The following is a 57,671-nucleotide window of genomic DNA, read 5'->3' as shown; positions in this document are numbered from 1 at the left end:
AGCCACAGTCATCGGACCCTGATGATTCTCGATACGCGTCAGTAAAGATAACCAGCGCGCATTGAAGCCATTGATGGGCTTGACCGGTACCGCATGGTCCTGGGCGCCGGGCACATCACTGACCCGGGGAGCCGACCCGATATTTATCGAGAGCAGATCATAGGGCACTGCCGGACGGTTACGGCAAACCACTCGCTGGGAGTCACGGTCAATACCAACGGCCTCATCCCGATAAAAACGCGCACCGGCGAATTCTGCCAGTTTGCTCAAATCGATATGAACGTCATCGTAGCTGTAATGACCTGCAACATAGCCCGGCAACATACCGGAGTAGGGCGTGTGGGTGTCACGGCAGATCAGGGTAAGCCGCACACCCGGTACGGGGTGCATTGCAAAACGTTTCAGAACACCTACGTGACTATGTCCGCCACCGATGAGGACGATGTCACGCAGGACAGGCTGTTCGGTTACTTGCATCAGGTGAGTTTCTTCGCTTCTGCTGGCCAGGTGTCAAATCCTTTCATGGAAGAAAATGCTTTGAGCTTTTCTTGATCCGCTTCTGTCGGGTTCGCAATCTGATCAATGGAGGTGATTCCTGCTTCCTGCATTTTCTTCGCCGTCGCAGGCCCAACTCCTTTCACCAGGGTGAGGTCAGATTTGTTGACGGGTTTGGCCGGCGCTTTCTTGGCTGCAGCTGGCTTGGTAGTGGTTGAAGCGGCAGCAGCATCAGACGCGGCTTTCGCGGTCGCTTTTTGAGTCTTGGCCGCTGCTTTGTCTGCTTTTGCAGCGGCTTTCTTTGGTGCAGATGCCGCTTTCTTCTGGGCTTTCTTTGCCGTGCTTTTGGTCGTGCTTTTAGCTTTCGAACCAGCCGAATCAGCGGCTTTCCCAGCTTCCTTTTTCGCCTTCTTGCTGGCTACACCAATACGTTCCAGTACCGAGTTCTGAATTTCCTGGAATTCGCCAAGGCGACGCTCCAGCTCTTCGTTGAAGCGCTTCATCTCGCGCTCACGTAAATGGTCGATATCACCCACCAGTTTACGGATGGGTTCCTGTATCTGGCTTTGCAGCGAATCAAACTGCTTGAGGGCATCGCTGATCAGGCTTTCGATCTGGCTTGATGTCTTCTCGAATTCCTTGTTTACCTTTTCGACAATCTTGTCAACGCTTGGTTTTTCTTTTTTAGCCATGATGGTGCTCTCCCTTGAGTCTTTTTCTGATGTTGTATCAAGTGTGGTTCAGGCGGTTTGACTGAAGCTGGATGACGTAACAGATCGGCGTGAGCGAAGGGACTGCTTTTTGCTCAATACATTTCGTATTCGGGTCAATTTTTCGGATAACGAAGAGTCGGAGTGAGATTCTACCGAGATGAAATCAACAGCATAGAAATAATTGCTGCAGTGTTTTCTACGTTCGGTGACCAGCCCACTTACACCTTCGGCTTCGATATTATCGATAGGCATATTCATTACTAGATCCAGCAACAACGTGTCGCCAGGCTTAAAAACCTTGTCTGTCTTGAGCACACAGCTGAATTCATCGAGAGCGTAAAGTTTTGCCTCAATGCGCTCCTTTCTGAAAAGCCCGCGTTTAACCGAAAAACGGGCAATCAGATCGGGGAGTGCTTCAATCAATTCAGTCTGTCGTTGCATGTTCCTTCCATCAATCAGGGCGAACTGCTGATCTATCGCCTTTCGCCTTCATCTGATATTCAACTCGTGGTTAAACAATAGTCAGTGGACAAACATTTGGCAATAGCCCCAACACAATACCTCAGGGTTTTGAGACGGGGCTTCAAGTGTTGGCACTGGCTATTCGGGCCAATTGCTCATCATTCGCACTTCGAACAGATCCGTTCGACGGTCCTTGAGATTGGTTACCGAACCCTCATTCCTGACCAGCTTCAGCTTTTCCAGATCCATATCCGAGAACATGATCATCTCGGTATTCGGAGTCGTTTCCGCCATCACGGCATCGTGGGGAAAAGCGAAATCCGATGGCGAGAATACGGACGATTGCGCGTATTGGACGTCGAGGTTTTCAACTTTTGGCAAGTTGCCAACGCTGCCGGTGATTACCACATAGCATTCGTTTTCAATGGCTCGTGCCTGGGCGCAATGACGTACCCTCAGATACCCGTTCTTGGTGTCCGTCCAGAATGGCACAAGGATGATATCCACCTCCTGGCTGGCAGCAATTCGGCCGAGTTCCGGAAATTCGATGTCGTAGCAGATCATGATGGCGACGCGGCCTGCGTCAGTTTCAAAGACTTTAAATTTGTCTCCCCCCTCGATTACCCAGTCCCGACGCTCGTGGGGCGTGATGTGGATCTTGCGTTGTTCGTCAACGCGGCCATCCCGGTGACAGAGATAAGATACGTTGTAAACCCGGTCATTCTCCAGCAGCGGCATGGAGCCGGTAATAATGTTGATGTTGTAGCTCACCGCCATTTCCGACATTTCATCCCGGAATTGCTGGGTGAAGCCCGCCAGGAAACGGACGGCACGGGTCTGATCCATCTGATCCGTCAAACCCATCAATGGAGCATTAAAAAACTCGGGAAACAGCGCAAAGTCACTCTTGTAGTCGGACAGGGCATCGACAAAATACTCAACCTGTTCGAGTACTTCTTCCACCGATCCGAATTCTCGCATCTGCCACTGTACGGCACCCAGCCTGACCTGGGTTTTCTTGACGTTCAATACCGAGGATGGAGGCGTGTAGAGGATGTTATTCCACTCGAGAAGAGTGGCGTAACCCAATGATTTCTCGTCTTCCGGGAGATACTTGTGCATCAGGCGGGTGACCTGGAAGTCATTGGATAACTGGAAGGTCAGAATGGGGTCGTAGATTTCCTTCCGGTCAACCCGCTCGATGTACTCCGCAGGCGTGTATTGGTCCGAATATTTGTGATAGTTCGGAATACGGCCGCCGGCCAGAATGGCCCGCAGGTTCATCGAACGACACAATTCCTTACGGGCTTCATACAAACGACGCCCGAGGCGGTAGCCACGATATTCCGGGTCAATGAATACATCGAGCCCATACAGGGAGTCGCCTTTGGCGTTATGCCAGATTTTTTCATTCTTGAGGATCAGATCATCATAGGTATGGGGGTTGCTGAAACGTTCATACCCGACCAGTACCGTGAGGGCGACTGCGATCAGTTCGCCGGAATCTTCAATACAGATTTGACCGTCCGGGAATTGCTCCACCAGCGCTTCGATCGTTTCCCTGGGCCAGGCACCACCAATGTCGTCATAGATTCGGTCCATCAAAATCTTGAGCTGGTCATAGTCGTCCAGCGTGAGATTTCTCAAGTTCAGGTGCAGTTCTTCATGGGCCATAAAAGCGAAACTCCGGATAATTTTAATAACAGCTGATAGTCGACAGTTTAACAGAACCGGGTAAAGAGTTCGCCGTACCGGTCAGGACTCTCAGCTTGCCTGAGTAGCATCTGCTCCCAAAGCGGCCAGCGCTTTGAGAAAGGCTTCACCGTAGCGCTCAAGCTTGGCTGCGCCCACACCGCTCACGCCAGCGAGCTCCTCGAGGCATTGCGGACGGCGCTCCAGAATTTCGAACAGCGTGGTATCGTGAAAAATCACGTATGGCGGCACGCCTTGCTCTTCAGCCAGTGTTTTCCGGCAGGCCCTGAGGGCTTCCCAGCCAACATGATCGGTGATCTGGTCCTTAACCTTACTGCCGGCCCCGGCAGTTTTTCGACTCTTGATGACCGGGTCCTTCCGTAGATTCACGGTCTGCTCGCCTTTTAACAGCGGCCGGCAGGATTCCGTCAATTGCAGGGCACCGTAGCCTTCCGGGTCTGCACGCAGGTGGCCATTGGCAACCAGCTGACGGAAGACAGACTTCCACTCCGCCGAACTGAGTTCCGAGCCTATTCCGAAGGTGGAAACAGCGTGGTGGCCGGCCTGGAGAATCCGGTCGTTTTCCACCCCCCTTAATACATCGATCAGATAACTTACGCCAAATCGTTGGCCGGTACGGAATACACAGGACAGGGCTTTTTGCACCGCAACCGTGCCATCCCAGGTTTCTGGCGGCACCAGGCAGGTATCGCAGTTGCCGCAAGGGGTTTCCTGCTTGTCGCCAAAGTAACGAAGCAGGGCCTGCCGGCGACAGGTGGTTATTTCACACAGCCCCAACATGGCATCCAGCTTCTGGCGTTCTACCCGTTTGAAATGGTCATTACCGGCGGAGCCCTCCAGCATTTGTCGAAGCTTGATGACATCCTGCAGGCCGTAGACCATCCAGGCAGTAGAAGGATTGCCATCCCGGCCCGCCCGACCGGTTTCCTGGTAGTACGCTTCCAGACTCTTGGGCAGGTCCATATGAGCCACAAACCGCACGTCGGGCTTGTCGATACCCATGCCGAACGCAATGGTAGCCACCACGATGACGCCGTCTTCCCGTAAAAACCGCTCCTGGTGCTCTGCGCGCATCTCCGAGGGCAAGCCAGCGTGATAGGGCAGTGCGGTGTACCCTTTGCTGCACAACAACCGGGCGGTGGCTTCCACTTTATTGCGGGAAAGGCAATAAACAATACCGGCATCGGTGGCATATTCTTCTTTGATAAAATCGATTAACTGCTTGTTTGCATTTATTTTTGGTGCAATGCGATATTGAATATTCGGGCGATCGAATCCGCTGATGAAGTGGCGTGCGTCAGTGAGCGACAAACGCTCGGCGATTTCCTTGCGAGTGCGCTCGTCAGCCGTCGCAGTCAATGCGATACGGGGAATCTCGCTGAACTCCCGCGCCAGGATATCGAGCCCCAGGTAATCGGCCCGGAAATCGTGCCCCCATTGGGAGACACAGTGGGCTTCATCAATGGCAAACAGTGAAATCGAGGCCTGGTGCATCAGCTCCAGTGTGCGTGGCTGTAGCAACCGCTCGGGAGCGCAGTAGAGCAGATCGAGCTCGCCGGTCAGCAGGGCGTTCTCGGTGTCCCTTGCCTGCTGGAAATCCATGGTGGAATTCAGAAATGCAGCACGAACCCCAAGCTGCCGTAAGGCCATGACCTGATCTTGCATCAGGGCGATCAACGGCGATATGACGATTCCGGTTCCCGGCCGCACCAAGGCCGGCACCTGATAACACAAGGATTTACCACCGCCTGTCGGCATCAGCACCATCGCGTCGCGTCCGGCCACCAACTCGTGGATAACCTCGCCCTGAAGCGGGCGAAACTGGTCGTAACCAAAGACCTGATGCAGAACTGTTTCCGGCGCGACGTCTGCTGTCACGGGCTTATGGGTGGTGAGACGAGCTGAATCCATGGGGTAGGGGGTCCAAAAAAGCACAGAGTAGAGGGCGCCGGCTATGGTAGCAGAATCTGGTAGGGCTCTGAATGTTTCCTGACTGTCGTGTGGCTCACGCTTCCAGTAATAAGCAGTTGGGCAAAAAGAACCCTAAAGGTTTACAATGGCCGCGTTTTTGACCCGATCTGGACTGAAAATAAACAAAACAACAGGAAATTCATGCAGGAATTTGACGCCATCCGTCCCTATGGTGACGACGAAACCGAGGCTGCCATTGCCCGCTTGGTGAATGACCAGGAATTCCTGAGTCTGATTGGCCGTTTCAAGTCACCGATGCTGAACAGATGGTTACCAGGATTGGTCCGGATCGCCGTGCAACGTTGGCTGAAACGGCAGTTCGGGGATGCCAGCAGCATTGGTGAACTTCAGGCCCGGCTCTATGATTACGTAGACCAACTGATTGCGAAGACGACCAATCGAGTAACCTACTCGGGCCTGGACAACCTTGATCCTTCCAAAGCCTATCTGTTCATATCCAACCACCGGGACATCGTATTCGACCCCTTGGTGGTGAATTACCTGTTGTTCGCCAACGGTTTTCCTACTACCCGCATTGCCATTGGCGACAACCTGCTGCATAACCGGGTGTTTGCCGAGATGATGCGATTGAATAAGAGTTTTGTGGTGAAACGCAACATTCCCAGCCCGAGAGAAATGCGTGACGCTTACCTGACGCTGTCATCCTTTATCAATCACAGCATTGAGAACAGTGAGAGCATCTGGATTGCCCAGCGCGAAGGCCGGGCAAAGGACGGCATTGACGAGACCGACCCCGCCATCACCAAAATGTTTTATATGTGCCGCAAGAAAACCGGTGAAACCTTCGCAGAAGCCATGAACCGGATGAACATTGTGCCGGTATCTATTGCCTACGAATATGACCCCTGTGACCGGGATAAGGCGAGGGAGCTTGAAACCAGGGCCCGGACCGGGAACTATGCCAAGGCCTCGAATGAAGATACCGATCAGATCGTCAAAGGCCTGACTGGTTTTAAAGGCCATGTCCATGTGCATTTTGGCACGCCTATCTCTGATTCGCCGGATTCTCCGAAAGAACTTGCCAAGGTGATTGATCGCGAAATGCATGCAAACTATCACCTGCACGCGTCTAACCTGGCGGCCTACAATCTCAGCAGCACACATCCCGGCGCCCATGATGTGCCCGAGACGGTCCGCGACACCGTGGTAACCGCCGAAGCCTGGACGCCCGCCGAGATGGAGGCCGCGGCAGCTGAAATGGACCGCAGGCTTGATGCCTGCGAGCCGGCGTTCCGGCCCTTTTTGCTGGCCATGTATGCCAATCCGGTATTAAGCTCACTAAAAGCGCAACAGCCACCAACTGAATAACGGTTAAAGCCGGGTGGCAGAATGCTCCTGGCGATCAGGCTGCGCCCGCAATTGAGGCATAACGGTGAACCACTTCGCTCATCTGTTTCTGGCCCGCCCTACGGTGGAGTCCAGGGTAGGTAATCTTCTGGGGGATTTCGCCCGGGGGCTGGATGTGGACAGCCTGGTGGCTCCGGTCAGGGCAGGGCTGATCAACCATCGCAAAGTCGATGCCTACACCGATAGTCACCCGGATGTCATTGCCTGCAAACGCCTGTTCTCGCCCCAACGCCGCCGATTCGCAGGGGTTGCTCTGGATGTGTTGTTTGATCACTACTTGTTGCGCCATTGGCAAACCTTTGCCAACACGCCGCAGCAGGCTTTTATCGACTCGGTTTACCGGGACCTCGAGGCGGGCCGTCATTTGATGCCACCGGGCATGGCGACCACAACCGCCCAGATGATCGACAACGACTGGTTCAATGCCTATTGCGAACTCGAAAACATCGGGTATGCACTCGACAGGATCGCAGGCAGGATCCGGTTCAGGAACGATTTCGCGGGCATTATTGAGGAAATACAAGTTCATGATGGGGTGCTTGAAGAGCATTTTCTGAGCTTTTTCCCAAGCCTCTTAAAATTTGGTCCGGCAGGGGAAAAGGCTGAAAATCAGGCTGTTGAGACACACACAAACAACTGTGAAGATTCAAACAGCCCGTAACGATCTGTCCATTTTGCACAGCTGGACGTGCAGCTTATGCGGTGTCTGGTGAAGATGTGGCCGACGGTGTTCCGGTCTGCAGGCAATCGCCCGCCTGCTGCAGGCTGGCCTGGGAAATCTGGCTTTCTGCCGGCACGCTGCGGGTCAACCAGACGTTACCCCCAATGACCGAGCCTTTGCCGATAGTAATCCGGCCAAGAATCGTCGCTCCCGCGTACACCACCACATCGTCTTCAACAATTGGGTGACGGGGTTCCCCTTTCTTCAGTGATCCGCTCTCATCTTCAGGGAAGCGGACTGCACCCAAAGTCACTGCCTGATACAACCGGACCCGCTCACCAATTATTGCGGTCTCACCAATCACCACGCCAGTGCCGTGGTCTACGAAGAACTGGTTGCCAATGGTCGCCCCCGGATGAATGTCGATACCGGTTGTGGAGTGGGCTTTTTCGGCAATAATCCGCGCAATCAGTGACAAGCCTGCCTTATAGAACTCATGGGCAATCCGGTGGTGGATGATTGCCCTGACGCCGGGATAGCAAATCAGCACCTCGTCCACGCAGGTGGCTGCCGGGTCTCCCCGGTATGCAGCTACCACATCCATATCCAGGGTACGGCGGATAGCCGGTAACTTGCGGGCAAATTCCTGAATCACCGTGCGGGTGTTTTGCCGTAACTCGCTTTGATCAACGATGCGGCGCCTGTAACTCAGTTCCAGTTGTACCTGCTCCAGCAACGCATTCAGAGTGTTGTTCAGCCGGTACCCCACGTAAAAGTCTTCGCCCTCCTTCGTCAGTTCCGAAGGCCCCAGCCGCATCGGAAACAGGATGCCGCAAAGAGTTTCGATGATTTCATGGATTGCTTGTTGAGAGGGCATCTCGCGGCTACCCAGGTCCAGATCCCGACCGTGTTGCTCGCGCCAGTCGTGACGGGCTTCCCGCAGGCCGGCAATAACATCCCCAAGTGGCCATTCGGTCTTGTGCTGGCCATTGATGTCGTTAGCTGCTGATGGCGATTTGAGTTTCATGGGGTTCCCCGTTGATGTTTGATTGCGACGTACTCCACCGTATTGCTATAACCATCAATCTATAAGTGCTATCTGACTAGTTTAAAGGCTTGAACAGCGTTGCAAAACCACTGTTTTGCAATACCTTCGGTTTCATCTTCCGACTCATCGGTTAGAATGCCAGTTCATCCAGATTGATATACCGAATGAAGAGGGCGCCCGTGAGTTATCTGAAAAGCGTAGAAATAGAAACAAATCCATCCCCGGACGCGTCTGTCATCTGGCTTCATGGCCTGGGTGCCAGCGGTCACGATTTTGAGCCTGTGGTGCCGGAGCTGGGATTACCGAAAGATGCAGCTATCCGGTTCATTTTCCCTCACGCTCCCAGTCTGGCGGTGACCATTAATGGTGGTATGCGGATGCCGGCCTGGTACGACATCAAAGCAATGGACATGAACCGCACCGTAGATGTGGAGCAGCTGAAAGCATCCGCCGATGCAATCGCACGTCTGGTCGAGCGTGAAGTGGAGCGAGGCGTAAAAACCGAGCGCATCATCATTGCAGGTTTTTCACAGGGTGGGGCAGTTGCTTATGAACTAGGTCTGAGGTATCCCAAAAAATTGGCCGGGATACTGGGGCTGTCTACATACTTTGCAACGGCGGACACGGTCGAGCCGTCTGAAGCGAACCGGAACATTCCGATTCGTATTTACCATGGTACCCGCGACCCGATGGTCCCTGAATCTTTGGGCCGTATGAGCGTCGATCGTATGACCGAAATGGGTTATCGGGTCGAGTATAAAACCTATCCCATGGATCACAGCGTCTGCCTGGAAGAAATCCGGGATATTGGCCAGTTTATCAAGGCCTGCCTTGATCTGAAGTAAACGGCTGCGACCGTAACCGACCAAAGATAAAGGTTTGTAAGTTATTGGTAAATAGTTGTTTGTTGGTAGATTTTTAGTAACCATTCAGGCAACTTATGGCCAGGTTCCAGGCTGGCAGGGTAGCCCCTCAAGCCTTGAGCACGGCTCGATGACTGATAGTACACAAACACTAGCGAGAATTATTATGGGTAAATTCACATCTTCGATTGCGGCGATATCGTTGCTGGGCTTCGCTGCGGCACCAGCTGTTGCAGACATCTATAAAACTAGCGATGCAGGGCTCTATGCTGGCGCGAACTACACCTTTGTTAATGCAGACGACAATAGCTTTGATGCTGATCTCGGCACCTTGTCCGGTAAAGTTGGCGCCAATGTGACGCCGTTTTTCGGCCTTGAAGCCCGTGCCGGGTTTGGCGTCAAGGACGACGACGTGGCTAACGGTCTGGCTGAAGTGTCCGTGAACAGCTTTTTTGGTGGCTATGCCACCGTGAGCCTGGCGAACGAATCACCGGTAACGCCCTATGCGATTCTTGGCTTCTCCCGCTATGAACTTGAACTGGAGTCTGGTGTTGGCTCCGAAAAAGACGATGACTCCGATCTTTCCTACGGTATCGGAGTGAACGTCGCGATGACCGAATCCCTGTCCGGTAATCTGGAATACATGCGTTACTACGACAAAGACGACATTACAATTGACGGCATTGGCCTGGGTCTGACGGTTAACTTTTAAGCTCTGACCCCAAGTTTCTGAAAGACCTGTTCAGCCTGGGCAACAGGTTTGTCCAGGCATGGCCTCCATGCAGCGCCGAAATGAGGAAAAGGCGGAAGGCACCTACGTTGCGGTGCCCGACATAGGCTTTCAGGACCGGTACGACCTGGCCCTCTGGTTGCCCGATGAAAAACTGCTGATTACCGGAGACCTCGGGTTCCACCAGCGTTTGCTGGCCGTGTTTGAGGATACGGATACCTTCGAAGAACTTGCTGGCAAGAATGCAGGACGCGTCTATCAGGATCTGGAGTTTGAGTATTTCTGATTGTCAGTCAAATCTGCAGAACGGAAATGCAGGCCGGGGCAATACAATTGCCACCGACCTGTTTCAACTAATCATTTCCCGGGCATTCACATTTTCTCTTCATGCATGTCCAGGATCCAGTTCACCAGTTGTTTTGCCTCTTCCTCGCTGACTTCAGCTCGCTGATCCATTGGAGGCATTTTTGCGGAACCCCAGTGAGCTTCACCACCTTTCAGAACGACCTGAACCAGTTGGTCTGCATCATCCTTTGTGTATTTCTGGGCGATACTCTTGAAAGAAGGCGCCCGGGGTACCTCTGCACTGGTGATGTGACAACCCGTACACTGTTTTTCTTCAGCCAGTTGCATAGCACCGTGGGACTCTGCCAGTGCCGTTAATGAGCCAAGGCAGAGGCAGGTTGCAAGCGTGGTTGATACGATTGTCCGTTTCATATTGGCTTCCTTTCGTTCGATCCTGATTTTATCGTTCGAGATTACCGCCAATGGTCTTAACCAATACTGCCACCTCTGTTTCAACTTTAGACTAAGAAGCATGGTCGTTCTAGAAAAAAACGGATTCCGGTCCGCAGGCATTTTTCAGCGCCTGCTGAATAGCAGGCTTAGCTCACCTCATTAATGGGATTTGAAGTAAAAAAAAAGTGTCCACCTATGAATAAGTGGACACTTCCCTTACGCGTGGCAATAAGCTCAAGACGGGATAACCGGGATGGTTACCCATAACACGAGCCCGAACTACCACTGTATTGCCTTGGCGGGCCTCTAGACGTAGAAGTCCAGATCTTCCTGAGCTTTCAGCAGATCCCGCATCTTGATGGGGTCGTCACCAAAGAAGAAAATCAGGCCCCAATGGGTACCGAAAGCGGACCGGTCAGGAACGGTTTCTTCTGTCGGTGCAACCAATTCGTGTGACACGAAATAGGGATGCTCAATCGTTTCTTTGGGCATTTCCAGCTTGCTGACCACCCGGCGGCGTGGATACACCCCGAAACAGCCCGCATAACCCTTCGCGTCGACCACTTCCCGGGGGAAGAAACTATCCACTTCCTCTTTGGTGCTTTTGGGATCGAACACCAACATTGAAGCCTGGTAGGCATTGAAGCCGTAGGCCATCTCGATAAGCTCGAAAGCCTTGAACCCGGGCGGGCGGTAAGCGACTTCGCCAAAGTACATTTCACCGTCAGCAGTGACGAAGTACTCGGGATGAATCAAACCGAATTTGATCTCGAACGTTTTGATCAGCAACTCGATCTGCTTGGTGATCGCGTTCCGCCAGCTCTCGAGTTGCTCGGTAGCGGGCACGAATACCGAGTAGCCCAGCGTTACATATTCAGAAATGTTGAGAAACTTGATTTTGCCATCGTGAATCCAGGCCTCAACGGCAAATTCCCAGCCATCCAGGTGACTTTCCATCAGCAGGGGATATTCTTCGGCCGGTATATGATCGATCTCTTCAATCTTGCGGATCATCCGGTGGCCGAGGCAACCGGCCTTGTCGAATGCCTTGACGTGAATCGGGTCGTCCGGGTCACCATCAAGCTTGAGCAGTGTCTGGTTAACGCGTTTCATGAAGCGGACGATGTCGTCTTTCTCGTGCGCTTCCTCGAAGATCCCGACGCGAATACCACCAAGCTGTGCCCGGCGTTTCATCAGTGCCTTGTCACGGAACAGGATAGACTGCCCGTACATACGAGGGCTGTCGAGGAGGACGGAATTGATGGCACCGGACCACTCGACGGTTTCCTCGAATAGCGGTATGGCGACATCGACGCCTTCCGCCTTCAGCTTTTCGGCAATCTCCAGGGAGCGATCGTTCAGACGGATAAAGTCCCAGGGGATGAAAGGTATCTTGTTTGCGGTGCAGAAATCCGCGGCCCAATCCGGAGCAACAACTATGTAGCGGCGGTCAAACTTCTGCGCAGCCTTGATCGCATTGACGCTCCAGCCAAGCAGGGCGATGTAGCCTTTATTCGGATCCTTGGGCGTCTCGGTTCCACGAACCGAGTCCATGGTTGGATCAAGCCACGCTGACACTTCATTTGGTAACTGAGTTTCTGACGCTATAGACATGCAATGTTATCCTTATTGGTTAACCCGGACAAACTACGCCGACATTGGAGCGCACCAGGCAAACTGAGTATTCAGACAGTGTCATTTACAGGGGGATTAAGTGACCAATAGAGCGGCGAAACACTTTGGTTTTTGAGGTTTTCACCGAGCGAATACTGCGGGTCAGTGCATCCCAATCTTCAGTAACAATATAGCCGGTATAGTTACAAATGGAAACGAAAGCCCCGGAATCATTTGCTTCCCAAACGCCTAAAGAGCATCTTTGAGCAATTCCAAATGGCGTATCAAGCAAGCAAGGACAATATTGTGGATATTCCTATATCTGATTCAGATACCGGCAGTTCCGTTGCAAAGTTTGACGAGGCTCTGGAACAGCTTGCGCTTGCGCGCCTGAACGACCCCGCAGCGCGTAATACGGAGGTACTGGAAGCGGCACTTCAGGTGATGGAAGCACCCGACGGGCTGGATGCGCTGTATGCCCGAGTACCGGCGATGGAAGCCAAGGGCGTATTTACCAACGGTGACTGGGGCCAACCTGCGATCTTGCGGCCCGCACTCGCCGTACGAACGCTACGCCAGGGAGCGCCGGACTTCACGGCGATCGAAGCGCTGAGTGAACTTCGCCTGCTTGCCGTGGCCATGGGCGATTATCGCCATCCCGGAATTTCCTCGGAACAGGCCAGAAACTTTTTAACCCAGGTGACAGCGCTGAATCTGGATCTGCTATCGGGCCAGATGAGCGAGGCGGATCGGGAACGACCACGAGGTCTGGGTGAGATCGTCAATTCGCTTTACCAGTTTCTGCTCAACAGGCTGGGTTACGAAAGTATTCTCGACAGCCTGGTGGATGAAGTACGCCGTTTGCTGGCGCAGCGCCCGATACAGACAGACAGCATCAAGCAGATGGTCAGCCAGATAGCCAAGTGCCTGTTTGATCCGGAAATAGATACCTCGGGTATGCACAAAGCAGCGCGTCTTGTCAGCGCTTTGTTCGGCCCAACCATTGGCTGCCGCGATGACCCGGGCTTTGCCGTCTACGGCGAACGACTGCCCGCCATGGATGAGCTCGCGTTGACTGAAGAGGCGAAAGGCTTTGCCAGTGGGATGCATGAGACGGGCATGGTTTCCCCTTATCATCCCATGCTGTTACGGCACCTGCGGGGGCACCGGGATGACCTGATACCCCTGGCATTGGGCCTGAGCATTACCGGCAACGATGTGCTGCAATGCTACCGTCAGATCGTGTTTGAACTGATCGACCAGGTCGTTTATCCGGAAACCAGTCAGGCTGTCTATGGCCTGGCCATGTTTCTTGAACGTGGCGCTCTCTTCACCCCACCAGTAGCTGCGGGTCTATGGCGGCAACTCGAACTGAAATTGTGTCAGGCGGCGTCCGACAGACTGAACGCGGTTTTCGGTGATGCGCATCCACCGCGAGTGTATTTGCTGGCAGGCGTGCTGAGCCTCCTGGGACAGCCGTTGGGCGTGGGCCAGGGAAATAATCCGACGTGTCAGTCAGTCATCGGCCTTTCCATGTGGTCCTTCAACGATGCCGATTTTCTGTTGCAACTGGTGGCCTGGGCAGCCCGTGACGACGACGTCGTCATGCGTTTTGAGGGCCAACATATCAACTCTCAGCACCTGGAAGCCGGCCTTGCAAAGGAGCCCCCAACCGATGTCGATCCGGTTTCATTGATTCTGATACCTCACCTTGACCGCATTTATGGCGAGATGGGGCGCTTGTGCGGGGTACGCGATGACGACCTGCACCGCTGGATCAACCCGGAAATGTATGGCTGGTGGGTAGGGCATGGCTTTCTCAGTGTCATTAGCCGGGAAACAGGCAAGATCCATGACTATGAGGATTTTATCCGCCATTTTTACGCCTGCTATCACCCTTATTACAACGGCAACATCCCCGTCATCCATCCGCAACCAGCGGGTATCGCCGTGACCGATAGTGGAGGGCGTCTGGTTGGACGTCATGCCATCACAATCATCCGGGTCAACCTTGATCGCGATGGCGAAATGCGCCTTTACTTCTTCAACCCCAACAATGACAGCGGCCAGGACTGGGGCCAGGGTATTAACTGCTCGACCCAGAGTAATGGTGAGCGCCATGGCGAAGCATCACTTTCGTTTGCGGAGTTTGCTTCGCGTTTGTGTGTCTTTCATTACGATCCGAGGGAACTGGGGGACTTGCTGGCGGTTCCCGAAACAGAAGTTACCCGTGCCACAGAGTTTGGCCGCGGCAGCTGGGCTGCAGGTTATGAGTAAAAATCGGGCATTACCTGACCTGATGATGTAACCAAACAAACACTCTGAAGCATGGTGATCAACAGGAGCCGATGAGTCACTCAAACCCAGAGCATAGCGCCCATTTCCAGGGGATGCGTCAGTGACTGGTGGTAGGGATACATCCGCAGCCTGAGCGTCTGCAAGCCCGGATAAGGGGGAGAGACCCGGGCCACGAAAACGGCGCGACCCTCTGACTCACTTTCTGGCGCCAGCACGAAGCATTCAGCTTCGGGTTTTTCATGGGTTCCGGTGCACTCAGGCCTTACCAGGCACTCCACACGCACATCTGCGGCTTGCAGGCCATTCAATACGGCTTCTACCCGTAACTCGACAGTCTCATCGTGGCGGCATCGTTGTTTCACACATCCCTCCATTTTCAGACTGACACCTGGCCATGCACTGTGAACCCGGGCTTTCCAGGTGGCCAGGGCAATCGCCCTGTTGCCACCGTCAGCCATGAGACTTGCGCCCTGAATGCTTGCGGGCTGGTAGTAGTTGGTCACGTAGTCCATGACCATTCGCTGGCTGTTAAACCGGGGCGTGATGGTCTTCATGGAGGCTTTGGACTTCGCTACCCAGCCCTGGGAATAGCCCTGGGACGCCCGATCGTAGTACAGCGGCACGACCTCGAATTCCAACAGGTCGAGCAAGTCCCGGGCTTCTTCCTCATTCCGGAACTCCATATCCAGGCGGGTGTCCCTGGGGGAAATAGCCCAGCCATTATTGCCGTCGTAGCCCTCTCCCCACCAACCGTCCAGCACACTCAGGTTGAGCGCACCGTTCAGTGCCGCTTTTTCGCCAGAGGTCCCGCTGGCTTCCTTCGGGTATTCGGGCGTATTCAGCCAGACATCCACTCCGCTGAGCAGGCGCCTGGCCATGGCCTGATCGTAATCTTCCAACAGGATCAGATGGCCCATCAGAGCGGCAGACATGGAGAGTTCGTGGATTACCCTGATCAGTTGCTGGCCGGGCATGTCCCTGGGGTGGGCTTTGCCGGCGAACACCAGAACCACGGGGCGGTCGGGGTTGGTAAGAATGCGCTCCAGCCGGTCAAAGTCCGAGAAAATCAGGGTGGCGCGTTTGTAGGTAGCAAAACGGCGTGCGAACCCGATGACGAGGGTGTCCTTGTCGGTCGAGATCAACGGCTGAGTCATCCGTACCGTGACTGAGCTGCCTGTTCCGTTGCGCAGGTGTTGACGCTGGAGCCGGCGAACAACGAACTCGCCCATCTGCTGTTTAAGTGACTTGTGGACGCTCCAGTAATGATAATCGGGAATGCGATCAACAAAGTTCCAGAATTCAGGGTTACGCAGTTCACTCTTCCAGGTTGGTGCCTGGATATCGAACAGGCTGGACCACTCGGGTACCAGGAACGTTGGCACGTGCACCCCGTTAGTAATGTAGCCGATGGGGTTTTCATCCGGTGGCACCTGGGGCCAGACATTGCTCTCCATTTGCGAGGCGACGCTGCCATGGATTCGGCTGACACCGTTGTGAAAGCGGGAGCCTCGCAGTCCCAGGTAAGTCATGTTGAACGTATCCGCACCGGGGCGAGCGCCCAGGGCAAACACCTTGTCGAAATCCAGCCCGGACTCCTCCAGAAAGTGCCCAAGTGCGTGATAAACCAGGTTTCGTGGAAAGATGTCGTGGCCAGCGGACACAGGTGTGTGGGTGGTAAACAGGGTAGCACCGGCGACTGCTTCCAGCGCGGCTTCGAAGCCCAGCCCTGCAGTCATGGCCCTCCTGCAGCGTTCAAGGATCTGAAAAGCAGCATGCCCCTCGTTGATGTGCCAGACCGTAGGTTTGAGATTCAGTGCCTCAAGCGCACGTACACCCCCGATCCCCAGTAACATCTCCTGACCAATGCGGGTGGATTCGTCACCACCGTATAATTGCAGGGTTAATGCCTGGTCTTCGGGGGTGTTCTCCTCCGTATGGCTATCCAGCAGGTACAGACTTATGTGCCCGACCCGGGCTTGCCAGATCCGTGCAACCACGGCACGCCCCGGAAAGGGCACGGAAACCTTGAGTGGATTGCCGTCAATCTCCACCGGTGAAATCGGCAGCTCGTCACTGAAATGAGACTTGTAACGGGCGATCTGATGACCCGACGCGTCAATGCTTTGGATGAAATAGCCCTGCTGATATAGCAGGCCCACGGCCACAAAGGGTAACGCCAGGTCGCTGGCCGCCTTGCAGTGGTCTCCGGCAAGAATGCCAAGCCCGCCTGAGTAGATGGGAAAGCTTTCGTGAAAGCCGAATTCGGCACAGAAATACGCCACCAACGTACTTTCCGGATCCAGTTTTTCCGAGACTTCCGGGCCGGATCCCGCCGCAAGATAGGCATCGTAGCTGCTTAGAACATGACGGTACTCGGCCAGAAAGGCCCTGTCCCCGCTGGCTTCGTCGAGCCGTTGCTGGGCCGCGCGGCGCAGAAACAGCTTCGGATTGTGCTCAACTTTTTGCCAGAGCCCCGGATCGAGCCGTGCAAACAGGCCGCGTACCCCGTAATCCCAGCTGTAGAAAAGGTCAGTAGCCAGCTCCTCGAGTCGCTCAAGGGGCTCGGGGATGCTGGGGTGGGCCTCAAGTCGGAACTCGGTTACATCTTGCATGTTGATTGCCTCCGGGCGGGCGCACGCCCGCACTAATCCAGCTGGTGTTGTTCACGTTCTTTGAGAATGGCTTGATAAAGGTCGTCATAGCTTTGGGCCCGCTGCTGCCAGGAGTAATCTGCCGCCATTCCGTTATCCTGAAGCCGGCGCCACGATTGTCGGTTGCTGTAGCTTTCCAGTGCCCGGTTTATTGCAGCCAACAGAGACTGCTCATTGGCCTCGCTAAAGCGGAAACCATTGGCCACGCTGGTATCCGCATCCTGGGGATCATGGACGGTATCGGACAATCCGCCAACCGCGTGCACCACCGGTACCGTGCCGTAGCGCAGGCTATACATCTGGTTCAGGCCGCAGGGTTCGAATCGGGACGGCATCAGGAAAATATCGGAGCCGGCGGTAATACGATGGGCAAGCCCTTCGTCGTAGCCAAGCGTCAGCGACATCTGCCCGGGCCATTGCTGCGCCAGTTGCTTTAGAGGTGCTTCGTAGCGGGCTTCTCCGGAGCCAAGCAATACAAACTGGCAGTGTCGCTCCAGTAGCTCGGGCATGACGGAAATCAGCCAGTCCACACCTTTTTGCTCCACCAGACGCCCAATGAAGCTGAGCAGGGGGCCGTCACTAACGTCAAGACAGAGCTCTTGCTGCAGACTGACCTTACACCTGGCTTTATTCTTGAGATGGTTGCGCCGGTAATGGAAGGTCAATTCCGGATCTTCTTGCGGGTTCCATACCCGGACATCAATTCCATTGAGGATGCCGGTCAAGGCCTCCTGCCTGCTACGCAGCAAGCCATCAAGACCGTGACCAAATTCCGGCGTCTGGATTTCCCGGGCATAACCGGGGCTGACGGTGGTAATGCGATCGCTGAAAACAAGGCCACCTTTAATGAAGGACAGTTGACCATGGAATTCCAGCTGGTCCCAGCGCCAGAGCGACTCCGGCAAACCCAGATCCTGAAACGTCTGATGGGGAAATACACCGTGATAAGCAAGGTTGTGGATAGTGAATATGATGCCCGGCCGCCGGGAAACAGGCGCCATAAAAACCGGAATGAGGCCGGTCTGCCAGTCATTACAGTGCACCAGGTCCGGCGTCCAGGAGAGCCCGGCCTCACCCATGGCCATCATGGCACCGACCCTGCCAAACAGCTCAAACCGGTGCGCGTTATCCCACCAGTCCTGACCCTCCTCGTTTTGATAGGGGTTGCCAGGCCGGTCGAACAGCAGAGGACAGTCCACCAGCCACAGAGTGAACGCTGTACCGGGAACCCGGGTCTGCCACAGGCTGACTTCGTATTGACCGATCCGGAACTGGGCTTTTCTCCGGGATCCGGCTTTCCGGGCAGCCGCCAGCGCATCCGGATAACCCGGCAAGAGCACCTGGACATCGTATCCGAGCCCGCACAGTGCCTCTGGCAAGCTGGATGAGACATCGGCAAGACCACCGGTTTTCACCAGAGGGTAGAGTTCACTGGTGACGAACAGTACGGGGATCATGGCGCCGGCCTTAACATAATCGCGCCCAGGGGTGGCAGCGTCAGTTCCAACGACCAGTTGCGGTTCATCCAGGGTTGTTCGTCAGCGGGCAGGGGAAGCGGGTTGCCCACGTTACTACCGCCGTAGTATTCGGAATCCGAATTGAAGATTTCCCGCCAGGTTCCGGCCTGAGGTAGCCCGATACGGTAGTGATGCCTCGGAACTGGCGTGAAATTCAATACCATCACCGAGGTTTCCCCTTTGGCCGTGCGCAGCAAACTGATGACGGACTGGGGTGAATCGTGGCAGTCGATCCATTCAAATCCTACGGGCCGGAAACACTCGCCATGTAGCGACACTTCCCGTCGGTAAAGACCGTTAAGGTCCTGAACCAGCTTTTTGAGACCCCGATGCGCAGGATCAGTGAGCAACGGCCAGTCCAGTTCCCGCAATTCACTCCATTCCCGACGCTGGCCGAATTCGCCGCCCATAAACAGCAGCTTGGCCCCGGGATAGCCATACAGGTAGGTGAGCAGCAATCGCAACGAGGCGCGCTGCTGCCACTCGTCACCGGACATCTTGTTGATCAGGCTGCCTTTGCCGTGTACCACCTCGTCGTGGGACAGTGGAAGCAGGAAATTCTCGGAAAATGCGTAGGTCAGGCCAAACGTCAGTTTGTCGTGGTGGTACTGGCGGTACACAGGGTCCTGCTGAAGGTAATCCAGGGTGTCGTGCATCCAGCCCATGTTCCATTTCAGGTTGAACCCGAGGCCACCGATTTCCGGGGGGTGGGTGACCCGGGGCCAGGAGGTAGATTCTTCCGCGCAGACCAGGGTTCCCGGGAAACGACTCTGGCAGACGCGGTTCAGCTCTCTCAGAAAGTCGATGGCTTCGAGATTCTCATGGCCACCCTGGAGGTTAGGCAACCATTCGCCTTCCTTGCGAGAGTAATTGAGGTAGAGCATGGAGGCCACGGCATCCACGCGCAGGCCATCGATATGGAAGGCGTCCAGCCAGAACAGGGCGCTGCCAATCAGGAAGTTCCGGACTTCGTGCCGGCCGTAGTTGTAGATCAGGGTGCCCCAGTCTTGGTGCCGGCCCTGACGGGGATCTTCATGCTCGTATAGAGCACTGCCATCAAACCGGGCGAGGGCATGCTCATCGGTCGGGAAGTGCGCCGGAACCCAATCCAGAATAACGCCGATGTTGTGCCGGTGGCACTGATCCACCAGATAGCGCAGGTCATCCGGTGTGCCGAACCTGCTGGTGGGCGCGTAGTAGCCCGTGGCCTGGTAGCCCCAGGACTCATCCAGTGGGTGCTCGGTAATGGGTAGCAGTTCAATGTGGGTAAAGCCCATCTCCTCCACATAAGGAACAAGTTGGTCGGCCAGTTCGCGATAGGTCAGCCAGCGTCCGGAACCATGGCGGCGCCAGGAGCCGGCATGAACCTCATAGATGGAAATGGGCTTGTCCAGCCAGTTCCGCCCGCTACGCCGGGCGATCCAGTCACCATCCCCCCAGCCGAAGTGACCGCGCTCAGTCACCACGGCGGCGGTGGCGGGCCTCATTTCAAAAGCTTGGCCATAGGGGTCGGTTTTCAGGAGCTGACGACCTGTGTCCGTTGTTATGGCGAACTTGTAAAGGGTTCCGGTACTGAGCTCGGGGACAAAGCATGACCACACACCCATGCCTTCATGCAGGCCCATGCTATGGGTTCCGGCATTCCAGTGATTGAATTCGCCGACAACGCTGACAGCCCGTGCGTGGGGAGCCCAGACCGCGAACCTCACACCCTCCACGCCCTGTTTTTTGCAGACGTGGGCGCCCAATACGTTATAGATGTGCCAATGCCTGCCTTCAGAAAAAAGATGGAGATCAAATTCGCTGAGCGTTGGACTGTCCATACATCCTGCTTTCCCTGACCAGACGGGGCTCCCATTGAACGTCACGGAGCCTGTTCAAAAAATGATCCACGACAAGTTTATGTCAAAATTCCGTGGTAGTGTTCTAGTATGATTATAGACGTCAAAAACATGGCAGCCTCTGTGATTCACCGACCGGTCACAGGGAGCGCGTTTCGTCAGGGAAGCAGCTATGCAAACGGCCAAGCGTTACGTCAGTCGTCTCACTCGCCAGACTCTGGCGTTAGTGCTTGCCGGGGGGCGGGGCTCCCGGCTTCATGATCTTACCAATTGGCGCGCCAAGCCGGCGGTACCCTTTGGTGGTAAATTCCGGATCATCGATTTTCCTCTATCGAACTGCATTAACTCGGGCATTGGCCGGGTGGGCGTTATCACCCAGTATAAGTCCCACTCGTTAATCCGACACATTCAGCGGGGCTGGGGGTTTCTGCGGGGCGAGCTCGATGAATTTATCGAACTGTTACCCGCCCAACAGCGCATCGAAACATCCTGGTATGAAGGCACTGCGGATGCCATCTTGCAGAACCTCGACATTATTCGCAGCCACGCACCAGAATATGTCCTGATCCTTGCCGGCGATCATGTTTACAAGATGGACTACGGCACCATGCTGGCTGCCCATGTCGAAAGTGAAGCAGACATAACCATAGGGTGTATTGAAGTGCCGGTTGGCGAGGCTTCCGCATTCGGTGTCATGTCCGTCGATGGTGAGCTGCGGATTACCGAGTTTGCCGAGAAACCGGACCAGCCCGATCCAATACCCGGACAGCCCGACAATGCCCTGGCGTCCATGGGGATCTATGTTTTCAGCACGCAGGTGCTGTTCGATGAGTTGCTACGTGATCACGAGCTGGACGGCAAGTCTTCCCATGATTTCGGTAACGATATTATTCCCTCCGTCATAGGACGCCGCCGGGTAATGGCCTTTCCATTCCGGAACCCGGTCAGGGGAGGGCCGGCCTACTGGCGGGACGTCGGGACCATCGATGCTTTGTGGAAGGCGAACCTTGAGCTTATTGGCATCAGCCCGGAGCTGAATCTCTACGATTTGAAGTGGCCCGTCTGGACCTATCAGGAACAGCTGCCGCCAGCCAAGTTCATCTTTGATGACGACAACCGTCGGGGCATGGCGGTGGACTCCATGGTTGCCGGCGGGTGCGTTGTGTCCGGCGCGACGGTCAGGCATTCGCTGTTGTTCTCACAGGTCAAAGTCCATTCCTTCAGCGGTATCGAGAACTCGGTTCTGTTTCCGGACGTCGATGTCGCTCGCCACTGCCACATTCGTAATGCAGTGATTGATCGTGGATGCCGCATTCCCGAGGGTTTCCGCATCGGTGTTGATGAGGCGGAAGATCGCAAGCGTTTCCACGTCTCACCAGGTGGCATTACGCTGGTGACACCCGAGATGCTCGGGCAGGATTATCCCCATGGTCTCTAATACCAGAACCCCTGTAGTACTTTGCGGGCACATGCACCAGCCGTCCTGAAAGAAATTGATGGAGCCTGATCAGTTGTTGATCATGATCAAATGGGAGGTGTCTTTAATTCGATACAACTGACACTAGGTTTCAATCAGGTGATTGAGTGCGCATCAAGGGGAAGGGGAATGGAACACAGACTCAGTAAACGGGTACAGGGGAAACTCGGCCTGCTGATTTACAAGCGGAGAATACCGGTCGCCACCGGACTGATCAAAGACGCCTCCAGGCACGGACTTTTTATTGCCACCGATTTTGATGATATTCAGCTGAACCAGACAGTTGAACTGGAGTTTCACTTGCCCGACAGGCAGGAAAATCCGTTTCGGAAGCTGAAGGCCCATGTCGTTCGCAAAGCGGACAATGGCCTGGGTGTAGATTTTTCGGGGGTTGAAAACAACAGTTTCACCATCGCCTCACTGGTTCAATGGCTGGAACGGCATTACATGCAGAGGCAGTATTTTTCCGTTCGCCGCCAGGCTAACTGACGCAGGGCCCATTGCTATGAACAGATTAGAAGGCAAAGTGGCAGCAGTAACCGGTGGCTCCATGGGCATCGGGGCGGCGGCTGTTACCCGGATGGCCGTTGAGTGGTATGTGGAAGGAGCCTGACGATACCAACGACAGAGACCGGGAACTGAGCCCGGCTCTGCCGTTTCTGGTTGTGCCGGTTTACTGAACGTCCACTTCAATGGCCTTGGGTTCAGCGGGCTCGGCCTTGGTCAATGTCAGGGACAAAACGCCATCCTTGAAACTGGCCTGGACGCTGTTTTCGTCGACGTTTTCGGGCAGGGTAAATCGACGCAGGAATCGGCCATAGAACCGCTCAATGCGGTGCTGTTTCTTGTCCTTGGTCTCTTCCTCGTGCTTGCGTTCACCCTGAATGCTCAAGACGCCGTTCTGTACTGTGACTTTGACGTCGTCCTTGGACATACCCGGTAGTTCCGCCTCGATATTGAAGGCCTCCGGAGTTTCCTTGATATCCACGGCCGGCGTCCAGTCGCTGCTGCTGAACAGGTCTTTTCCTCCCGGCCCTTCGCTGCCGGGTGTCAGGCCAAGTAGCCGGTTATAACGGCTCATCAGGTCATCAAGCTCACTGATCGGGTTCCAGCGGGTAATGTTAGCCATACGAAAGTCCTCCTAAGAATCTGAAATGAAGTGGTGATGCCAGCCTCACTCGCGGGACAGCCTCCATACCGATGACACCAGCCGGATGGTTCTCCGGGAACACCTTCTAACCTGGAGTGTAGGATCGTTTAATTATTATACAATCGGGCCTGGACGTTTGCCGTGAAGTCAGGGCGTTTGTTGATCAACATCAAAAAAGCTCAACCCTTAGTGGTATACCGTACAGACAATGTCAAAAATTGGCATTCTTACGAAATCCCAAGGGGGGACAATGGAACACAGACTGAGCAAACGCACAGATGGAAAGCTTGAGTTGCTGATTTATAAACGCGGAATGCCCGTGGCAATCGGTCAGATCCGGGACGCATCAAAGCGGGGGCTCTTTATTGCTACGGACTACACCGGCGCTCAGCTGAACCAGACCCTGGAAATCGGATTTCGGTTTCCTGATAAACACGAAAACCAGTTTCGTCAGCTTAAAGCCCATGTTGTCCGCAAGTCAGACGATGGTCTAGGGGTCGATTTTGATGAGATTGAAAATGACGATTTCACAGTCCTGGCACTGATCCAATGGCTGGGAAAACACCACAGGTCGATGGACTATTTTCCCGTTCACCGGCAAGCCCACGATCATATCAAGGAGGATTTTTTTGGAGCGGCTCAAAGGTAAGGTTACCGTCGTAACAGGCAGTAGTTTTTACCTCATGTCAGCAGGTTGTCTATCAGTATCTGCATAGGCATGGGGCATACTTCTAGATAAGAGACGATTACATAGATGGATCAGTATATTTCATTTAACATAATATACATTATGCGCAATGCAGGAAAGCTGGCGTCGATGTTAGACCTAAGGATTGGACGACCACAGAAAGTGCTAAAGAATAGCCACAGAAAGTACTAAATTTTCACAGAAAGTGCTAAATTCGTCGCCCACCAGGCTATCTCTATGATTTTATGTGATTTTACGGTTTTCTGTCTAGAATCGCTATTCGCACGCTCATACCGCTGATGTTGGCCGCTATTTCGCCATCTCAGAGCTGAGTCCGGTTAGGAGAATTACCATGAGTACGAACGGATCGATAAGAGGCGGCGAAAGTTGCCCCACCTCTGTTTCCAGGAATATCTGGACTCTGAATCGAAGAACCTATTTTTGGGGGGCTTCGTGAGTTTTCCTGAAAAAGGAAATAGCGCGGAACGATGTCTTCGACAACCTGGTTGTAGGGATCCCAACTGAGGTTATGAACGACTTCGCGATAACTGGGTGTTGTGCTGAAGTAAAACAAGAGCGGAAATATTGAGCTTTATCGTTGTAGTGCAACCTGAGCAGTCAATCAAAATTTTCGGCGTTATCTTCGTTACGCTTCCCTTGGCACTAATCAGGAACGCTCTCCAGAGTTCTTCTCAGCCCCAGCCATCAGGTATGTCACCTCATCCAGAAAACCCGGGTTTTCATCGATTTCCTGCTGGACTTCCAAGGCAATCGCTGTCCTTTTTTCCGGATCACTAAGGCTCACCAATGCTTCATTAACCCGCGCGTTAGTGCCTTCGACGGCTTTCAGGGCTGACCTTAGTTCTATCTGGATATGCTCTAACAAGGCGTCAGCTGCTTTTTCCTGCTCTTTGGAGATACAAAATGGTAGCTGCCGTTCAGGGTCGTAAGCTTGAATGGCTCGGCGCACCAATTCCGACTCGGAGAGGTCGTAACGATGAGCCCACTCCCGGAGTTTGGATAGATTTTGCAGCGACAACGATACCTGTTTACGGATGAGTGCAGGCATGATTCCTCCTTCGCTTGGAGCATATTTCAAACATACACTCACAAGTATCGGCGACGGCACTAGCAATGTCGAAGTTGGTAGGACCATGGCCCAGGTTTTGGAGCCGTATCTGACGACTCCGCACCGTTACAATTACATAGACGCGGCTTACGTCGCTTAGAATGATGGAGGCATGGGTAACCTCTGAAGCCTTCATCAGACAACACCTGGCACATAAAATCTTTATCCGAAAACCCAAAATCCGTAAAAATAACATTATTACGGATTTTATCTTTGCACCCTCCTCGCACATCCAAGCGGCTAACCAGGAGCTTATCTGATGAGCAAAACCGGCCAGGCACGCGTACTCACGCCCGAGCAGTTCGTCCATCTCTTAAGCGTTGTCCAGGATCATCGCTACGCGGAAAAGAATACTGCGCTTATACAGATTAGCTTCAAGCTGGGACTACGAGTCCAGGAGATCGCACTACTTCAAATCAAGGACGTTGCAGAATTACTCCCCGAAATCTCTGGTCAGCGTTCGTTCAAGCTCAAAGAAATCCTTGCGTTGCCTGCGTCTTACACAAAGGGCGCCGATGCACTAAAGCGGTCTAGATCAACATACCATCGGCGCCGAATAAGCTTCAGCGTGCATGATTTCGACCAACTTGTAAGGCGTATTGAGACTATGGCGAAGGCTGGTGCTGAGATTAAGCCTGGAGATTTCTACCCAGAAGTTAAAAAACATCGAGGTAAATCCCGAGATCTTCCAATGAATGATGGTGCATTGAGAGCTGCCATAGAAGAATATCTCTCAATCCGCCTTGCCAAAAACCCTTCGGTTAAAAAGAGCGATCCTCTCTTCCTAACTCAAAAAGGAGGCCCCTACTCCCCTAACACTCTACAAGAACACTTATCCCTCATGCAGCGGCAATGGGCTGGAATCGAACGAGCCAGCTCCCATAGCGGTCGTCGGACTCTGATGACGAACATCATTCATGGGCAAAAGAAGTCGGTAAAAGTCGCTCAGAAAATCGCCGGCCATGTTTCGGCCTCCACAACGTTAATTTATGAAGAGCCTCCTGAGGAATCACTAAAGGACGCTCTGCAACAGGCTGGCTTCCACTACTTGTCAACTTAAGCTTTTCCGAATATCAACACATTGCTAGACAATGTCGTAATCGAAATTCAGTCCCAGAAGTACGTCTGTTGTCGAGTAAACCCCATATCTGCCACGCGCTCGCTTTTGCTCCGAGATAAGGTGAAGATGTTTTCGGGCGCGCGAACCAATGACATAAAGCAACTTTTTGGCGGCCGTAACACCGCCGTCCCCCGCCGCTTCATCGCTGAAATGCGGGACCATACCTTGGAGCATGCCATATGCTATTACGACGTCGAATTCACCACCCTTGACCCCGTGGATCGTGTTCACGGTAACTCCACTTCGATGCCTAAACACCCTCCGGAAGAAGTCGATACCAGCTATATAGGCTGTGCCTTCCCTCCGAAGTCGATCAATTCTCGCAGCAGAACTGTCAAAAAAGGCCGTGTGATGCTCTGACAGCAAAGGATATGATTTCCAATCAATGTTTAGACGGTTCATCAAAGCGTCAAAGTAATCTCCGAGATACAGTAGACCGTCCGTTTGATCTATTTGAATTGAATTGCTCTCTCGGAGTAGCTGCTTTGCAGAGAGTTCTGCTGTGTCAACACCTTCGTTTTCAAGGTCTCTGATGACTTGACCTGCCCATCGCAAACGGCGGACATACTGGGAGGGAGACGAATTTGTTAGCCCGATCCGTGACAAGCGGTACCAGAAGTTTTCTATGTCCCGACTGAAAGGAACCATTCCAGGACCGTCAAACTCGTATTCTGGCAAAGCAGCTGCAAGTCGCCGCGTAACTCCCGCTAAAAGTACCCACCAAGGAGCCAGAATGCAGATCTGATCTGGTGAAATGCCCTGACCTACATAGAGCCGTATAAGCCGCACTAACTCAGTTTCGAGCTGATCTCGGTCCAAGGTCATGTCGTAGCTGATGTTGCTTGAAAACGCTCGGTCGGGAGATGCTCCGATAATATTGGTTGCTGCTACGTTGAAATGCGAAAAATAGCTTATCAGCCGATTCGTAGAACGGTAGTTTTCAGTAAGCGCAAGCTCCGTTAATGGAACACCGCACAGCTGGCGAAGCTGTTCGACCTCCATCGCAAAACCACCTAAAGAATCGAAGATGGCTTGGTTCGGGTCGCCGACAACGAATATCTTTGTCTGGCCCGCCCCAGCCCTGACAATTGAGGCTACAGTGGTGTATTGAATATGCTTCGTGTCTTGGTATTCGTCTATAAGGATCAGGGGAAAGATATTAGCCAAGATTTGGACAATAAAAGGCTGGTTTTGGATTAGGCGGGACGAGTAATACAGCATCAGCTCGAAGTCTATTTGCCTGTTCTCCGCCAAGCGCCGGAAATAGAGTGCAAAAATAGCTTTTAGACGCTCGTGCTTGTTTTGGTCACGGCACGTTAAAACATATCCTTGTTCGTTGAAATAGTATCCGCAATCCCAATAGGTAATTCCTGACTGAGTGCGGCAGAGTTCTTCCAAAATCTGTTCTTGCTCGAAGCTGTCGATGACACGGAATCCCTGAGCTAAACCCTGCTCGTACAAACCATAGGGCTTTAAAATCCACTCTAGGCAAAAAGAATGGATCGTTCCTATCCAAAGCTGAGATGTGTCGACACCGAGCCCTTCAATACGCTCGCGGATTTCATCGGCCGCTCTATTTGTGTATGTCAATGCGACAATAAACTGTCGCTCGCCTTTTAACCTCGACAGTTCATATGCAATCTTGTAAGTGAGCGTCCTAGTCTTTCCACTGCCCGGACATGCCACCAACATTAAGCTATTTTCTTCACGGACTGCCTGAGACTGTTCCGGCGTCAGCTCGGACTCAGTCCAAACAAAGGTCATGCCAGATCCCAAAGAAAGGCCAAAATCTGATCGTCAGGTAACGCTACACGAGCCTCTTCACTGATAGCGTTAAACTCGATCTCTCCCGATCGGTACTCGTTTAGCCGTTGCGAAAAGGCGTGAAGGACTGGAGGCATTGGGTTCCAGCCCTGGTTGTTCACCGCCAACCTGTGCTTGAGAATGCTAAACATCAGCTCGGTTGAGAAAGACCCGTGCGCAAATATAATTGCTTTTCGGATGTATTCGGGAATCGTAGTTCTCTCATCGATCCGCTTGCCCAAAAGTATTGCGAACCAGCCCTTACCTTCGTGATTGGCCATTGTGAGCACTCGTTTTCCGAATTGAGCGGGATCCCCTGATTTCAGCTCAGCAATTGATGTGACACGAGTCGCGGGATCTGAATAGACATCATCGACGGAATCAGCAACCTTTTCAGAATTGCCGCACGCCACGAAGTCCACTTCAAATGTGTGAGGAGCATAAAACGGTTGCAGCCAGGGATTACCGGCGCTGTGAGCATCGAGAGATGCCTTGCGACCCGCCCCTGAGACCTGAGCACGTCGGAGTTTCGCTCTGTAATTCACTACATCCGGGGAATCATCTGGCTGAGGCTCAAGGTTCATGAATGCTGCGTCTAAATCGGTAATGATAGCGCAACGCCGCCGGACCCTGGTCTGATGAAACAGCACAGAGACGTTGGTAAAACCAGTACTGCCAATATTAATTAGACTGATTCCGAGCTCATCCAAGCTTACGCCAAGCACCTTCTTCACCATAACTGGAATGAGGATTTCCTCTGCGTCGCCCTCAACCAAAACCACGCTCTTAGCGAACAGAAGGTTACTTCTAACAGCATCAAGGTAACGTTGCAGGTTCCCGATCTTTTCAGGGGTAAGCCCCGTAGAGGGCTGAAAAGCCTCACAGGTCGTGCCATTCCGTCCCACAATATTTACGCTACTTATGTTGCTAACCTCCGAGATGTGAGTCGAGTGTGTTGTATAGATTATCTGCGCCCCTTCATAGCCGATTCGATCGAATAGGGTTTTCTGAACGTGCGTATGGAGATGGGCCTCCGGCTCTTCTATTAGCAGGAAATTTGCGAGCGCCTGACGCTCATGCTGATATTTGAACTCAAGAAGTTTTAACGTCAAGAAGATGAGATTGGCACCACCAAGACTCAGTTCTTGGATTTTACCCTCGTGGGATTCGTCGAACTCGCCGACAAACAGTTTTAGAGACTGGAACAATAAGTCCGCTTCATCTGGAAGATCCGACTTTATTGCCAACAAGGAGGGAGAGTAGGTTTGTCCTGCGGCTCCATGTATTGTTTCCACAATATCTTCATGAACTTTTCGCACGTCATCCAGGTTTTCGATTTCCGCATTCATCTGCTGCGCACGCTCTACAATCGGCTGGAATTGCTCCTGATCGATTTGTCCGCTCTTGCTCTTCAAAAGTGTGAGCAGTGGATTTGTTCGGTTGTTATAGAACTCAGATACCACATCACGCAGAGCCTGAATGAACGTGAATGATACTTCCTTGGTGATTGACAAAGTGCCTGGAATTCGCGCCCCTATTTCAGGGAACTCGATTTCATTACTGAATGTGGCGTTTTCGACGTCTCCAACGATGCGCATGTATGTCTGCGGATCAGAAAAATCAGCTGTGCTCCGCCCAGTAAATACTGTTTCATAATCGTCGATGGTTACCTGATCAAGAATTGCGTTCATTCCATCAAAATCAGATGAATCTAGCGCGGCCAAATTCATCCTAATTTGCTTGTTTGGACGAAAGATCAGGTTATATGTTGCTCGTTCTACCAGTCCCTCAGGTTGTCCGACTCCGGTCCCATGAATGAATAAAGCCTGAATCGCCTCATCTTGGCTAACCTCCTGAAATTCAACTCCGATGATGATCCAATGGCCCTTCCAAGAGCCCAAGCCCCGATGGAAGTCCTCTGCGTCGAGCCTCCGGGAAGCTCGAACCATGTTGTCGTCCAGCAGCAGTCTCAGTGCCCTCAGCACATTGGACTTACCCGACCCATTTTCGCCAATCACTGTATTCACGCCTTTTTCAAAGTGAAAATCAGCATTGGCAAAATTGCGGTAATTAACGAGAGTTAGCTTTGAGATGTGCATTTACGATTCAACAACCTTGTATTGGAATATGTATCAAATGGCGCACTGGGCTATTTATGTACGCTCAATGAAACTCTACGCCTTCCAAAAAGTGCGCTCCATCAAACGTTAGCACATTCGTGTACACCTCCGTGGACTCGACGCTCCGATGACCGAGTAACTGGCTCACAAACTTCAATGGCCGTCCGTGCAGCAGCAGGTGCACCGCAAAGCTGTGCCGAAAGGTATGACACCCGATCTTGAACGGCGGCTCTCCCCCTACCTGCTCGATCAGCCGATCGATGTTGGCGCTGACCGCCTGGCGGGTGATCGGAAAAATCCGCTCGTCCTTCCGGAACTTCCCCATCCACAGGTAGCTCTGGATCCGGGTCTGAAAGTCCCGATCCAAGATGGGAATAAACCGTTTGGGAGAGCGTTGCAGGCTGCGTTTGCTTGGCCGCCCTGCCCCTTGCTTGAGCGTCTTGAGCATCACCCCGAAGTCGTAGCCGTCGTCGATGAAGCTGGCCGGGGTGATCGCCAGCACCTCGGAGACCCGTGCGCCGGTGCACCACATCAGATCCAGGATCAGCCGGTGCATGGGGTGCGATTCGCTCTCCAGCAGGCCGAGCACCTCGGGCTTGAGCAGGTACTTGGGCATGGTGTCCAGGCTTTCGAGCAGCATGGGCCGTTTGGCAATCAGTCGGTCCCAGTCGATCTCGACGCGCTGGATCGGGAACGACACCAGGGGCCGCTCCTCGAATCCAAACGGACCTTTGCTGGGTCGCTCTCGTGGAAATGAGCGCGCGCTGGTGATGGATTTTGACATTTCCCCTCCGGGGTTCTGTCAATTTTGGGGTGGAATTATGGGGCCCGATAAGCGCCCTGTTCCGACCCTTTCAGTATGGCAACAGCCGGGAAAATCGCAAGAAACGGGGTCTGGTTGACGAACTAGGGGCAAATGTCAATTTGATCCCTAGTTGCACTGTTCTGAATCGTAAGCAATGCCTGATCGGTTAGACCTGAGCTTAGGGACACCGAAGTCGACCCCAACACCGACGATGCAGCGGTAGGGGTGCCCCACAAAACATATCCCGTGGTCATGAGACTATTCAGGGTTCAGCGACTTCGGGTTTTGCTAGCCTCCCCCTTTCCCGTCACTCTAAACGTCCCTTTTGCAACTCATTCCGCCTTGCCTGCAAACCTCACGCTCAGGCGACGGCTGATCCAACTTTAAAAACCTCGAGCTTATAGGCGCTCATTCAGGAAAACTTATAGACTGTTTTTTTATTAAGCCCTTAACGAATTAATCTTTGCGTTATTTTGCCATCAGCCATTATCCCTTTTAAAAAGACCACATAATAAAAAAATAGAAAACCTATAAATTGTCTCACTTCATGCAAAGTTTGATCGTATTATAAACGCTAAAATATTTACGATTTATTTACATTTAAGATCATGCACCTATAGTCGTTATTTATTTTAATTCCTGAAATGTAACGATTCCATAGTGTTAATTAATAAATTGACATGTAATTAATTATATATTTATAAATATTGAAATGTTGCACTCTATTATTAAGCAGACAAACCATTCATTGTTTATGCATTTGCCTCCTACATTCACAACTCGGAATAAACGCGTTATAAAGACGAAAACGATGATTGGAAAAACATTGAAGAAGTTAAAACTGACATCACGCAGCAAGGGATCACGAACGGATATTATGGATTGAGTCTTATCGAATCCATGGCGACCACGCGCCCTGTCGGAGATTAACTGTGTTGAGAGGTGTTCCTGATGAGACTCCCCGAGAACCCTAATCAAGAGGTCAGCGTCTCAACCGCTTCCCTAACCCCTTGTCAGCACAAGACCAAGCTCAATTTACGCGTGGCGACCGATTTTCGGGTCGCCCAGATGCTCAAACACCCTCACCCCTGCGAGTTCCACTCCATCGCAGAGTACTATCACGCGGCCCTGCTGGAAGGCGATCCGGCCGTCACCCAATACGTGCCGCAGCCGTTTATGTTGAAGATTGGTAAACGACGCCGTTATGTTCCGGACTGCTATGTGGTGCGCGATGGCCAGGTGGACGTGGTGGAGCTTAAACCCAGAGCTGAGTTCGATGAGGATCGGCGACAAGCCCTAGAAGCATTTTTCCGGATCCATCGCATGCGCTTTGTGGTGATCCCCAACGAAGCCATACTGACCCGGCGCACCGAGGCCTGCAATTGGCTGATGATCCTGCAAATGCTGGTGTGCCATCAGGATCTTGATACCACACAGTGGGAACAGGAGCTTCTTGAGACGGTAATTCGCTATGGCGGTATCCGGTTCGGCGACCGCGTATCGCGTTCTGATCGTGATTCGTCCCGACCGCAGGAGATTGCCCTGCTGCGTCTGTTGCACCAGGGCAAACTGACTGCCAATCTCGCCAACGATCGCTTTGGTTATGATACGGAGCTGGAACCATGTCACTGACCTGGCGTGCTCGCCTCCGGCAGGAGCCGCGGCTGATCAACGTCGCCGCATGGCCTCAACTGGACCCATTGCTGATCCCCCAAAAACGCCGCAGAATTTATCTGCGCAACACGCGCGTCGTCCGAGCAGTCCTCAGCGGTGAACACTTGGCAACGGTCGCTGAAGCCGAGGGCATAAGCTTGGGACGAGTCACCCAGTTACTGAATCGGTGTCTCGGTGGGTCGTCAGATACGGCCCCCGCTTTGTTTCAGGGGCTGGTCCCTCATCAGGTGATAGCGAATAATGGTGCTGAACCCGCTCGGGGTCGCTTTGCGAAACTGCTGCAAGACGTGCCAGGTTTGCGAGTAGGACTGGATGAGATGCTGCTGGCTCGTCTGAAAGACAAACCCTGGGCGGAAGTGCCCTCACCGTCAGCCTACCACAACCTGTTCAAAAACCTGCTGGCGCGCGCGAACTGGCCCCTGGACGCTTATCCCTATACAACCGTCTCACTGGCTTACGAGTCGGTCCGGCGTGACTTACAGATGCGCTGGGTGATGTTTTGCCAAGCGCGCAAGTCAAGGCATGTTGCGTTCACACACTTTCCCATGCCCAGCAACGAATGCTGGCTTTACGATCGAATCGAAATCGATGAGCAGGTCATCGATTGCGAACAATCAACAGCTGGGGTTGAGATTCGGTTCTCAGATCAAGTTCCACCGCTTCGATTATCCAGACTCACTGTGCTCGCGGCCATCGACGCGGAGACCGATTGTGTGCTCGGCTTTCAGCTGGCGTTGACGAGTAAGCCAAACCAGAACTACTTACTGGCATTACTCCACCAGTGCGTCACGCATTGGTCTCCGCGCGCCCTGCACACCGAAGGTCTTGAACTTCCGCCTGGCTCAGGTTTCCCGAACCTAGATGAGAATTTACCGCTTCCGCTGCCTCGCACGATCGCAATGGACAACGCCTGGATGCACCACGCGCATAGCGTCGAGTCGTTTGTCACCCAGGAACTGGGGGCCACACTCAACTATGGTCGACCGAAATCCCCCACTGTCCGGAGAGCCATTGAAACAGCCTTCAACCGACTCAATCAGAGGCTAAGCCACCGTCTTGCCTCTACGAGCGGCTCAAGCGTGACCGATCCCAAGCGGGAATCGGCCAAGAATCGCAAAGCGGTACCAATAATCTCGTTAACTCAATTCGAAGACGCCCTGTACGTTACCCTGGCGGATGCTAACCACCGCCCCCGTGCCCATCTGGGTTCGGCAACGCCGTTGGACGTGGTACGGCACCAAAGTGAACGCGCTTATCTCGTGGATGTCGGTGATGATCAGCGCCAACTATGGAATCCCTTCCACGGCGTTGAGGAAAAGGTCGTACATGACTTGTCCAAATCCCAAAGAAAGGCCTACATCGACTTCGGGCACCTGCGTTACAAGGGGGCGGGGTTGCTCGCACTGCCCGCAAATGAAACCAAGGTGTTGGTGCGGTATGACCGCCGAGATATCCGTCAACTAGAGGCCTTTCGGACGAACGGGCAAGCATTAGGTCCTCTGTTTTGCCCGGGCAACTGGCGTGCCTACGCGCATGGCATTGCGACAAGAGAGTACCTCTTCAAGCATCATCGAAAGCTCATCCGAAGAAGCCCCGACCCACTGACCGAGTTCTTGTACCAACTAAGAAACCAATTAGCTCACCCCAGTGATGTCGCAAATTTTCTGGAGACCTACCAAGAATTTGTCGGTGGATTTGGCTTACCGACGTCACTCTGGCACCAACCGGCGCCTGAAAAGGGTGTAGAGACACGCGTGCGGGCAGCAGGACCAAGCCAGAGTGAGAGGAAAGTTAGCCCGGACAACCCAGTGGTCCGCCGTCCTCGATACTGGTCTACCGATCTCAATCCGGGAGGTTACCGATGACAACCCCGACAGTGTATGCCACGTCTACTCATCCCTTGCTGGAGCTGAAAGCCGTGCAATTCGAAACACCCGCCTTTGAACACTTGGTGGGGATCCTGACGGAATGGCTCTGGAGTGGAGCCACCGGCGGCTTTATCGTCGGGGCGCCCCGCATCGGCAAGAGCTGGGCGGCCCGATCCCTTAACAACCGATTGAGGTTGCGAAACGGACGTGCAGTGCCTGTTTTTTACATATCGATCGTCGATCGTGATACCAAGACCATTGCGGAAGTCTCTCGCAGAGCCTGTATTGACCAACAATTACCAATTGCCGGCCGTGCAACTGCCGATCGCCTGTCAGAGCAATTTTTAACCCATGTTTGTGATCTTCAGGTCGAGGCCGGTGTGCGCACCGCGGTTCTGATCGTTGATGAGTTCGATCATTTGACGCCACGCCAGTTCAATGCGTTTGCGGAGATGTTCAATCGATTGGATCAACTGCATCGAACGATGATGACCGTGTTTATCGGCAACAAAGCCGAGGCCCTAAGGCTCTTGGGGCACATGACCGGAGACGAATACCGACGAATCCGGGGTCGCTTTTTTAAACGGTTCGACGAATACTATGGCATCCGCAATCGAACTGAATTGACGGCGTTGATGAAACAGTATGACACCCTGCGTTACCCCGAAAACGGCCCGACCTATTGCGCCGCTTTCCTGCCCGAGGCGGTCAAAGCCGGTTGGCGTCTGGCGTGCCTCTCTAAAGACCTTTGGAGAATCTATGCAGAGATCGCAAAGGGTTGTGAATTGGATTCATGGGGGCTGGAGTATGTGGTCGGTACCCTAAACATCCTGGTGACGGATCTCTTACCCCGTTATGGCTGGCAAGATATTGAGGACGAGCTTCTGCAAGAGGCCATTCTGCTGACCCATGTGGCAGACGACTTTGTAAAAGCTCTCAACGTTGAGGTAATCAGTTAATGAAACCTGAACATCAGAAATCAACGCCCTGCAATACGATCATGAATCAGGGACATACCTTAGCCCACCCCCTCCAGAGCAGGTACGCCATTGCGAGGCGTTTGATGGTTGCCAATCCAACCCTGAGCTTATTCAAATACAAGGCTTTTTATGAGAGGGTCGGGCGCTTTGAGTCAGCGGACAGCTTTGAGCAGCTAAATCCATCCCACCCCTTCAGTTTATGCTTCCGGGTCAGGCAGTGTACTGCGTGCGCGAAGCAGTTATTTCACCCTGCGGTGTATGGATTGCCTGCACTTGGTTTATGCCCCATTCACCACACCCAATTTTCTGAGAAGTGTCCTGATTGCGGTGAATATTGGAACCATGCTCTCACTGCTCGGAGTCCCCATTGTCAGACTTGCGGAAGCCCGCCCTACGAAACACTGGGGCACCTTAGCCTAAAAAAAGCTGTGTATCGCAATCTAACATGGCTTGATAAGTGGTTGGTCTCGTGCGAAAACACCAGAGAAACTCAGTTATATCCAGCGCTACTGGATATCTATCAGCAATTGAGGCCTACAGTAGGTATTGAGCGTCCATTGTTTACACAACCATACGTTCAACATTCATTCTATGTGGCTTTTGAGTCACAAGAGCGGGGCGGCACACATAACCGGCGGCTCAAAAAGTTGAATGTAGTAACAGTTGACCAACCGTTGAAAACTCGGATAACGTGCCTCACCCGCTGGCATCCACCTCTATTTCATGGAATCAGCTACGACAGCGAGAACGCACCACCCTATATCGCCCCAAAATCGGTGTTGATCTCCTTTGTCGGCCTAGCCCTCCGCCGTATCCTTCGTTGGCAGCGTGACCTCGTTGGCATCAAGCACACCCTCAACTGGCACGATATCCGGGCGATCCGTCCAGAACAGATACGAGAGGGTTCGCCACCCTGTATGCTGTGTCTGGCGTTCAGTTTTTGGTGTCAAGCCATCACACTTAAACTGATCAGGCCTGACTTTGGTGGGCAACCTGGGGAGCACGAGCTGTGTCGGTTCACTGGCTACACCACCTATCCCAGAATTCCGCAAGGCGTCTATATCGAAGGCGATCATGGCAAGCTCTATCGTCCGTCGGCGAGCTTTGAGCGGTGGCTTTTTTTACGATCCACTGACATGGCCTTTAGTGAATTCGTTGGTCTTGCAGCATGGATCTACGATCAAACGGCTGACGAGAATGTGCGATTTCGCCAAACCACATACTCCCAGAGACATTCGTTCTGCTTTCCTGATCATCCGTCAGATCTATTGGAGGTAACAAAACAAAAAAAACAGCTTCGAGCGAAGTATTGGGCCGACACTCGACTAACCAGCTTAACATTGCCTCAGAATAGACTGAAAAGAATCATGCGGTGTCCGGCGATCTTGAAGTGTGACTGTGAGCGTATTTGGTCCATAGATCCTGACCCTGCAAGTGTTGGCCGGAGCAAAATAAATGAGTTGGTGGGTAAAATTCTGCAAAAAAACGATCTGATTCCTTACCGATATCAGTGGACAATCACCGACTACACGATAGAACGACTCGCCCGCGCCCAAAAGGATATGGTGGTTCTTCCATCATGCTACCACTCAACATTGTGGAGAGGCTCACTCCTTTGAAGATAAGATTACGCCTGATCAAAGACGAATCCTGAATCTTGGTGACGACTTGCCGGATCGCTCTCGGGTCAAATTATCCTAGATCCCAAGACGATTGCGAACGGCCGCCCAGTCCGGGTAGGCGCCACTGCGAAATTGAATAAGCTCCCCTTCGAAAAGGTCTTGGCCCTTTCCCTTAATATTGTCGTCTATTAGCAGATGTCCCTTGAGAAGCCCCTTCTGAGCGCAGAGAATCAATTTGTCGCAAAAGTCGTATCCGATGTGGACCTCTACCCATTCGCGCTTCTCAGCGTAACTGAGAGGGTTTCTTATGCTTGGGGCAGACAGAATGTGAGGATCGTATTCACCCGAAGCGATCAAGTCCCTCACTGTTTCGATTGCACCTTCTATTGGCTGAAGGTTGGCAAAGAAACGATACTGGGACTGAGGGTACTGGATGGCCGGATTCACCCTTAACGCTTTTAAAAAGGCGCCCTTGAAGTCACACAAGGTATCGTCCATATCGATATACACAATCTTCATCTGTGCTCCTGATCGGTCTGTGGTCTCTTCACGATATTCCACTCCTTCAGTGCCGCCCCCACACGTCTCATATGTCGATAATGATTGGAGGGTTGACTGGATGATAGCGGCTGTCACACGTGCTCGCGTTCGCAAACCTTAAACCGTCGCTTTCTCGAATCGCATAACCGTAGCTTTCGTGGATGTGGCCACAGATGTGAACCTTGAGATTCGCCAACTCATCGATTCTTTGAGCCAGCGGGAAACAGCCGACATGCTCTGCGTCGTTCGGTACGAAGTCGAAAATCCGGAATGCAGGTCCATGGGTGATCAAGACATTCGTTGAATTGGGAATTTTTGCCCGGAGCTCGAACATTTCGGGTTCACTCGCGTTAAACGCCATCTGCCTGTAGACAGGTGTCCAAGGCGAGCCATAAAAGACAAGTTTGTGAATAGTGACTTGTTCGTCTTGAAGGTAAACGATTCCGTTTTTCTTACACATTTCCCGAGACCATTCCGGATACCGTTCAAAGCAAAAATCATGATTACCAGCAATCAAAAGCTTGCTCTTGTGAGGCAAGGATCCGAACCATCCTGTGAAGTCATATAGAGCAGGCAAGGATCCGTTACCCGTGCAGTCTCCGGCATGAATCAGCGTATCCCCACCTGGAATCTGCGGCATATCAACATGCCGACTGTGGGTGTCAGATATGCAAACAATTCTCACCACTACTCCCAAAGGCAGTCTGAACTGCCCCACTCTGCGCCGACAGGTCCCCCTACGGCACCTTGGAGTTTTCTCTTTTTGATCCAATCAATCGCGATCTTGTCCATGTCTTCCGATGAGATTTCAACAACAAGTACATCCCAGGATTTGCCTCTGAACGTCTCTTTTTCGACTCGATATTCCTGCGGATCATTCAGTTCTAAAAAAACCGACTTCGGTTGCGCGCTGAGCAGCTCTTGGAAATAGAGGTGGTAATTCGGGCCGCTGGAAATTGAAGCTTTCGTGCTCATATCTTTACTCACTGGTCTGTCATGCTTGCAGCTTAGCTAGAAGGCTGCCGAGGCTTTTCATATTCCACAATTAAAAATATATTGTTTTAAAACAATACTTTACAGAACTTACAGTCTATGTCAGGATTTTGAAAACTTCTAGTCTAATGTGGCAAAGATGAATGGTTTTTTACGCTGGACCTCTTTCCGGGGGGGCGGCATCCCCCACCCAACCAGCGTGAAGAGCGCAATACACTGAGTTTGCGGTCATGAACGGACAAAACCACACAATGCTCTGCCTGGATCTCGAAGGGACGCTCATCAGCAATGCGGTCTCGCAAATACCCCGGCCAGGTCTCTACGCGTTTCTCGAGAGCGTGTCGGAAGTCTGTGACCTGATGCTATACACTTCGGTCAGCACTGAAAAAGTCGATGCCATTCGGACCCTGTTGATTGAAGAGCGAGCAGCGCCAGCTTGGTTCGCTGACCTATCTGTTATCCATCCCACGGGTACGTTAAAGCACAGAGCCCGCTGTGCCCGCTCTGACGCTATGTTGCTCGATGATCAGGCTGCGGTTGTTGCTCCTGGTGAGGAGTCATGGTGGGTTCCCATTGCAGAATATTTGCCACCCTATTCAGATCATGATGGCGAGCTCATTAAAGCTCTCGCCACCATCAGGTCCCGATTGGGTGAGTCATAATTTTGTTGCAGGCACATGCGGCTCGAGAGTTGCGGCTGGCTACCGAACTATGGGAAAAGGGTCAACTAGGTGATCCCAATGATGAAATATGAAGAAATCAACGCCTGGCTTGTCGCGCTTAAGGAAAACAAAAAAAGAACTGCACAGCTTGTTTTAGTCGTCTTCCTTTTGACTTTAATTTCCATTGCAATAGGTAAATCTGTCACGTTGCTAGTAGAAGGTGCGTTTACGAAAACTGAGTCACAACGACCTAATCAATTTTTGCTTTTAGAATTAAAAGATGCTCTCAGTGAAACTAAGCTGGAACTTGATGAAGTCCAAGTAGAAAAAACTCAAGTAAATCAAGATATTTTGTCATTTCAACAGGCTGAAGATAGTAGGAACCAAATCATTGGTCGACTCAGAGAAGAAATAGAAAGACTACAAAGCGTATCTGCCCCTGAGGCTGAGATAGAAAGAATAAGAATGCAAATAGCACAAATAAGGAACCGTGACTTTTCTTCTGGAATTTCATACCAGGAGCATTTTGAACTTCAAAAAAAATGGAATCTATTAAGGCTAAGGAGCGCACCTTATCGCAACGTATAGAAAATATTGAATTTAGAATTCGTGTGCTTGGGGGGTAATGAATAGGACTCGAAAATAATGTCTAACAATGTCAATTGGCGGACGCCAAGCAGAAAATCGAGGCATGGAGGACCTTCTATAACCAAGTTCGTCCCCATTCTGCATTGGAGTGGTCCACGCCCTCGGATTACGCCAGAAAACATGCGGTTTCACGAAGAAAACAGAAACCATTGGAGCCGGACTTTTCCAAATCTGGGTGGACCTAATACGGGGTCAGGGTCAGCCCAGCCACGATTGCAGTCAGCGCTGTAGAAACCAACAATGTTTTAATAGAGATAGACTTATCGTTTGACATGTTTCCCTCCTTAGTTTTATCGGTATAACAGCTTATTAGTTTGAATTCTTATTAAAGCGCAACGCCACCTCCCGTCCAAACCTGGATCACAACGCCATTTTCAAGAAGACCTAATAAGCTTTCCTTAAGTGGTGGGCTCACTACGACCGGTCAACGTCAATCCTTTAGCCGATGAACGATGAGTCGGATGATTCCGTCGTTGTTTTCATACCTTGCCCAGATATCGTTGGCAAAGGCATACAAGTATCCCGGATGTTTAACTTCCAGAGGTTTTTTTCCTCGCGTATGCTCTGTCAAGTCAATGTATTGGTGCTTCTCTGGTGAGCCGTCATGGGCCACCACTTTATCCTTGTCAGTGCCATTATCATTAGCAATACAGCCCACCATGCGAAACCAGTCGACATTTTCGCATCGTTTGGTAAACGCAAAGTCGGCCTTTTCGTCATTGGTAACCGTCTTCCAGACCGATTCCAACTTACCGAGCAAGCCTGCGGCCCATCGAATACCATCCCCGAAGGTGTGCTGGTCATTTTCCGTTCCTTTCCAATCGCAAACGTCTTTACCGTCCATCCATAATCCAGAGCCTTCGAAATAATATTTTCCTTTCCGGAGATAAATGCCGGTGTAGTTCCATCGTTGCTCGGCGAAAACGTCCACGGGTTCCGACGATTCATCGGGAGCCAGTTCGACCGCGTGACGATAAGATGGAAACTTCGGGCAAACCATCTCCTGCCGAAGATAAACGGCGTCTGAGACCCTGACAGTCGCTTTAGTCGGGATAGAGGGCTTCGCCAGAGACGGAACATTACGCGGGCGAGAGGGCAACATGGCAAATAGGCCTTTAAAGGAGTTATGGATCTCGCCAAGGGGGTCGTAGCATTCCTTCACCGAGTCCAGCGCACCTTCTTTGAACACTAGTTCCTTTTTCTGAGCTTCCTCCATCATCCACAAAAGGGTTCCTGATGACAGCGAGTCATCGGAGTACCCGCCTCCTATGTCGCTGTGGACCCCCGGGAACCAGGATTCCAATATGTCCGGATGTTTGGGAAAAGCTCTGGTGCCTCGTGTATTCGACCAGTGGGTAACGGTGAAGCAGGCGCGCATTTCGTCAAGACCCATTGCGTGTCGCCCGGTTTCGACATGGTAGCCAAGATTCCGGTCATGGAACTCCCAGCGGTCCTTTTTCTCTAAAAGCATGTCGATCAATTCAAGGTCATCTGGGATGCCCAGCGACCCGACGGTGTCCCAAACCCCGACAAACTTGACCTTGATCGTTCGTTCTGGGTGGCGGATTGGGACTTGACTATCGCCCCAGTCGCTCGGGTCAAACAGCTTGACCCCTTTTATCCCATTCCACGGGTCATCTGACCGGTTCTTGTAAACCTCGTCGTAGCACGCCTTCAACGTCTTTCTAACCTTGTCGACGGACATTTTTCGGAAGTCGATCAGGCCCTTTCCCAAGTAACCGGCCAGACAGCGCGCAACAAACGCCCCCCGACTGAAACCGACAATGTAGATTTCATCACCGGGTTTATAATTGAGACCAAGCCAGAGAAAAGCATCATTAATTTTCTCATCCAAGCCCATGCCCAAGGCACCACCTAACTTGCGGTCCACCAATCCATCCGTTCCGACACCCGGCTGGTAATATCGCCGCTGCTCGATGCCATCGCCGTCGTGCTTGGCCAGCAGGTTATAGAACTTGAAAACGTTCGTGGGAGAGGTAACCCCGTTATCTTCCATGTCTGGGGTATTCCAGGTGCCATCGCAGCAAAGGATGAGTCGTTTCATGACGGCCTCACGCTGTTGGTTTTGTTTTGTGGCTCACCGAATCCTATACAGCGTGAATAGGTAAATCTCAGTTCGAGTCCCTGATCTGAATTCTTACCTAGGATAGAGCTATTACTTGTAGAGTCTATGCAGACCTAACCCGATGAGGCAAGGTCGATTTGAAAGTCCAATCATAGGCCAAGAGTGTCTAGTGGACCGGAGTAAGTCCAGTCGAGGATTGCAAGACGCCGGCCCTTCGCCGGCGTGTGTGCCGTGCCCCTTATCCACTCCATCGCTTGGGACTATTTCCAGTTACGGACCGCGTTCACATAGGAGTCTCGGAACAGGTTCATCAGGTTCATACTGACCACCACGCCGATGTCACCGTCCCCGTAATAATTGACGCCGACCTGGTAGTCGTTGTCGAGGGTTAACATCAACCCTCCCCCCACGTTATTGACCCTGACTCGGTCGGACAGAGCGGCCACCACCGAGACCCCTGAAACGTATCCAAACACTCGATCTTGTTCGCGCCACCGGTTGATTCCCAACACCTCCACATACAGGCTCACTTCGCCCTTGTGCGCGGCTTCGGCCGTGTCCACCCATTCGTACCCGATGCCCGGGTGAAACAGAATCACCTGAGTTTTTGGGGGGGTGTTGTAGCCTTCCTCAAAGTTTTTATTCTCTTCAAATCGTTTGGTTAGCCATCTCTCTACCTTATCTGTAGCCCAGATTTCCCACGGAAGCATCGGACGGGATTGGTAAAAAAATTCGTCCCACAAGGCGTCTTTTTCTTTGACCTTCGCAAAAACGGCCTCAGAACCGGGTCTCACGATTTCATTCGATAAAGATTGGGCCATTTTGTACTGATTACCCAGTTTCCTCACGAGACTGAACTCGGTCTGACAGTCAGAATCCGTGCACGCCGCCTCGAGGGTGTTGAGTAGATCAAGGTGGGCGAGCGGTGGGAAACCGGACCGGCACCCCTGCTTAAGCGCCTCTGGATCAATGCTATTCAAGGGGTTGCCATTCCAGATATTACCGAGCGTCATGGTGTCGCAGCTGCGGGCTGGGGGGGAGAGCGTGACTAGGCGCTCGTAGGTGATCTGGGATCGAGCAATCATTTGATCCAGTACCGTGTTCAGCTCCGTTGCTCCTGAGGGGCTAATCTTCCCCTTGGATTCAGCTTGCACTACTTCTTTTTTAATCGCTTTGAACGCGTCTTTTCGCTCTAGGAATGCTTTTTGTGCCTGAAAATAATTAAAGGTCTCGTCGCGCCAGATCTCTAAGCGATTGAGTTCATCGATCACAGTTGCGCCGTCAGAGGGGTCACTCTGGTAGCAGTCGGACTCAAGGTAGGGTTGAATTTTACGTATAAACGCTTGTTGGTCGGCCGGTGCCGGCAGTGTGTATTCGCATTCTTCCGCTTGAGAAACCGGGCAGAAGATGATGGTCAGGAGGGTAACCAGCAGACTGGCAACCGATCTGTGTAGGAGGATCGTTAATATCTTCATGGCGTCCTGCCCTATTGTCTGAATTCTTTAATCCGCTGGTGCAGTTTCACTGCCTTGTCATAGAACTCTTTCATGGAGGCAATGTTGGTGACGTCGATATTTTCCAGGGAGGTTTGGAATGACTTGAAGGTTCCCACGGGTGTTTGCGCGTCAAAGTCTGACAACAACGAGGTTGTGACCGATTTGGAGATAGGTCTGCCTCCCAAAATTTCGAAGAGCGGCAGATAGACTCTGGGGTCGCGGAAGTAGTGATTGATGGAGTGTACGTTCTTGGAGGTTAACCGGGAGATTTCAATATCATGATAGCGCTCGCGGTGTTTGGCTTTGATCCAATCCGGGTTGTATCGATAGGGGTCGAACGCCAGGAACTGCCCGACGACGTCCAGTTTGTGGTTGACGTTGAGCAGATGATTCATGATCTGCGTCTCTCCGGTGCCGGGGCGGAAAATGCTCTGGTAGAAGGAACTTCTGTCCCTGGCTAGCGTATAGCTGATGTTGGCAATCAGCATCACAGCCAGCAGCTTATCGTTGCCTTTCAGCTTGTATCGAAGGCTGTCGACGGTGACCGTCTCATTGAACAGGGCTTTTAAGGCCTTCTCGGTGACGGCAGTGCCCATGGAGTGACCGATAACTATGACTTCATCGCCCCTGTTTCTGTCGACGTGATTCAGAATGATGTCGCCGATCTGATTGCCGACCTTGACGATGATACTGTGCTGAACGGAATACAGTCCGGCAAACAGCAGCAGATCCAGCAGATGGGTCTGTAAATAGGTTTGTTGGTCATCATTGACCAGTTTCGATTTTTCAATGACGTCATCAAAGAAGGCTTTGTGCTTTTTGAAGTCCGGTATGTCAGCCAAGCCAGAAGACAAACTTGTCAGCTGCTCTTCCCAGTTATTGAGCAGCCTGATGATGGCATCGTCGTAGTGAATGGAGTGCAGTTGAATATCATGTCGAGGCAGATAATTGTGCGAGTCTTGTAAATTATTCCAGCGGTCAAGAAACAGATCCTTGAGGGAGATGTCACCGTCGTCAAACGTTTCTATCCAATTATTGGCATGCTCGCCGATACCGTGAACGCACAATAAGTGTCGTGTCGCCATGGAGTTATCCTTATTGTAGTGATTGTCTTCCTGCAATACGGCGACACAGCGCAAAGCAATTAAATATATACTATTATTCAGCTTTAATTAAAAGGCCTCGAACATGGAACGTTTATTTGTTGTTTAGGATTAATAGATTGATGGTTGGACTTCCCTTGGTAACCATGACACGCCTCAGCCTCGAACGGAGGCCCGCTCAAAGGCCTCGGTACTGACGCCTCCCAACATCAGATACACGGGTGATTTCAGAAAATGCCATACGCCTCCTCGATGAAATCTGTATGGACGGACCGAGATACGCCGAGGCAGGGGGCATGCTGGGAAATTTTCGGGAAGCCGGGAGCTTTCAGCAAGAGTTATTTAGTGAGCCCGAAGACGACAATCAGAACGCTCAACTCACGGCTAACTTGGACAAAATCAATCAGAAGGGCTCATCCAAAGTTTGGTTTGCCGGCCAGGGTGCAAAGAAGCATTGGTCAATGAAGCGAAGCCTTCTGTCACCCGCCTATACAACACGGTGGTCCGACCTACCGAAAGCAAAATAGCCCCTCCCGCAAATGACCTAAGCCCGGCGTAGCCAGGCAGCCAGTATGTCTTACAGGCAATGTGATAACGGTCCAACAGCACAATCTACACAAGCAAGCGCTAAAATAGGTCGGCGGGTGCAGAAAGGGGAACTTTTGCGATCTGATAAAAGGCGGTCTAATCTTAATATTCGATGAATCAAATCGCATCAGGGATGAACATAAACCGTGAATCACTTGGCTCGTATACTCACCAAAGCTGGTCTTTTCGCATTGATCATTTCTACCAGCCAATCGATCGCTCAAGTGGCGTCGTTTGGCGGAGATGAAACCTCACAAGGGGCACCAGGACCGATAGTTATTGGAAATCCTGAGTGGAGCCGTTTACGCGGCACCCCCTTCCCAATAGAAAACTCAATGAAGTTAATGTGTTATGGCTCCTGCTGTTTGCGGGACAACTTTTACAAAGAAAATGGGATGATGCTTCTAGACCGCGACCAATCTCGTGAATTAAAAAGCTTGATTGAAAAAAATAAAGAAACCTATACAGAAATATTAGGAATGTCGGATTGCCAAGCTGAACTTTTTGTCATTGTAAAATACTACGATGGACTAACAATAAGGCAGGAGTGATTCGTGAACTACTTGCTTACCTTGATCCTTTTACTATTCTCATTCTTTCCGATTTCAGCAATCTCGCAAGAATTTACAGAAGAGGAGCTATCTAGGATATCTCGAGCCAATGATGAAATCGACAAAGCCTCAGAAAAACAAACACCGATTGTTTTGAAGAATCAGGTATCTACACCCTCTTCATACGACATCTATAAGATGAAGGTTCAACATGCTATAGCATCTGAAAAGTATAAGATATGGACGCTGACCAATTTCATCAATGTGCATGAAAGGCAGGGCATTATATCCTATTTTATTTTTGCACTCGTAGCTGGATTAACCCTTTTTTCTATGTTCCTGGTTTGGCTACAATTTCATATTTACTCACTAAAGGTCAGGTCTGAAGTTAGGATAAAAGAGGACGAAACATCAGAAGATCACGACACCCAGCAAAGAACAGAAGAGCACACAATAAGACCGATCAAGAGAAGTGTTATCTCAATAAGCAAAGAGGGACTCTCCTTGGACACACCATTTATAGGTGTAGTGATCCTTGTAATAACGTTCTTCTTCCTGAACTCATACTTGGATAAGGTATACCCAATTCACATATCTCAAAATAAGGAATCAAGTCAAGCTGATGCTTTAGGTAAGAATCAAGTTCCAGGCATTCCAACTCCCAAGCTGGAATAATCATGATCATTCTTTTTACTCAGCTTAAGCCTTGTTTGAGAGTCTATTGGATTGAATGCCCACATATAGTGCTAACTTAGGGGCTCCGGAGCATATCACCGAAGGTTCTCGTAAACCCCGCCCATGGACCATAGGCAGTGACCCTGACCCCGTTTTAGTACCGCTCATTGCCAGAAAAATCCGGCTCTAATTGGGGTTCCAGATGACCTGAAACAGCGTGTTTGTGATCCTTACGCCACCGAATATCTGGCAGAACACCAACGGGTGGAAAACTCCAATCAGCGGTGCTGCTAAACCAGGGATGTTTACAAGGTAATCCACGTTGTTCCGGTCACGGCAATCCCCCCATTTTTAGCGGGGTTCAAAAGTAGACCTCAGGCCGTCATGGCCAATTTCTGTTGAAGGGTACCTCACTCTGCCCTCCAATTGATGTGGCTGCTAAGGCCGATTCACGGCTACGATGCTTGCCAGCTCGGACAGACGTAGCAATGCCTCCTCTATTTCCTCTTGCTGTTCGGAGCAAGACGCGGTGATGGGGTTAACCTCGGGAACCCTCCTGAATATGGCCACCGATTTACCAGCCAATCCAATTGAGGCCTCATTAGGCAAAATATTAAGGAACCTCTCTTCTAAAGTGCGAAAATCGTCAGCCCTCCCCCTGAAGAAAACCTTTACAAATCCAGCAGTTAATTGATGGGCCAGAACGACGTCTTTCGGAGCATCGACGGGGCTGAACATTATCCAGGTGCTACCGGCCGGCCGGCTCGCTGGCGCTTGCATGCCCAAATGGGAATGCTCGCGCGAAGCCAGCAGGAAGTAATCATGGACAAACTTTGTCATAGCTTCAGAGTAAATGGCCTGATAACCACGCCGATTCTGCTCGATCCCCTCGCCCACTATTTTTGCCTTATAGGCAAATCGCTCATCGCTCGTAGCTAATGATTGAAAATAATCTAAAATGTTCTCGTAGCTCAGGTCCGAGTCGTAGCTCTCAGTATTTTTCGAAGATTGTAGGTATCTCTCCGGCGCTACGATGCAGGTCTTAAAACTATCCCAGTATCCTTCTATTACGCCTCTCTCGCCACGCAGGCGATAACGATCACCCTGGTTGGGTTGGGGGGGAGCATCGATTTTATTCTCAATGAGTACAGCGACTCTTCGTCCGGTGATTGCATTGAATATGAACACAATATCTGACTCACCGAATTGCGTATCGCAAACAGAGTGCCAAGCTCCAACGGCAGATTTTATCGCTGAGTCGCCGAAGATTTGCAGGGAAAACCATTCGCGAAACTCTGCATTTACAGATAATTCTTCCAGAAGGATGAAGTCGATGTCACGCTCAGTGACAGAGGCAACAAAATTCATTTTAAGCATAATTGCACCAAGCGTTTGAGGAAGCTGTAGTAGTCCCGTGCCCCACGGGAGGATACGTTTATTTAAACACTCCGCAGCCTGAGGCACTGCTAAGGTTATCCCAGCTAGAGCCCTTGAAGGCCTTATCTGTTTCCTCATCCGCTTGTCTGCGCCACCGGGACAGCAGGTTGGGATTAATTCCAACCTCCAATGCTATCTGGCGACAGCTCACACCGGGTTGCCGAGTTAAAGCGATGGCTTCGCGCTTAAATTCTGGGCTATCTTCTCTGCGTCTGGACATGAACACTCCTTCGGCACAATGTGCCTCTTTTTAGAAGTGTCCGCAGTAAGGGGGTAGAACCCGAGAACATCAAACAGCTTCACGATGAAAGTCTCACAGAAAAGATAAGTTGCGGGTTACACAAAAGCCTATGTTGGACTTTATCAGCTCATTTAGTTTAATCAGGCTACGAGCTTAACTTTACCCATTCGGAGTCCCATTCCTTGACAGTTTTCCCTGTTTTACTCCGTTTCTTGGGATAGAAACGTTTCAGGTAGCTAGTCCCGTTGTATATTTCGACATCGCGGGACTGTGCTCGAGGGTATTCACGATTCAGGTACTCTTGCGCCAAATCGTCTTCAGTCCAAGGTATTGTTCCATTCTTTTTCAGATACTCTTCGACATTCTTGAGGTGCTGGGATGCCTTCTTTGCCTCTGGCCCGTACTTGTTAGACTCTAGGTCACAATCCTCTTTAGCCCAAAGATCGCTCCAATATTCGAAATTCTTTTCCGCTTCTTCCAAGTCTTCAAGGCTGTACATTAAATTCCCCAATCTACCAGTATGCAATATCCCGACGAATATACGTCATCGCCTTGAACGAGTGATAGCCATGGTTTTTCGGTAACCGTCCGGTGATCTCATCTTGAACCTGTCGTTGTTGTTGGATCCATGGATTTACCAGTTTGGTACACTAGAAGATAATCTTGAAGCGAGAGGTTCCCATGCAAAAGAAACGACCAACAGAGCAGGAGCTACTCAAAGACCTAGATGCCTTCGGAGCCCATGCGGACGAATTGGCAGGGCCGCTTCCTCACGAGTCGGAGCCCTTAGAGAAACTGAAAGGGGCAGTGAAGAAATTCGAGCGACCCACGGATCCCGTTACTGATCCAGAAGATTGGGATGCTTGGTTTGACGGAGAAGGTGTTTCAGGAGATTTCATGAAAGACCATGGAGAGAAGCAATAAATTGGTTAGAACCCGGACAACCCACCTTCCAAGTTTCAGTATTAATCTGATGTGAGCCGGGTGCATTTTGGCGTATAGATCGTTCATACGGGTCTTGCCTCACTTATTACGGTCGCCCTGACTCTTATAGGCAACTCGCCTGGCGTAACCAGATCAATCTTTACTTTTAGTAGTGACTGAAGCTCATCCTGAAGGCCGCCCAGATCCAACAATGTGGCACCGGGTAGTGGGTCCACCAGTAAATCTAGATCACTGGTATCGCCGTCATCTCCACGTGCAACCGAGCCAAACAAGCCTACATTTGTCACTGGGTAACGACTGGTAATTTCTCGAATTTCATTTCTGTACCGGCTGTAAACCCTGGAAGTCCTGCCCATATCATTTCGCCTTGAATGCTCGCTTCCAATGCAATACTTGGTAGCCGTAAAGCGTTGACCCCGACCCCGTTTCAGTACCGCTCAATGCCAGAAAAATTCGGCTCTAATTGCGGTTCCAGGTGACCTGAAACAGCGTGTTTTCGGGCGTAGTCCGAGGGCGTGGACCACCCAAGTGCGGAGTGGGGTCTGACTTGATTATAGAGCATTCTCCAGGTCTCAATCTTCTGCTCGGCATCCGCCAGTGACAGGAACCAGTTCTCGTTCAGGCATTCCGGGCGGAGTCTGCCGTTGAATGACTCCACAGTCGCATTGTCCGTGGGCTTGCCGGGCCGAGAGAAATCAATTTCTATCTGTCTCTCATAGGCCCACCGGTCCATGACCTTGCCGGCGAATTCGGAGCCGTTGTCCGCTTTCAATATTTTCGGATTACCCCGAAAACGAGCGATCCTCGTCAATGTTTCTTTGACGTCTTCGCCTTTCAGGCTCTGTCCGACGATGATGCCAAGGCACTCTCTAGTGAACAGGTCAATAATGGTCAGCAACCGCAGCCGGCGGCCGTCAAACAGGGCATCCGATACGAAATCCATGCCCCAGATGTGATTGGGATACTCGCCTTGAAACACGGGCTGTCGGTTCTTCGCAGCCTTGTTCCGCCTGGGGCGTTTCAGGCGCAGAGACAGGCTCTGCTCACGGTACAATCGGTACACGCGTTTGTGGTTACCCTGCCATCCTTCACGTTGCAATTTTCAACAACACATGAATTCGGCGGTGGCCATAGTGGACTGGTGCCTGAGTGATTTCTCAGATTCGCATCGACTGTCGACTGTCGACTAAGAAATAAGTGGATACAACCTTGACGGTTGCACCGCCAGGTTCGAGCTGGGATGGCGCAATTGCTCACAGCTAGTCGAGTTATACTGTTTTCAAACAATCCGTGGAAAACGGGGTAGAACCCCTGCCCGGTTATCCCCCACGAGGCCGGGCGGAATCGCACCTACGAGTTAGCACGCAACCCACTGGAATTTGCCTGCGCTCCGGTGCTTCTCAGCGCAGTGTGTCAGGAGTTTGTGATTGACTTTTCCATTCCGGTTGTCAAGTACCTGATCCTCGGCTATATAACAGGGTAGAGACCGGTGAGTGCTAGTGCCTCATGCACTTAATCATTATTCGTTGGACTACCAGCCCATGAACGAAGCGGGCCAAGGATAGAAAAATGGATTTGTCGCCCTTTATCCAGTCGCTATTTTACTCCCTATGGTGTCTCATTCCCCTTGCCCTATTTGTGGGGCTGGTCAAATCCGCCTGGTTCAGGGGCTGGGTAGGCGAAAGCCTAGTTAACATCGCAGCGCGCCTATTCCTCGACAGAAACACCCACCACCCGATCCACAACGTTACCTTGCCCACTGAATACGGTACCACCCAGATCGAGCACAGTATCGTTTCTCACTTTCGCGTGTTCGTGGTGGACCAAAGGTATGAAAGGTTGGATCTCTTGGTACTGGCAGTCAGCCGCAGTGAAAACATTTCAATTTATTAGGCGGTATCATTTATCAGTATGAATAGGAGAATGTCATGGCAAAAAAAACAAAAATTCTCCTTTTCGTCATTGTTGTGGGGGTATTAACTGCCGTAATTTCATATTTTAAGAGTGGCGAATTCAATCTTTTTACACTTCTACAGGCCGGTATCATAGCGTCGGTTTTAAATCTATTAATATTGCTTTACGAACATTATGGGTGGCGCATGTTACTTCTTAAATTTGCGGCGACCTCTCCAAACTTTAGAGGTACTTGGGAGTTTGAGAAGCCTAATGTATTTAGTCTCACTCAGTTATGTAAATACGATAACCTAAAGGGAGGAAATTTAACCGTTCAACAGAGTGACTCTCATATTTTAGTAAATATCCTTTGGGATGGAGATGAGCCATCTGAACTTCGCATTAAATCTCCTACCGCAGTAAATCAAGACCGATGTTCATTCTCTGGCCATTTTGTGGAACACCCTGCGGAATCGACTCACGGCTTCGGGGCATTTATAACGTTTTCTTCCAGATACCCGGAAAAATTCGTGCTGAGATATAGGACTGACCATGGTGTGACCGGAGAAATTACCGCTAAGAACCGCAAGCCGTGGATCGCAAATAACATAGAGCAGGCGAAAAAGGACTCCATACGCCTTCCAACTCTTAATGAAAAAGTGTTATTCGCAATGAGATGGAACTAAAAAATAATTAGGGCGCATTGATGAGAAAATAGCTCGTCACCTACCAACCAAGCAGGCAACCGCTGGGCTGGGGAGAAGGTCAAATGCTCAATCAGTGTCAAGGCAAAACACTCGGACACCAAAAAGCTGGGCTTTGCTTCGCTTTTTGCCGCCAATTATAGCTGGGGTTACCTAAACATACAGGGGGATGTATGAATAAAGAAGGAGGTTGGATTACTCAGGCAGCATTTGGCTTAGCAGCTACTGTGGCGATCTTACTGCTCGTATTTTTCTTGTACTCTGGGGTCTCGTTTGTTGGTGGCGGCGGTGGAGTAGACGATTATGGGTGCGTTCCTAGTGATTTTACAGTGGGAGGGGAGACGGGTGGTAAGTTAGCGATTGACCTCCCATTGGTGGAAAAAACGATAAAAGCAGATATAAGTCTAAACCAGAAAGCGGAAAGAATTAGTGCTCTGCTTCCAAGCGCGCAATGGTTAGATAGGCTACGTTACGATTTGTGCGTAAGTCAGGCCCTTGGCAGAATTTCTGAAGAAAATTACGTGGAATTTATCTATAGAATCTTGCCCAAAACGAAAGAGGTAATAGAGCAACGAGCATCTATACATAGAGTGGCAGATTTTTCGCAAAGTGGTTGCTCGGAGGATGGCAAGCTAACGGATGTCGCGATCTTCGATGACGTGGTGATATTATCTGTAAAGCAATCGTCATACACAGCTTTCGCAGATGTTGACGATGGAATGCAGGTAAAGGTATTTGATCTCGCTGTCAGCGAGGAGGTACCTGTTAGCCCAACACCCACGCCCCTCAATGGCAGAATGCTCAATTCATATAATATCTCGGCAAATAAGAATGGTGAGGCAAACGTGAGGTATGTATGGAAAAATTCACACTATGCACATGACAAACCGGGGATAGGCAAGCTTGGTATTACATCGAAGTTGTTTCTATGGGAAGCGTCTGGAGAGTTAGTGGTTCCTGGCGGTGTAACGGTTGAACGTGTCTCGGAGCCATTCAACGACGCAGTCAAAAACAACTGCGTCATGCCTTCGAAAAAATCATTTCGATGTACAAATTTAAATAATCCTGATGCAGTGCTTTTTATGTTTTCTTGGGATATGTGGGCCAGCTGCCGAAGCAGCTGACCCCCGCCCATCCAATTTAGCCGCAGAGCGCGACACGAGTATTCTTGCTGCTCATGGCACTTTCCTCCGGTTGGTTGAGGGAATATAATTATAGCATGTGGCGCAAAAAATTCTATGAGCACGATGGATTAGAAAGTTGGGTGCAGGTCAGACAACGCCAAGCTCAAGATGGGATTACCGGACGCTTACACAAGGTCAGCGCATGCAAAACTCCATTTTGCTGTTTGCGTACTGAGGTTGGTCTTTACTGAACTGAGTTAGGTTTCTGCCTTATCCAATCCGCTAAGTGGGAGCCCCCTGACTACGAAAGAGTTTCCTGTGAGATTTCCCGCAACATTCCATGTATTTTTTACCTGAAAAGCATGGGCAAGGCTCTGATACTAAAAATACGAGCGGGTGATTGTCTATGCTGTTTCGAACGAACCTTTTTATAAACTTATCAAGCGTCGGGCGTTTCTTCCTGAGCGATGTCGTGGCGCTCGAGCATAGCTCTATCGATTCGCAGCATATCTCAACGAACTCCAGCAAGCGCTCTTGCAGCATAGTAATCCCTGCCTCAGGAAGCTCGTTACTGTAGGTTCTCTCCCAAAGAATAACACCGTCTGACAAAACTCTCCTTGATGCTTTGTCAATAAACAAATTTCGGGTACCAATGTTGGGGTGCGCGAACTCACTAGCTAACTCATAAGCTTTCCTTGCCCCTTTTACCTGCTTATTCAATTGATCAATGCTATTGAGAAGATCGGTTGCAGTGAGATCAAGCTCGCCGTCTTTAGCCTTATAAGACTTCTTTTTTCCGTCTTTGAGGCTTTCATTCAAATACACTTGCCAATCGATACGCGTGCTCTTGCTCCGAAGCGAGAGAATTTCATCAAGCGCCAAGTAATGATTAACCATTTCGGACTCTGGAAGGCTTTCTCCTTGCTCAAGCTCTAGCAACACCCTTTGTTTGGTTGTGATCACTCTGCCGACCTGTTCAAGAATCGCTCTCCCTATTAGGAAGACACCCAAAATACTCGAGCAATCAAAGCTAGTTCGAAACTGTGATGCCAGGTCTTTTATTGCAGCTTCACGCTCCCAAAGCATGAGGTCGAACAACTCGGGGAGTTTACCTGCGCTGTATATACTTAGGCGAATTGCCTCCGCAAATTTCTCGTTATTTTCCGCTATAAATTGTTGGAACTCACCTCCAGTGTAATCTTTCTGACCTTCATTTGAGATCCATTGAAAAGCTTGAAAAGATTGTGATGCGCTTGGGTACCTGTATCTGCACCCTCTATTACCTACGAGAATCTTTGATGTTGCTAAATCAAACCTCTCAAACGCATCAATGAACTTGGGGGATTGGTTTTCCAGATAATCGCGAAGACTCTTGGATTTAGGCATGACTAATTTCCATTTAGTTTAGAAACATCTAATTGGACGACGATAATCTTAAAAATGTCACTATTTATGCACTTCGGCCAACTCACCTTTCATGTCGTTCAGCACTTTGGCTAAGTTCGCGGTTCAATCTCTCTAAAGTGGGAATCTTTAGGAATCTCACTCAGACTGTGGCCGGATACCCTATGGCAAGCCCCCGATTTCCTAGACACCTGACAGCGGCATATGGACTTACCCCGTTGTGCTCCGTGGCCTTTGCGCCAGCTAGTTGGTCCTCGTAATTTTGTTTAACTGAGAGGGGCATTATCAGATTCTTCAAACAAATCTATATTGTTTTCTGAGTTGGCCCTGGATGGCCCTTCTGAGGAAGGTTCATCGTTGGCATCCGTTACTCCTGTCAAATGCTGATAGTCAACCAAACCTACCTCCTGATTGATCTCCGTACTCTGTTCATCTAACCCCGCATCAGTCGTGATTAACCATTGGCTGAAACAAACACATCGATTCAAACAGATAAACTCTGCGAGTTCTTCTTTGTCTTTTGCCCAATAGACCTCACTTTAGCAGGCACTACAGAAACGGACAGCTTCGTCATGAGTGATAAAGAGGTCATGCCACCTCTTCGTACAGGAATAACCCCAGGGACAGTTTCTCTTTACGGGTTCACTCATTACTAAAGACCTCCCAAGGTGACCGGCAATATTTCTCGCGATCCAGCAGGAAAAACGATGGCTTGCTCTCTACTTGGCCTCCCTCCAGTACGTCCGTATAGGTTTTGTAAACACTTGATGTGAGTATGACCAAAGCGTTGAACATGGCTTATGCCCGCTGGAAAGTGACGCGGGGGCTTATTGTCTATTCGGATCGAGATTTACAGAAGGGTTCTACCCCACTTCCCTCCTCGCGATTTGGTTTCCGATTCTAGTCGCTCTGTGTCGGACCTACACACCATTGATTCGGCGCGTTCGATTAACTCATCTAGCCCATTAAGACAAATACGCCGAGGCCAGTTCTTGAAGACGGACCGATGCAAAAATACACCGACCCTTTAGCCTATCCAGCCAGGCTAGCCCCCTTTAGGTGAACGGCTTGGCTTAGAGCCCGACTTTCGCCAACGGGTTTAGCATTCGCAACACTTTTTCCATGTTATTGGCGACTCGAGTCAATCGCGAGGAAAGCTGACTAGTCCCCGCGATTATAAGCGCGATCTCGCAATGTTAATCTCCTTCACTGCGTCTTCGTGTAGTGCTGAGCCTGGTATTATCCTTACTTGTGGCTTGTAGTCGTCCATTTTTTGGATGCCCGATACGGATAGAAGAAGATCCGCAGCACTGGGCACCAATAGCTCGTCCTTATGGTGAGCGCCAGTAAGTGAAAAAGAAAAGCCTAACTCAGGAGCCAATTTCAGGAACTCGAACAAAGCCACCAAACGATCGCCTTTTCGGGCTTTTTTGTATGCTTCGATAGCTTCATTTGTGTGCTCAAGCTCGGGATCAGACTCGTATGCCCTGTAAAATTCGAAAAGGGCCTCGTTAACGCCCTTGAGTGTCTTCTCTGCACGGTCTTTTAAGCGCTGTATTTCATCTGCATCACCGCACAGCATCCGCTGAAAGCGTAGCCCTTTGGTGCGCTCATCTTCGATCCTGTAATGCAGATAATCACTTAACTGCTGAGTTAAAAGAGCTGTTATTTCGTATTCGTTGACCTCAAAATTGCCAATGCTGTGATCGACAAGCTCAGGCATGTTTTTTGATTGCAAAGCTGGTCGTTGGCGTTGAAAAACGTGAATTTAGCTTTCAAATTCTGCTAGTAAGGCCCGCCCTTCGCGCAAGTGTTTGATTAGTTTTCTTTCCCACGTTTTGATGGATTCGCTTTGATTGGCAGTCGGCTTAGGTTCAGGGTTATTTGACTTATAGTCCGAGTCGCCATTAGCTTCCATTACAGGCCCCTTTTCCCTTCGATGAAAAGATGATTCATTAAGTTGTAACTCCCAACATACTGAACCTTAGCCCTTTTTTTTTACCAAAATCCAGTACGAATTAGAAATCATTTGAAACAGTGCCTAATCATGGAATGTGCAGAGAGTCGATTGGCGACGAGCCGTCCCATATTTCCTTATCAGGTGTCAAACGAAACTGATTTCGGTGCCCGGTGCTTCTTCCGCACGACCACTGTGCCTGCGAGCTTGTCATGCCACCCCTGTTTGCGGGCATCAAAGGCCACCCAGAAATAACCAAGGCCAAGAGTAATCAAAGAGAGGTAGTATGCGAGGTAGCGTCCGATCAGCTGGCCAGTACTCGCAGCATTGCCAGTTTTGGCATCAACAATTTTCGCAGAGATGGCCATTTTCCCCGGCGTCGCCTGCTTCGATATCCAGAATAGAATCACAGCTATAGCAGGAAATACCCAGGACAAAAGAAAATCCATAGGCCCAACAATCAAACTTGTACTGCCCCAATACGACTCACCATAGAACGCCGTGAGCAAGGGAAACACAACAATACCTATCAAGATTGAGTCGATCAGCGTTGCGCCAGTTCGAGCCCAAAAGCCGACGTATTCCAGGTCATCGTATTCCATCATTCATCCTTTGATTTTTTTGAGGGTTGCGTCCCACACTAGCCTGCTATGGCGTGACCTTCCGCGGTGGAATTTGGTATTACAGACGAGAAGTTACCAGCATATCAACGATCTGCAATTCAAAAAATGAAACAAATTGTGACCGGGTGACGGGCGCAAAAAGCCATATTGCCTTGGCGTCGGTGGAGTGTTTGTATAGACCGCACTCCGATAATGACTCACTCCAAAGTTGATCAAAATTGCCCTGACCCACTTTTGGCAACAAAAGTGACTTCCGTTTGAATTTGAATCTGGGTCGTATGATCCTGACGCCGTATTAGGTCCTCCAAGAGTTTGCAAAATCCGGCTGCTGCGATGGACGACGAATTTAGTACTTTGTGTGGAATTGCGAACTGGCGGGCTATTCTAGAATTCACTTTAAGTTTGTTTAGCACTTTGTGTGGATTTTGTGGCCTAAGTTATTGATTTATAGTGCGGGGAATTTAGTGCTTTCTGTGGTCGTCCAAGGATTGGACGACCACAGGAAGTGCTAAAGAATAGCCACAGAAAGTACTAAATTTTCACAAGAAGTACTAAATTCGTCGTCCACTCGCCTATAGCGATGTTTCTGCGGGATTTTTTGGGTTTCAGTAAATTACACCTTTTTGGAAACTCGAAATCAGGTATGCGCGCAACCTTTTCCGCTTGAATGGAAATCGCCCTGTGAAAGTACTGCGACTGTTTGGCTGTGTCTGTGAGAATAAAAACGTCGGTTTGGAATGATGAAGAACACGAGGTTCTACTGACCTGCCCCCAATCACTAAACCACTCACTGCTTAGTAATGTCGGTTAATTTCGACCCTTTTCCCGTAGTCCGGTAGCCAGCGGCAAACTCCAGTGGTGTCTGGTAGCTCAACGCTGAAT

General features: G+C 51.2%; 51 protein-coding genes and 2 pseudogenes (1 of these 53 running past the window's edge). 23 read left to right on the top strand and 30 right to left on the bottom strand.

Features of this window, described 5'->3' with window-relative positions; genetic code table 11:
* The 5 genes from selD to recQ all read right to left on the bottom strand — a co-directional run.
* On the bottom strand, positions 1–477 hold the start of the coding sequence (selD, locus tag F6Y09_RS09015; protein ID WP_152206611.1) for a selenide, water dikinase SelD. The gene continues 1,794 nt to the left of window position 1, outside the view; 477 of the gene's 2,271 nt are visible here — the first part of the coding sequence; the start codon lies at positions 475–477; its stop codon lies off the left edge, out of view.
* Entirely contained in the window at positions 477–1,187 is a 711-nt protein-coding gene (locus F6Y09_RS09010) for a helix-hairpin-helix domain-containing protein (RefSeq protein WP_152206610.1), read from the bottom strand. Before F6Y09_RS09010 ends, selD begins: the two co-directional genes overlap by 1 nt.
* A gap of 48 nt (positions 1,188–1,235) precedes the next feature.
* On the bottom strand, positions 1,236–1,649 hold the full coding sequence (locus F6Y09_RS09005) for a hypothetical protein (RefSeq protein ID WP_425481827.1): 414 nt from the start codon (positions 1,647–1,649) through the stop codon (positions 1,236–1,238).
* Between the two features lie 159 nt (positions 1,650–1,808).
* Positions 1,809–3,344, bottom strand: coding sequence for a bifunctional GNAT family N-acetyltransferase/carbon-nitrogen hydrolase family protein (locus F6Y09_RS09000; protein WP_152206609.1), 1,536 nt, complete (start codon positions 3,342–3,344; stop codon positions 1,809–1,811).
* Between the two features lie 90 nt (positions 3,345–3,434).
* Entirely contained in the window at positions 3,435–5,294 is a 1,860-nt protein-coding gene (gene recQ / locus F6Y09_RS08995; RefSeq protein ID WP_152206608.1) for a DNA helicase RecQ, read from the bottom strand.
* A gap of 201 nt (positions 5,295–5,495) precedes the next feature.
* Here recQ and F6Y09_RS08990 point away from each other — a divergent pair, with 201 nt between their 5' ends.
* A complete protein-coding gene (locus F6Y09_RS08990) occupies positions 5,496–6,683 on the top strand; it encodes a lysophospholipid acyltransferase family protein (RefSeq protein WP_152206607.1) in 1,188 nt (395 codons plus the stop codon).
* 64 nt (positions 6,684–6,747) lie between these two features.
* Positions 6,748–7,383, top strand: coding sequence for an acyl carrier protein phosphodiesterase (locus F6Y09_RS08985; RefSeq protein WP_152206606.1), 636 nt, complete (start codon positions 6,748–6,750; stop codon positions 7,381–7,383).
* Positions 7,384–7,417: 34 nt separating this feature from the next.
* On the opposite strand, the gene epsC is transcribed toward F6Y09_RS08985, so the two are convergent.
* Positions 7,418–8,410 (bottom strand): serine O-acetyltransferase EpsC, encoded by a 993-nt coding sequence (epsC, locus tag F6Y09_RS08980; protein ID WP_152206605.1) that lies wholly within the window; start codon positions 8,408–8,410, stop codon positions 7,418–7,420.
* A 200-nt stretch (positions 8,411–8,610) separates the two neighbouring features.
* Between epsC and F6Y09_RS08975 the strand changes: the two genes are divergently transcribed.
* The 3 genes from F6Y09_RS08975 to F6Y09_RS08965 all read left to right on the top strand — a co-directional run bounded on the left by F6Y09_RS08975 (position 8,611) and on the right by F6Y09_RS08965 (position 10,310).
* Positions 8,611–9,276, top strand: coding sequence for an alpha/beta hydrolase (locus F6Y09_RS08975; RefSeq protein ID WP_152206604.1), 666 nt, complete (start codon positions 8,611–8,613; stop codon positions 9,274–9,276).
* 184 nt (positions 9,277–9,460) lie between these two features.
* Positions 9,461–10,006, top strand: coding sequence for a porin family protein (locus tag F6Y09_RS08970; protein WP_152206603.1), 546 nt, complete (start codon positions 9,461–9,463; stop codon positions 10,004–10,006).
* A 67-nt stretch (positions 10,007–10,073) separates the two neighbouring features.
* The gene (locus F6Y09_RS08965) at positions 10,074–10,310 is read left to right on the top strand and encodes an MBL fold metallo-hydrolase (RefSeq protein ID WP_152206602.1); all 237 of its coding nucleotides are present in this window, start codon (positions 10,074–10,076) and stop codon (positions 10,308–10,310) included.
* A gap of 86 nt (positions 10,311–10,396) precedes the next feature.
* On the opposite strand, the gene F6Y09_RS08960 is transcribed toward F6Y09_RS08965, so the two are convergent.
* On the bottom strand, positions 10,397–10,741 hold the full coding sequence (locus F6Y09_RS08960) for a c-type cytochrome (RefSeq protein WP_152206601.1): 345 nt from the start codon (positions 10,739–10,741) through the stop codon (positions 10,397–10,399).
* A gap of 327 nt (positions 10,742–11,068) precedes the next feature.
* Entirely contained in the window at positions 11,069–12,376 is a 1,308-nt protein-coding gene (locus F6Y09_RS08955; protein WP_152206600.1) for a carboxylate--amine ligase, read from the bottom strand.
* 276 nt (positions 12,377–12,652) lie between these two features.
* On the opposite strand from F6Y09_RS08955, the gene F6Y09_RS08950 reads away from it, so the two are divergent.
* The gene (locus F6Y09_RS08950) at positions 12,653–14,653 is read left to right on the top strand and encodes a hypothetical protein (RefSeq protein WP_152206599.1); all 2,001 of its coding nucleotides are present in this window, start codon (positions 12,653–12,655) and stop codon (positions 14,651–14,653) included.
* A gap of 80 nt (positions 14,654–14,733) precedes the next feature.
* On the opposite strand, the gene glgP is transcribed toward F6Y09_RS08950, so the two are convergent.
* The 3 genes from glgP to glgB are packed head-to-tail and all read right to left on the bottom strand — an operon-like array spanning position 14,734 to position 20,665.
* The gene (gene glgP / locus F6Y09_RS08945) at positions 14,734–17,286 is read right to left on the bottom strand and encodes an alpha-glucan family phosphorylase (protein WP_179959384.1); all 2,553 of its coding nucleotides are present in this window, start codon (positions 17,284–17,286) and stop codon (positions 14,734–14,736) included.
* Positions 17,287–17,318: 32 nt separating this feature from the next.
* Positions 17,319–18,782: a glycogen synthase GlgA gene (glgA, locus tag F6Y09_RS08940; protein WP_152206597.1), complete on the bottom strand. Its 1,464-nt coding sequence runs from the start codon at positions 18,780–18,782 to the stop codon at positions 17,319–17,321.
* Complete coding sequence (gene glgB / locus F6Y09_RS08935) at positions 18,779–20,665, bottom strand: 1,4-alpha-glucan branching protein GlgB (RefSeq protein WP_152206596.1); 1,887 nt, start codon at positions 20,663–20,665, stop codon at positions 18,779–18,781. Before glgB ends, glgA begins: the two co-directional genes overlap by 4 nt.
* 190 nt (positions 20,666–20,855) lie before the next feature.
* Here glgB and glgC point away from each other — a divergent pair, with 190 nt between their 5' ends.
* Both glgC and F6Y09_RS08925 read left to right on the top strand, forming a co-directional pair.
* A complete protein-coding gene (glgC, locus tag F6Y09_RS08930) occupies positions 20,856–22,121 on the top strand; it encodes a glucose-1-phosphate adenylyltransferase (protein WP_152206595.1) in 1,266 nt (421 codons plus the stop codon).
* A 168-nt stretch (positions 22,122–22,289) separates the two neighbouring features.
* Positions 22,290–22,649, top strand: a complete 360-nt coding sequence (locus F6Y09_RS08925) for a PilZ domain-containing protein (protein WP_152206594.1) — start codon at positions 22,290–22,292, stop codon at positions 22,647–22,649.
* Between the two features lie 184 nt (positions 22,650–22,833).
* Here the strand turns inward: F6Y09_RS08925 and F6Y09_RS08915 are convergent, their stop codons facing one another.
* Positions 22,834–23,289, bottom strand: a complete 456-nt coding sequence (locus F6Y09_RS08915) for an Hsp20/alpha crystallin family protein (RefSeq protein ID WP_152206593.1) — start codon at positions 23,287–23,289, stop codon at positions 22,834–22,836.
* Positions 23,290–23,560: 271 nt separating this feature from the next.
* Here F6Y09_RS08915 and F6Y09_RS08910 point away from each other — a divergent pair, with 271 nt between their 5' ends.
* Positions 23,561–23,959, top strand: a complete 399-nt coding sequence (locus F6Y09_RS08910; protein WP_152206592.1) for a PilZ domain-containing protein — start codon at positions 23,561–23,563, stop codon at positions 23,957–23,959.
* Positions 23,960–24,665: 706 nt separating this feature from the next.
* Here F6Y09_RS08910 and F6Y09_RS08905 read toward each other — a convergent pair.
* Entirely contained in the window at positions 24,666–25,067 is a 402-nt protein-coding gene (locus F6Y09_RS08905; protein ID WP_152206591.1) for a hypothetical protein, read from the bottom strand.
* A 319-nt stretch (positions 25,068–25,386) separates the two neighbouring features.
* Between F6Y09_RS08905 and F6Y09_RS08900 the strand changes: the two genes are divergently transcribed.
* Complete coding sequence (locus F6Y09_RS08900; RefSeq protein ID WP_152206590.1) at positions 25,387–26,187, top strand: site-specific integrase; 801 nt, start codon at positions 25,387–25,389, stop codon at positions 26,185–26,187.
* Between the two features lie 24 nt (positions 26,188–26,211).
* Here the strand turns inward: F6Y09_RS08900 and F6Y09_RS08895 are convergent, their stop codons facing one another.
* The 3 genes from F6Y09_RS08895 to F6Y09_RS08885 all read right to left on the bottom strand — a co-directional run bounded on the left by F6Y09_RS08895 (position 26,212) and on the right by F6Y09_RS08885 (position 30,954).
* Positions 26,212–28,011 carry a UvrD-helicase domain-containing protein gene (locus F6Y09_RS08895; protein WP_152206589.1) on the bottom strand — a complete coding sequence of 600 codons (1,800 nt, stop codon included), beginning with the start codon at positions 28,009–28,011 and terminating at the stop codon, positions 26,212–26,214.
* Complete coding sequence (locus tag F6Y09_RS08890; RefSeq protein WP_152206588.1) at positions 28,008–30,149, bottom strand: ATP-dependent nuclease; 2,142 nt, start codon at positions 30,147–30,149, stop codon at positions 28,008–28,010. Before F6Y09_RS08890 ends, F6Y09_RS08895 begins: the two co-directional genes overlap by 4 nt.
* Positions 30,150–30,213: 64 nt before the next feature.
* The gene (locus tag F6Y09_RS08885) at positions 30,214–30,954 is read right to left on the bottom strand and encodes a tyrosine-type recombinase/integrase (protein WP_152206587.1); all 741 of its coding nucleotides are present in this window, start codon (positions 30,952–30,954) and stop codon (positions 30,214–30,216) included.
* Between the two features lie 972 nt (positions 30,955–31,926).
* Between F6Y09_RS08885 and F6Y09_RS08880 the strand changes: the two genes are divergently transcribed.
* The 3 genes from F6Y09_RS08880 to F6Y09_RS08870 are packed head-to-tail and all read left to right on the top strand — an operon-like array spanning position 31,927 to position 35,476.
* Positions 31,927–32,607 (top strand): TnsA endonuclease N-terminal domain-containing protein, encoded by a 681-nt coding sequence (locus F6Y09_RS08880; protein ID WP_152206586.1) that lies wholly within the window; start codon positions 31,927–31,929, stop codon positions 32,605–32,607.
* Positions 32,598–34,514 carry a hypothetical protein gene (locus F6Y09_RS08875; RefSeq protein ID WP_152206585.1) on the top strand — a complete coding sequence of 639 codons (1,917 nt, stop codon included), beginning with the start codon at positions 32,598–32,600 and terminating at the stop codon, positions 34,512–34,514. Before F6Y09_RS08880 ends, F6Y09_RS08875 begins: the two co-directional genes overlap by 10 nt.
* Positions 34,511–35,476, top strand: coding sequence for an ATP-binding protein (locus F6Y09_RS08870; protein WP_152206584.1), 966 nt, complete (start codon positions 34,511–34,513; stop codon positions 35,474–35,476). The genes F6Y09_RS08875 and F6Y09_RS08870 overlap by 4 nt, the downstream gene beginning before the upstream one ends.
* Before the next feature lie 1,718 nt (positions 35,477–37,194).
* Here the strand turns inward: F6Y09_RS08870 and F6Y09_RS08865 are convergent.
* From F6Y09_RS08865 to F6Y09_RS08855, 3 genes are all read right to left on the bottom strand, one after another.
* Positions 37,195–37,638, bottom strand: a complete 444-nt coding sequence (locus F6Y09_RS08865) for a 5' nucleotidase, NT5C type (protein ID WP_152206583.1) — start codon at positions 37,636–37,638, stop codon at positions 37,195–37,197.
* A 67-nt stretch (positions 37,639–37,705) separates the two neighbouring features.
* Entirely contained in the window at positions 37,706–38,344 is a 639-nt protein-coding gene (locus tag F6Y09_RS08860; protein ID WP_152206582.1) for a metallophosphatase domain-containing protein, read from the bottom strand.
* A 2-nt stretch (positions 38,345–38,346) separates the two neighbouring features.
* The gene (locus tag F6Y09_RS08855) at positions 38,347–38,634 is read right to left on the bottom strand and encodes a hypothetical protein (protein ID WP_152206581.1); all 288 of its coding nucleotides are present in this window, start codon (positions 38,632–38,634) and stop codon (positions 38,347–38,349) included.
* A 248-nt stretch (positions 38,635–38,882) separates the two neighbouring features.
* Between F6Y09_RS08855 and F6Y09_RS08850 the strand changes: the two genes are divergently transcribed.
* The 3 genes from F6Y09_RS08850 to F6Y09_RS08840 all read left to right on the top strand — a co-directional run bounded on the left by F6Y09_RS08850 (position 38,883) and on the right by F6Y09_RS08840 (position 40,147).
* Positions 38,883–39,314 carry an NIF family HAD-type phosphatase gene (locus F6Y09_RS08850; protein WP_152206580.1) on the top strand — a complete coding sequence of 144 codons (432 nt, stop codon included), beginning with the start codon at positions 38,883–38,885 and terminating at the stop codon, positions 39,312–39,314.
* A 78-nt stretch (positions 39,315–39,392) separates the two neighbouring features.
* Complete coding sequence (locus F6Y09_RS08845; RefSeq protein ID WP_152206579.1) at positions 39,393–39,902, top strand: hypothetical protein; 510 nt, start codon at positions 39,393–39,395, stop codon at positions 39,900–39,902.
* A 74-nt stretch (positions 39,903–39,976) separates the two neighbouring features.
* Positions 39,977–40,147: an integrase core domain-containing protein gene (locus F6Y09_RS08840; RefSeq protein ID WP_152206578.1), complete on the top strand. Its 171-nt coding sequence runs from the start codon at positions 39,977–39,979 to the stop codon at positions 40,145–40,147.
* 245 nt (positions 40,148–40,392) lie between these two features.
* Here F6Y09_RS08840 and F6Y09_RS08835 read toward each other — a convergent pair whose 3' ends face one another.
* From F6Y09_RS08835 to F6Y09_RS08825, 3 genes are all read right to left on the bottom strand, one after another.
* Positions 40,393–42,027 (bottom strand): DUF2235 domain-containing protein, encoded by a 1,635-nt coding sequence (locus tag F6Y09_RS08835; RefSeq protein ID WP_152206577.1) that lies wholly within the window; start codon positions 42,025–42,027, stop codon positions 40,393–40,395.
* Positions 42,028–42,308: 281 nt separating this feature from the next.
* Positions 42,309–43,523, bottom strand: coding sequence for a hypothetical protein (locus tag F6Y09_RS08830; protein ID WP_152206576.1), 1,215 nt, complete (start codon positions 43,521–43,523; stop codon positions 42,309–42,311).
* 11 nt (positions 43,524–43,534) lie between these two features.
* Positions 43,535–44,629, bottom strand: a complete 1,095-nt coding sequence (locus F6Y09_RS08825; RefSeq protein WP_152206575.1) for a hypothetical protein — start codon at positions 44,627–44,629, stop codon at positions 43,535–43,537.
* A 281-nt stretch (positions 44,630–44,910) separates the two neighbouring features.
* Here F6Y09_RS08825 and F6Y09_RS20835 point away from each other — a divergent pair, with 281 nt between their 5' ends.
* The 3 genes from F6Y09_RS20835 to F6Y09_RS08810 all read left to right on the top strand — a co-directional run bounded on the left by F6Y09_RS20835 (position 44,911) and on the right by F6Y09_RS08810 (position 46,461).
* On the top strand, positions 44,911–45,174 hold the full coding sequence (locus F6Y09_RS20835; protein WP_425481838.1) for a DUF4113 domain-containing protein: 264 nt from the start codon (positions 44,911–44,913) through the stop codon (positions 45,172–45,174).
* 207 nt (positions 45,175–45,381) lie between these two features.
* Complete coding sequence (locus tag F6Y09_RS08815) at positions 45,382–45,786, top strand: hypothetical protein (protein ID WP_152206573.1); 405 nt, start codon at positions 45,382–45,384, stop codon at positions 45,784–45,786.
* Between the two features lie 3 nt (positions 45,787–45,789).
* A complete protein-coding gene (locus tag F6Y09_RS08810; protein WP_152206572.1) occupies positions 45,790–46,461 on the top strand; it encodes a hypothetical protein in 672 nt (223 codons plus the stop codon).
* Positions 46,462–46,899: 438 nt separating this feature from the next.
* Here the strand turns inward: F6Y09_RS08810 and F6Y09_RS08805 are convergent, their stop codons facing one another.
* From F6Y09_RS08805 to F6Y09_RS08795, 3 genes and pseudogenes are all read right to left on the bottom strand, one after another.
* The gene (locus F6Y09_RS08805; protein ID WP_152206571.1) at positions 46,900–47,838 is read right to left on the bottom strand and encodes a PD-(D/E)XK nuclease superfamily protein; all 939 of its coding nucleotides are present in this window, start codon (positions 47,836–47,838) and stop codon (positions 46,900–46,902) included.
* Positions 47,839–47,944: 106 nt separating this feature from the next.
* Positions 47,945–48,118: pseudogene (locus tag F6Y09_RS08800) on the bottom strand (transposase); the annotation flags it as partial.
* A 166-nt stretch (positions 48,119–48,284) separates the two neighbouring features.
* Complete coding sequence (locus F6Y09_RS08795; RefSeq protein ID WP_152206570.1) at positions 48,285–48,638, bottom strand: hypothetical protein; 354 nt, start codon at positions 48,636–48,638, stop codon at positions 48,285–48,287.
* 182 nt (positions 48,639–48,820) lie between these two features.
* On the opposite strand from F6Y09_RS08795, the gene F6Y09_RS08790 reads away from it, so the two are divergent.
* Positions 48,821–49,063, top strand: coding sequence for an AbrB/MazE/SpoVT family DNA-binding domain-containing protein (locus F6Y09_RS08790; protein ID WP_152206569.1), 243 nt, complete (start codon positions 48,821–48,823; stop codon positions 49,061–49,063).
* Between the two features lie 83 nt (positions 49,064–49,146).
* Here the strand turns inward: F6Y09_RS08790 and F6Y09_RS08785 are convergent, their stop codons facing one another.
* Positions 49,147–49,440, bottom strand: a complete 294-nt coding sequence (locus F6Y09_RS08785; protein ID WP_152206568.1) for a nucleotidyltransferase family protein — start codon at positions 49,438–49,440, stop codon at positions 49,147–49,149.
* 71 nt (positions 49,441–49,511) lie between these two features.
* Positions 49,512–50,241, bottom strand: a pseudogene (locus F6Y09_RS08780) (IS3 family transposase); the annotation flags it as partial.
* A gap of 412 nt (positions 50,242–50,653) precedes the next feature.
* On the opposite strand from F6Y09_RS08780, the gene F6Y09_RS08775 reads away from it, so the two are divergent.
* The 3 genes from F6Y09_RS08775 (at position 50,654) to F6Y09_RS08765 (ending at position 52,805) form a co-directional block, all read left to right on the top strand.
* Positions 50,654–50,977, top strand: coding sequence for a nuclease-related domain-containing protein (locus F6Y09_RS08775; RefSeq protein ID WP_152206566.1), 324 nt, complete (start codon positions 50,654–50,656; stop codon positions 50,975–50,977).
* 35 nt (positions 50,978–51,012) lie between these two features.
* Entirely contained in the window at positions 51,013–51,663 is a 651-nt protein-coding gene (locus F6Y09_RS08770; RefSeq protein ID WP_152206565.1) for a phosphate-starvation-inducible PsiE family protein, read from the top strand.
* Between the two features lie 191 nt (positions 51,664–51,854).
* Entirely contained in the window at positions 51,855–52,805 is a 951-nt protein-coding gene (locus F6Y09_RS08765; RefSeq protein WP_152206564.1) for a hypothetical protein, read from the top strand.
* A gap of 282 nt (positions 52,806–53,087) precedes the next feature.
* Here the strand turns inward: F6Y09_RS08765 and F6Y09_RS08760 are convergent, their stop codons facing one another.
* The 3 genes from F6Y09_RS08760 to F6Y09_RS08750 all read right to left on the bottom strand — a co-directional run bounded on the left by F6Y09_RS08760 (position 53,088) and on the right by F6Y09_RS08750 (position 56,768).
* Positions 53,088–54,191: an SEC-C domain-containing protein gene (locus F6Y09_RS08760; RefSeq protein WP_152206563.1), complete on the bottom strand. Its 1,104-nt coding sequence runs from the start codon at positions 54,189–54,191 to the stop codon at positions 53,088–53,090.
* Positions 54,192–55,383: 1,192 nt separating this feature from the next.
* Positions 55,384–55,932: a hypothetical protein gene (locus tag F6Y09_RS08755; protein ID WP_152206562.1), complete on the bottom strand. Its 549-nt coding sequence runs from the start codon at positions 55,930–55,932 to the stop codon at positions 55,384–55,386.
* A gap of 374 nt (positions 55,933–56,306) precedes the next feature.
* Positions 56,307–56,768 (bottom strand): RDD family protein, encoded by a 462-nt coding sequence (locus tag F6Y09_RS08750; protein ID WP_152206561.1) that lies wholly within the window; start codon positions 56,766–56,768, stop codon positions 56,307–56,309.
* Positions 56,769–57,671: the final 903 nt, after the last annotated feature.

Source organism: Marinobacter changyiensis (assembly GCF_009193265.1).
GTDB classification, from domain to species: domain Bacteria; phylum Pseudomonadota; class Gammaproteobacteria; order Pseudomonadales; family Oleiphilaceae; genus Marinobacter; species Marinobacter changyiensis.
The sequence above is the reverse complement of the archived record's forward strand: the minus strand, read 5'-3'. Positions and strand labels throughout refer to the sequence as shown.

Excerpts from the sequence above, each read along its gene's own strand:
- F6Y09_RS09010 (WP_152206610.1), bottom strand. The coding sequence starts at position 1,187 with ATGGCTAAAAAAGAAAAACCAAGCGTTGACAAGATTGTCGAAAAGGTA.
- F6Y09_RS09005 (WP_425481827.1), bottom strand. The coding sequence starts at position 1,649 with ATGCAACGACAGACTGAATTGATTGAAGCACTCCCCGATCTGATTGCC.
- F6Y09_RS09000 (WP_152206609.1), bottom strand. The coding sequence starts at position 3,344 with ATGGCCCATGAAGAACTGCACCTGAACTTGAGAAATCTCACGCTGGAC.
- recQ (WP_152206608.1), bottom strand. The coding sequence starts at position 5,294 with ATGGATTCAGCTCGTCTCACCACCCATAAGCCCGTGACAGCAGACGTC.
- F6Y09_RS08990 (WP_152206607.1), top strand. The coding sequence starts at position 5,496 with ATGCAGGAATTTGACGCCATCCGTCCCTATGGTGACGACGAAACCGAG.
- epsC (WP_152206605.1), bottom strand. The coding sequence starts at position 8,410 with ATGAAACTCAAATCGCCATCAGCAGCTAACGACATCAATGGCCAGCAC.
- F6Y09_RS08970 (WP_152206603.1), top strand. The coding sequence starts at position 9,461 with ATGGGTAAATTCACATCTTCGATTGCGGCGATATCGTTGCTGGGCTTC.
- F6Y09_RS08965 (WP_152206602.1), top strand. The coding sequence starts at position 10,074 with ATGCAGCGCCGAAATGAGGAAAAGGCGGAAGGCACCTACGTTGCGGTG.
- F6Y09_RS08960 (WP_152206601.1), bottom strand. The coding sequence starts at position 10,741 with ATGAAACGGACAATCGTATCAACCACGCTTGCAACCTGCCTCTGCCTT.
- F6Y09_RS08955 (WP_152206600.1), bottom strand. The coding sequence starts at position 12,376 with ATGTCTATAGCGTCAGAAACTCAGTTACCAAATGAAGTGTCAGCGTGG.
- F6Y09_RS08950 (WP_152206599.1), top strand. The coding sequence starts at position 12,653 with ATGGCGTATCAAGCAAGCAAGGACAATATTGTGGATATTCCTATATCT.
- glgP (WP_179959384.1), bottom strand. The coding sequence starts at position 17,286 with ATGCAAGATGTAACCGAGTTCCGACTTGAGGCCCACCCCAGCATCCCC.
- glgA (WP_152206597.1), bottom strand. The coding sequence starts at position 18,782 with ATGATCCCCGTACTGTTCGTCACCAGTGAACTCTACCCTCTGGTGAAA.
- glgB (WP_152206596.1), bottom strand. The coding sequence starts at position 20,665 with ATGGACAGTCCAACGCTCAGCGAATTTGATCTCCATCTTTTTTCTGAA.
- glgC (WP_152206595.1), top strand. The coding sequence starts at position 20,856 with ATGCAAACGGCCAAGCGTTACGTCAGTCGTCTCACTCGCCAGACTCTG.
- F6Y09_RS08925 (WP_152206594.1), top strand. The coding sequence starts at position 22,290 with ATGGAACACAGACTCAGTAAACGGGTACAGGGGAAACTCGGCCTGCTG.
- F6Y09_RS08915 (WP_152206593.1), bottom strand. The coding sequence starts at position 23,289 with ATGGCTAACATTACCCGCTGGAACCCGATCAGTGAGCTTGATGACCTG.
- F6Y09_RS08910 (WP_152206592.1), top strand. The coding sequence starts at position 23,561 with ATGGAACACAGACTGAGCAAACGCACAGATGGAAAGCTTGAGTTGCTG.
- F6Y09_RS08905 (WP_152206591.1), bottom strand. The coding sequence starts at position 25,067 with ATGCCTGCACTCATCCGTAAACAGGTATCGTTGTCGCTGCAAAATCTA.
- F6Y09_RS08900 (WP_152206590.1), top strand. The coding sequence starts at position 25,387 with ATGAGCAAAACCGGCCAGGCACGCGTACTCACGCCCGAGCAGTTCGTC.
- F6Y09_RS08895 (WP_152206589.1), bottom strand. The coding sequence starts at position 28,011 with ATGACCTTTGTTTGGACTGAGTCCGAGCTGACGCCGGAACAGTCTCAG.
- F6Y09_RS08890 (WP_152206588.1), bottom strand. The coding sequence starts at position 30,149 with ATGCACATCTCAAAGCTAACTCTCGTTAATTACCGCAATTTTGCCAAT.
- F6Y09_RS08885 (WP_152206587.1), bottom strand. The coding sequence starts at position 30,954 with ATGTCAAAATCCATCACCAGCGCGCGCTCATTTCCACGAGAGCGACCC.
- F6Y09_RS08880 (WP_152206586.1), top strand. The coding sequence starts at position 31,927 with ATGAGACTCCCCGAGAACCCTAATCAAGAGGTCAGCGTCTCAACCGCT.
- F6Y09_RS08875 (WP_152206585.1), top strand. The coding sequence starts at position 32,598 with ATGTCACTGACCTGGCGTGCTCGCCTCCGGCAGGAGCCGCGGCTGATC.
- F6Y09_RS08870 (WP_152206584.1), top strand. The coding sequence starts at position 34,511 with ATGACAACCCCGACAGTGTATGCCACGTCTACTCATCCCTTGCTGGAG.
- F6Y09_RS08865 (WP_152206583.1), bottom strand. The coding sequence starts at position 37,638 with ATGAAGATTGTGTATATCGATATGGACGATACCTTGTGTGACTTCAAG.
- F6Y09_RS08855 (WP_152206581.1), bottom strand. The coding sequence starts at position 38,634 with ATGAGCACGAAAGCTTCAATTTCCAGCGGCCCGAATTACCACCTCTAT.
- F6Y09_RS08850 (WP_152206580.1), top strand. The coding sequence starts at position 38,883 with ATGAACGGACAAAACCACACAATGCTCTGCCTGGATCTCGAAGGGACG.
- F6Y09_RS08845 (WP_152206579.1), top strand. The coding sequence starts at position 39,393 with ATGATGAAATATGAAGAAATCAACGCCTGGCTTGTCGCGCTTAAGGAA.
- F6Y09_RS08835 (WP_152206577.1), bottom strand. The coding sequence starts at position 42,027 with ATGAAACGACTCATCCTTTGCTGCGATGGCACCTGGAATACCCCAGAC.
- F6Y09_RS08830 (WP_152206576.1), bottom strand. The coding sequence starts at position 43,523 with ATGAAGATATTAACGATCCTCCTACACAGATCGGTTGCCAGTCTGCTG.
- F6Y09_RS08825 (WP_152206575.1), bottom strand. The coding sequence starts at position 44,629 with ATGGCGACACGACACTTATTGTGCGTTCACGGTATCGGCGAGCATGCC.
- F6Y09_RS20835 (WP_425481838.1), top strand. The coding sequence starts at position 44,911 with ATGGACGGACCGAGATACGCCGAGGCAGGGGGCATGCTGGGAAATTTT.
- F6Y09_RS08805 (WP_152206571.1), bottom strand. The coding sequence starts at position 47,838 with ATGCTTAAAATGAATTTTGTTGCCTCTGTCACTGAGCGTGACATCGAC.
- F6Y09_RS08795 (WP_152206570.1), bottom strand. The coding sequence starts at position 48,638 with ATGTACAGCCTTGAAGACTTGGAAGAAGCGGAAAAGAATTTCGAATAT.
- F6Y09_RS08790 (WP_152206569.1), top strand. The coding sequence starts at position 48,821 with ATGCAAAAGAAACGACCAACAGAGCAGGAGCTACTCAAAGACCTAGAT.
- F6Y09_RS08785 (WP_152206568.1), bottom strand. The coding sequence starts at position 49,440 with ATGGGCAGGACTTCCAGGGTTTACAGCCGGTACAGAAATGAAATTCGA.
- F6Y09_RS08775 (WP_152206566.1), top strand. The coding sequence starts at position 50,654 with ATGGATTTGTCGCCCTTTATCCAGTCGCTATTTTACTCCCTATGGTGT.
- F6Y09_RS08770 (WP_152206565.1), top strand. The coding sequence starts at position 51,013 with ATGGCAAAAAAAACAAAAATTCTCCTTTTCGTCATTGTTGTGGGGGTA.
- F6Y09_RS08765 (WP_152206564.1), top strand. The coding sequence starts at position 51,855 with ATGAATAAAGAAGGAGGTTGGATTACTCAGGCAGCATTTGGCTTAGCA.
- F6Y09_RS08760 (WP_152206563.1), bottom strand. The coding sequence starts at position 54,191 with ATGCCTAAATCCAAGAGTCTTCGCGATTATCTGGAAAACCAATCCCCC.
- F6Y09_RS08755 (WP_152206562.1), bottom strand. The coding sequence starts at position 55,932 with ATGCCTGAGCTTGTCGATCACAGCATTGGCAATTTTGAGGTCAACGAA.
- F6Y09_RS08750 (WP_152206561.1), bottom strand. The coding sequence starts at position 56,768 with ATGGAATACGATGACCTGGAATACGTCGGCTTTTGGGCTCGAACTGGC.